The organism is Enterocloster clostridioformis (assembly GCF_020297485.1).
GTDB classification, from domain to species: Bacteria; Bacillota; Clostridia; order Lachnospirales; family Lachnospiraceae; genus Enterocloster; species Enterocloster clostridioformis.
Genome location: NZ_JAIWZC010000001.1, coordinates 3,975,950 through 4,033,620, shown reverse-complemented (window position 1 = coordinate 4,033,620; position 57,671 = coordinate 3,975,950). Strand labels below are relative to the sequence as shown.

The 57,671-nt window shown below is 47.7% G+C and carries 50 protein-coding genes, 3 pseudogenes and 1 riboswitch (2 of these 54 running past the window's edge); of the genes and pseudogenes, 21 read left to right on the top strand and 32 right to left on the bottom strand.

The annotated features are described in order from the left end of the window. The 14 genes from mobT to LA360_RS20235 form a co-directional block, all read left to right on the top strand. Positions 1-588, top strand: the 3' portion of a protein-coding gene (gene mobT, locus LA360_RS20300; RefSeq protein ID WP_112481519.1) for a MobT family relaxase. Its footprint begins 636 nt before the window's first position; 588 of the gene's 1,224 nt are visible here — the last part of the coding sequence; the start codon falls outside the window, past its left edge; its stop codon occupies positions 586-588. A 51-nt stretch (positions 589-639) separates the two neighbouring features. Then, positions 640-861 carry a hypothetical protein gene (locus tag LA360_RS20295; protein ID WP_002566149.1) on the top strand — a complete coding sequence of 74 codons (222 nt, stop codon included), beginning with the start codon at positions 640-642 and terminating at the stop codon, positions 859-861. A 129-nt stretch (positions 862-990) separates the two neighbouring features. After that, positions 991-1,485 (top strand): antirestriction protein ArdA, encoded by a 495-nt coding sequence (locus tag LA360_RS20290; protein ID WP_007036144.1) that lies wholly within the window; start codon positions 991-993, stop codon positions 1,483-1,485. Positions 1,486-1,510: 25 nt separating this feature from the next. Next, entirely contained in the window at positions 1,511-1,999 is a 489-nt protein-coding gene (locus LA360_RS20285; RefSeq protein ID WP_038286771.1) for an antirestriction protein ArdA, read from the top strand. Positions 2,000-2,088: 89 nt separating this feature from the next. Beyond that, a complete protein-coding gene (locus LA360_RS20280) occupies positions 2,089-2,481 on the top strand; it encodes a conjugal transfer protein (protein WP_003524069.1) in 393 nt (130 codons plus the stop codon). After that, entirely contained in the window at positions 2,465-4,918 is a 2,454-nt protein-coding gene (tcpF, locus tag LA360_RS20275; RefSeq protein ID WP_003524067.1) for a conjugal transfer ATPase TcpF, read from the top strand. The genes LA360_RS20280 and tcpF overlap by 17 nt, the downstream gene beginning before the upstream one ends. After that, entirely contained in the window at positions 4,915-7,245 is a 2,331-nt protein-coding gene (locus LA360_RS20270) for a CD3337/EF1877 family mobilome membrane protein (RefSeq protein WP_112481518.1), read from the top strand. The genes tcpF and LA360_RS20270 overlap by 4 nt, the downstream gene beginning before the upstream one ends. Continuing rightward, on the top strand, positions 7,242-8,246 hold the full coding sequence (locus tag LA360_RS20265; protein WP_002566155.1) for a bifunctional lytic transglycosylase/C40 family peptidase: 1,005 nt from the start codon (positions 7,242-7,244) through the stop codon (positions 8,244-8,246). The genes LA360_RS20270 and LA360_RS20265 overlap by 4 nt, the downstream gene beginning before the upstream one ends. 15 nt (positions 8,247-8,261) lie before the next feature. Continuing rightward, the gene (locus LA360_RS20260) at positions 8,262-9,185 is read left to right on the top strand and encodes a conjugal transfer protein (protein ID WP_002566156.1); all 924 of its coding nucleotides are present in this window, start codon (positions 8,262-8,264) and stop codon (positions 9,183-9,185) included. 220 nt (positions 9,186-9,405) lie between these two features. Further along, positions 9,406-10,104 carry a hypothetical protein gene (locus tag LA360_RS20255; protein ID WP_002566157.1) on the top strand — a complete coding sequence of 233 codons (699 nt, stop codon included), beginning with the start codon at positions 9,406-9,408 and terminating at the stop codon, positions 10,102-10,104. A gap of 744 nt (positions 10,105-10,848) precedes the next feature. Continuing rightward, positions 10,849-11,271, top strand: coding sequence for an RNA polymerase sigma factor (locus LA360_RS20250; protein ID WP_002566159.1), 423 nt, complete (start codon positions 10,849-10,851; stop codon positions 11,269-11,271). Continuing rightward, complete coding sequence (locus LA360_RS20245) at positions 11,268-11,507, top strand: helix-turn-helix domain-containing protein (protein WP_002566160.1); 240 nt, start codon at positions 11,268-11,270, stop codon at positions 11,505-11,507. The genes LA360_RS20250 and LA360_RS20245 overlap by 4 nt, the downstream gene beginning before the upstream one ends. A 740-nt stretch (positions 11,508-12,247) precedes the next feature. Next, positions 12,248-12,412, top strand: a complete 165-nt coding sequence (locus LA360_RS20240) for a DUF3173 family protein (protein ID WP_112481517.1) — start codon at positions 12,248-12,250, stop codon at positions 12,410-12,412. 36 nt (positions 12,413-12,448) lie between these two features. After that, complete coding sequence (locus LA360_RS20235) at positions 12,449-13,633, top strand: site-specific integrase (RefSeq protein WP_003524062.1); 1,185 nt, start codon at positions 12,449-12,451, stop codon at positions 13,631-13,633. Positions 13,634-13,713: 80 nt separating this feature from the next. Here the strand turns inward: LA360_RS20235 and guaA are convergent, their stop codons facing one another. The 7 genes and pseudogenes from guaA to LA360_RS20195 all read right to left on the bottom strand — a co-directional run bounded on the left by guaA (position 13,714) and on the right by LA360_RS20195 (position 24,306). Further along, positions 13,714-15,015, bottom strand: a complete 1,302-nt coding sequence (guaA, locus tag LA360_RS20230) for a glutamine-hydrolyzing GMP synthase (protein WP_022201167.1) — start codon at positions 15,013-15,015, stop codon at positions 13,714-13,716. A 149-nt stretch (positions 15,016-15,164) separates the two neighbouring features. Then, on the bottom strand, positions 15,165-15,761 hold the full coding sequence (locus tag LA360_RS20225) for a cytidylate kinase-like family protein (RefSeq protein WP_002566192.1): 597 nt from the start codon (positions 15,759-15,761) through the stop codon (positions 15,165-15,167). A gap of 179 nt (positions 15,762-15,940) precedes the next feature. Next, the gene (locus LA360_RS20220) at positions 15,941-18,550 is read right to left on the bottom strand and encodes a cation-translocating P-type ATPase (RefSeq protein ID WP_022201166.1); all 2,610 of its coding nucleotides are present in this window, start codon (positions 18,548-18,550) and stop codon (positions 15,941-15,943) included. Positions 18,551-19,106: 556 nt separating this feature from the next. Further along, positions 19,107-20,092 (bottom strand): annotated as a pseudogene (locus tag LA360_RS31965) (efflux RND transporter permease subunit). Positions 20,093-20,378: 286 nt separating this feature from the next. After that, positions 20,379-21,626 (bottom strand): L-cysteine desulfidase family protein, encoded by a 1,248-nt coding sequence (locus LA360_RS20205; RefSeq protein WP_022201163.1) that lies wholly within the window; start codon positions 21,624-21,626, stop codon positions 20,379-20,381. An 87-nt stretch (positions 21,627-21,713) separates the two neighbouring features. Further along, positions 21,714-22,886: a M20 metallopeptidase family protein gene (locus tag LA360_RS20200; protein ID WP_112481516.1), complete on the bottom strand. Its 1,173-nt coding sequence runs from the start codon at positions 22,884-22,886 to the stop codon at positions 21,714-21,716. A gap of 10 nt (positions 22,887-22,896) precedes the next feature. Continuing rightward, a complete protein-coding gene (locus tag LA360_RS20195; RefSeq protein ID WP_003524043.1) occupies positions 22,897-24,306 on the bottom strand; it encodes a YfcC family protein in 1,410 nt (469 codons plus the stop codon). Between the two features lie 358 nt (positions 24,307-24,664). Between LA360_RS20195 and LA360_RS20190 the strand changes: the two genes are divergently transcribed. Further along, complete coding sequence (locus LA360_RS20190) at positions 24,665-26,476, top strand: sigma-54 interaction domain-containing protein (protein ID WP_225537634.1); 1,812 nt, start codon at positions 24,665-24,667, stop codon at positions 26,474-26,476. Positions 26,477-26,847: 371 nt separating this feature from the next. Here the strand turns inward: LA360_RS20190 and trpA are convergent, their stop codons facing one another. From trpA to thiW, 10 genes are all read right to left on the bottom strand, one after another. Further along, positions 26,848-27,621 carry a tryptophan synthase subunit alpha gene (trpA, locus tag LA360_RS20185; RefSeq protein WP_112481514.1) on the bottom strand — a complete coding sequence of 258 codons (774 nt, stop codon included), beginning with the start codon at positions 27,619-27,621 and terminating at the stop codon, positions 26,848-26,850. After that, positions 27,614-28,798: a tryptophan synthase subunit beta gene (gene trpB / locus LA360_RS20180; RefSeq protein WP_112481513.1), complete on the bottom strand. Its 1,185-nt coding sequence runs from the start codon at positions 28,796-28,798 to the stop codon at positions 27,614-27,616. The genes trpA and trpB overlap by 8 nt, the downstream gene beginning before the upstream one ends. A gap of 29 nt (positions 28,799-28,827) precedes the next feature. Continuing rightward, entirely contained in the window at positions 28,828-29,448 is a 621-nt protein-coding gene (locus LA360_RS20175; protein WP_002585585.1) for a phosphoribosylanthranilate isomerase, read from the bottom strand. Positions 29,449-29,499: 51 nt separating this feature from the next. Next, positions 29,500-30,345 (bottom strand): indole-3-glycerol phosphate synthase TrpC, encoded by an 846-nt coding sequence (gene trpC / locus LA360_RS20170; RefSeq protein ID WP_057571323.1) that lies wholly within the window; start codon positions 30,343-30,345, stop codon positions 29,500-29,502. After that, positions 30,342-31,376 carry an anthranilate phosphoribosyltransferase gene (gene trpD / locus LA360_RS20165; RefSeq protein ID WP_057571322.1) on the bottom strand — a complete coding sequence of 345 codons (1,035 nt, stop codon included), beginning with the start codon at positions 31,374-31,376 and terminating at the stop codon, positions 30,342-30,344. The genes trpC and trpD overlap by 4 nt, the downstream gene beginning before the upstream one ends. Before the next feature lie 61 nt (positions 31,377-31,437). Then, positions 31,438-32,070 carry an anthranilate synthase component II gene (locus LA360_RS20160; RefSeq protein ID WP_002585582.1) on the bottom strand — a complete coding sequence of 211 codons (633 nt, stop codon included), beginning with the start codon at positions 32,068-32,070 and terminating at the stop codon, positions 31,438-31,440. Continuing rightward, positions 32,067-33,653 (bottom strand): anthranilate synthase component I family protein, encoded by a 1,587-nt coding sequence (locus LA360_RS20155; protein ID WP_022201921.1) that lies wholly within the window; start codon positions 33,651-33,653, stop codon positions 32,067-32,069. The genes LA360_RS20160 and LA360_RS20155 overlap by 4 nt, the downstream gene beginning before the upstream one ends. Positions 33,654-34,228: 575 nt before the next feature. Then, a complete protein-coding gene (thiE, locus tag LA360_RS20150; RefSeq protein ID WP_022201920.1) occupies positions 34,229-34,909 on the bottom strand; it encodes a thiamine phosphate synthase in 681 nt (226 codons plus the stop codon). Continuing rightward, positions 34,896-35,738, bottom strand: a complete 843-nt coding sequence (gene thiM / locus LA360_RS20145) for a hydroxyethylthiazole kinase (protein ID WP_112481512.1) — start codon at positions 35,736-35,738, stop codon at positions 34,896-34,898. Before thiM ends, thiE begins: the two co-directional genes overlap by 14 nt. 20 nt (positions 35,739-35,758) lie before the next feature. Continuing rightward, positions 35,759-36,295, bottom strand: coding sequence for an energy coupling factor transporter S component ThiW (thiW, locus tag LA360_RS20140; RefSeq protein ID WP_002585578.1), 537 nt, complete (start codon positions 36,293-36,295; stop codon positions 35,759-35,761). 185 nt (positions 36,296-36,480) lie between these two features. Next, positions 36,481-36,590: riboswitch (TPP riboswitch) on the bottom strand. Positions 36,591-36,673: 83 nt separating this feature from the next. Between thiW and LA360_RS20135 the strand changes: the two are divergent. The 6 genes and pseudogenes from LA360_RS20135 to LA360_RS20110 form a co-directional block, all read left to right on the top strand. Further along, a pseudogene (locus LA360_RS20135) lies at positions 36,674-36,895 on the top strand (TnpV protein); the annotation flags it as partial. 310 nt (positions 36,896-37,205) lie between these two features. Continuing rightward, complete coding sequence (locus LA360_RS20130) at positions 37,206-38,102, top strand: helix-turn-helix transcriptional regulator (RefSeq protein WP_002585577.1); 897 nt, start codon at positions 37,206-37,208, stop codon at positions 38,100-38,102. Between the two features lie 68 nt (positions 38,103-38,170). Further along, positions 38,171-38,467 (top strand): hypothetical protein, encoded by a 297-nt coding sequence (locus LA360_RS20125; protein WP_002585576.1) that lies wholly within the window; start codon positions 38,171-38,173, stop codon positions 38,465-38,467. Between the two features lie 109 nt (positions 38,468-38,576). Next, complete coding sequence (locus LA360_RS20120; protein ID WP_002585575.1) at positions 38,577-39,119, top strand: ClbS/DfsB family four-helix bundle protein; 543 nt, start codon at positions 38,577-38,579, stop codon at positions 39,117-39,119. 12 nt (positions 39,120-39,131) lie between these two features. Next, positions 39,132-39,434: pseudogene (locus LA360_RS20115) on the top strand (radical SAM family protein); the annotation flags it as partial. 71 nt (positions 39,435-39,505) lie between these two features. Then, positions 39,506-39,622: a cysteine-rich KTR domain-containing protein gene (locus tag LA360_RS20110; RefSeq protein ID WP_080633427.1), complete on the top strand. Its 117-nt coding sequence runs from the start codon at positions 39,506-39,508 to the stop codon at positions 39,620-39,622. Between the two features lie 476 nt (positions 39,623-40,098). On the opposite strand, the gene LA360_RS20105 is transcribed toward LA360_RS20110, so the two are convergent. From LA360_RS20105 to metG, 15 genes are all read right to left on the bottom strand, one after another. Then, positions 40,099-40,950 (bottom strand): Cof-type HAD-IIB family hydrolase, encoded by an 852-nt coding sequence (locus LA360_RS20105; RefSeq protein ID WP_002585573.1) that lies wholly within the window; start codon positions 40,948-40,950, stop codon positions 40,099-40,101. A 28-nt stretch (positions 40,951-40,978) separates the two neighbouring features. Continuing rightward, complete coding sequence (locus tag LA360_RS20100; protein ID WP_022201917.1) at positions 40,979-41,719, bottom strand: glycerophosphodiester phosphodiesterase; 741 nt, start codon at positions 41,717-41,719, stop codon at positions 40,979-40,981. Between the two features lie 28 nt (positions 41,720-41,747). After that, on the bottom strand, positions 41,748-43,193 hold the full coding sequence (locus LA360_RS20095) for an ABC transporter substrate-binding protein (protein ID WP_022201916.1): 1,446 nt from the start codon (positions 43,191-43,193) through the stop codon (positions 41,748-41,750). A gap of 67 nt (positions 43,194-43,260) precedes the next feature. After that, a complete protein-coding gene (locus tag LA360_RS20090) occupies positions 43,261-44,172 on the bottom strand; it encodes a carbohydrate ABC transporter permease (RefSeq protein ID WP_002585570.1) in 912 nt (303 codons plus the stop codon). Further along, a complete protein-coding gene (locus LA360_RS20085) occupies positions 44,172-45,038 on the bottom strand; it encodes a carbohydrate ABC transporter permease (RefSeq protein WP_002585569.1) in 867 nt (288 codons plus the stop codon). Before LA360_RS20085 ends, LA360_RS20090 begins: the two co-directional genes overlap by 1 nt. 9 nt (positions 45,039-45,047) lie before the next feature. Beyond that, entirely contained in the window at positions 45,048-46,187 is a 1,140-nt protein-coding gene (locus LA360_RS20080; RefSeq protein WP_022201915.1) for an ABC transporter ATP-binding protein, read from the bottom strand. 277 nt (positions 46,188-46,464) lie between these two features. Further along, positions 46,465-46,950 (bottom strand): hypothetical protein, encoded by a 486-nt coding sequence (locus tag LA360_RS20075; RefSeq protein ID WP_057571320.1) that lies wholly within the window; start codon positions 46,948-46,950, stop codon positions 46,465-46,467. A 270-nt stretch (positions 46,951-47,220) separates the two neighbouring features. After that, positions 47,221-47,619, bottom strand: coding sequence for a zinc-ribbon domain-containing protein (locus LA360_RS20070; protein ID WP_022201913.1), 399 nt, complete (start codon positions 47,617-47,619; stop codon positions 47,221-47,223). Between the two features lie 87 nt (positions 47,620-47,706). Beyond that, positions 47,707-49,491, bottom strand: a complete 1,785-nt coding sequence (locus LA360_RS20065; RefSeq protein ID WP_022201912.1) for an oleate hydratase — start codon at positions 49,489-49,491, stop codon at positions 47,707-47,709. A 127-nt stretch (positions 49,492-49,618) separates the two neighbouring features. Beyond that, on the bottom strand, positions 49,619-50,506 hold the full coding sequence (rsmA, locus tag LA360_RS20060) for a 16S rRNA (adenine(1518)-N(6)/adenine(1519)-N(6))-dimethyltransferase RsmA (protein ID WP_022201911.1): 888 nt from the start codon (positions 50,504-50,506) through the stop codon (positions 49,619-49,621). Positions 50,507-50,677: 171 nt separating this feature from the next. After that, positions 50,678-51,442 (bottom strand): TatD family hydrolase, encoded by a 765-nt coding sequence (locus LA360_RS20055; RefSeq protein ID WP_022202935.1) that lies wholly within the window; start codon positions 51,440-51,442, stop codon positions 50,678-50,680. A 4-nt stretch (positions 51,443-51,446) separates the two neighbouring features. After that, the gene (locus LA360_RS20050; RefSeq protein ID WP_057571316.1) at positions 51,447-52,220 is read right to left on the bottom strand and encodes a TraX family protein; all 774 of its coding nucleotides are present in this window, start codon (positions 52,218-52,220) and stop codon (positions 51,447-51,449) included. Positions 52,221-52,375: 155 nt separating this feature from the next. After that, positions 52,376-53,725 carry a glycosyltransferase family 4 protein gene (locus LA360_RS20045; RefSeq protein WP_112481585.1) on the bottom strand — a complete coding sequence of 450 codons (1,350 nt, stop codon included), beginning with the start codon at positions 53,723-53,725 and terminating at the stop codon, positions 52,376-52,378. A gap of 130 nt (positions 53,726-53,855) precedes the next feature. After that, positions 53,856-55,136 (bottom strand): group II intron reverse transcriptase/maturase, encoded by a 1,281-nt coding sequence (ltrA, locus tag LA360_RS20040; RefSeq protein WP_002578445.1) that lies wholly within the window; start codon positions 55,134-55,136, stop codon positions 53,856-53,858. 601 nt (positions 55,137-55,737) lie between these two features. Then, positions 55,738-57,671: the 3' portion of a methionine--tRNA ligase gene (metG, locus tag LA360_RS20035; protein ID WP_022202932.1), read on the bottom strand. Its footprint extends 64 nt past the window's final position; only the last 1,934 of its 1,998 coding nucleotides appear in the window; the start codon falls outside the window, past its right edge; its stop codon occupies positions 55,738-55,740.

Here is a 57,671-nt window from a genome sequence, read left to right as displayed (position 1 = left end):
AGCTTCAAAAGCTACCGCAGCGGTGAACTGGTACGGCGTGGGGAAAAAGAATGTATGGGGAACACCCTGTATATCGGTTCCCTCCAAAGTGAGGTGCACTTCTGCATTTATGAAAAGGACTATGAGCAGTACAAGAAGCATGATATTCCCATTGCAGACGCAGAGGTAAAGAACCGTTTTGAAATCCGGCTGAAAAATGAACGTGCCTTTTACGCCATCCGTGACCTGTTAGAACATGACAATCCAGAACGGACAGCCTTTCAAATCATCAACCGCTATGTCCGTTTTGTGGACAGGGACGATACAAAGCCCCGTTCGGACTGGCGTATCAATGAGGAATGGGCGTGGTTCATAGGGGAACGCAGGGGAAGCCTGAAACTGACAACGAAACCGGAACCCTATTCCTTTGAACGCACCCTGCACTGGCTCTCCCATCAGGTAGCACCCACGTTAAAGTTGGCTCTCCGTCTGGATAAGATGAACCACACCCAGATTGTCCATGACATCATCACCCATGCAAAACTGACGGAAAAGCACGAAAAAATCCTAAAGCAGCAAGCCGCCGCTGCAAAGGAGGTGGTGCTTTAACGGCGTCAATCTTAGAACTTAAGGAATCTTACAGGGTAGAAAGGAGCTTTTATGAATTTCGGACAGAATCTTTACAACTGGTTTTTATCCAATGCCCAGTCCCTTGTGCTGCTGGCAATCGTGGTGATTGGACTGTACCTCGGATTTAAGAGGGAATTTTCCAAACTTATCGGCTTTCTGGTGGTTTCCCTTGTAGCGGTCGGTCTGGTCTTCAACGCGGAGGGCGTAAAGGACATCTTACTGGAACTGTTCAATAAGATTATCGGTGCATAGAAAAAAACATATCACACTTCCGTTATGGAGCAAGCTCTGATTGCTTCATGGCGGAAGTCCACTAGGGGCTTGGGGAGCGTAACTCCCCAAACAACCTAACAGAGAAAGGATGTGTTACCGATTGAAGAAATGAGAATCTACATCCTGAACACCACACGGTTTTACCATGAAGATTTTGAGGAATATCCGGGGGCTTGGTTTTCCTGTCCCGTGGATTTTGAGGAAGTCAGGGAACGTCTTGGGGTTCAGAATGAGGAAGAAATTGAAATTGAAGATTATGAGCTGCCGTTTCCATTGGAGGGCAGCACAAGGCTCTGGGAAATCAACGCCCTTTGCCGGATAGTACAGGAAATGCAGGGAACGCCCCTCTATTATGAAATGGATGTGATACAAAAGCGGTGGTTCCATAGCTTTACGGAATTTATCGACAACAAAGACCACATACGCTGCTATCCAGTGCAGGACGGGGAATCCCTCGCCCGTTATCTGGTGCAGGAAACGCAGATATTTGGGGAAGTACATCCAGACCTGATGAACCATATTGATTATACTGCCATTGGTCGGAAACTGGAAACCAGCGAAAACTACCTGTTTACGGACAATGGTATCTTTTCTTACCGCTAAAGGGAGGTGGAAGAACTTGGAGGAAATGCGGATTTACATTGCCAACTTAGGAAAATACAATGAGGGCGAACTGGTAGGGGCATGGTTCACGCCGCCTGTGGATTTTGAGGAAGTTAGGGAACGTATCGGCTTGAATGATGAGTATGAGGAATACGCCATCCATGATTATGAGCTGCCCTTTGCGATTGATGAATACACCCCCATTGAGGAAGTCAACCGCCTGTGTGAAATGGTGGAGGACTTACCGGAATATATTCAGGAAGAACTATCAGAACTGCAATCCTATTTTGGCAGTATCGAAGAACTCTGTGAGCATGAGGACGATATTATCTTCCATTCCGGCTGTGACGATATGGCGGATGTGGCTCGCTACTATCTGGAAGAAACCGGACAGCTTGGGGAACTTACGGCACACTTACAAAACTATATCGACTATGAAGCCTATGGGCGTGACATGGAATTGGAGGGAACTTTTATCGTCACAAACCACGGCGTATATGAAATCTTACGGTAAACCCGTCTGTATCTCCTTTGGGAAGTGCAGGCGGCTTTTTTATTCAGGGGCGGCTTTTGCTGCCCCATCTTTTAGAAAGGACAGACAACATGAAGAAAATACGAAGCTATACCAGTATCTGGTCGGTGGAAAAGGTACTCTATTCCATCAATGATTTTAAGCTTCCATTCCCCATCACGTTCACACAGATGGCGTGGTTCGTGATATCGGTGTTTGCGGTTATGCTCTTGGGGAACCTCCCTCCCCTTTCGTTCATTGGCGGGGCATTTTTAAAATATTTCGGCGTACCCTTTGCCCTCACTTGGTTCATGTGCCAGAAGACCTTTGACGGGAAGAAGCCTTACGGCTTCCTGAAATCCGTACTGGCATATCTGGTACGCCCGAAACTGACGTATGCAGGAAAGCCCGTGAAGCTGGAAAAGGAATATCCGGTACAGCCCATCACGGCAGTTAGGAGTGATATTTATGGCATATCCGATTAAGTATATCGAAAATAACCTTGTGTTCAACCATGACGGGGAGTGCTTTGCTTACTATGAGCTGCTTCCCTACAACTATTCCTTTTTAAGCCCCGAACAGAAATATCAGGTACACGATTCCTTCCGGCAGCTTATCGCCCAGAACAGGGACGGGAAGATTCACGCCCTGCAAATCAGCACTGAATCCAGCATACGGGCGGCACAGGAACGCTCCAAACAGGAAGTGACGGGCAAGTTAAAGGACGTTGCCTGTGCAAAGATTGACGCACAGACCGAAGCCCTGATTTCCATGATAGGGGAAAATCAGGTGGACTACCGCTTTTTTATCGGCTTCAAGCTGCTTGTCAATGAGCAGGAAGTCACCATGAAGCAGTTCCGCAGGGAAGCAAAGACCGCCGTTTCCGATTTCCTCCATGAAGTCAACCACAAACTCATGGGGGATTTTGTTTCCATGAGCAATGAGGAAATCTGGCGGTTTCAGAAGATGGAAAAACTGCTGGAAAATAAAATCTCACGCCGCTTTAAAGTCCGGCGGCTTAACAAGGACGATTTTGGTTATCTGATTGAGCATTTATACGGGCAAACTGGAACCGCCTATGAAGATTATGAGTATTACCTGCCGAAGAAGCGGTTTCAGGAGGAAACGCTGGTGAAATACTATGACCTCATCAAACCCACCCGTTGTCTGATAGAGGAAAACCAGCGGTATCTGAAAATCGAACAGGAAGATGGGACGGTCTATGCCGCCTACTTCACCATCAACAGCATTGTGGGTGAACTGGACTTTCCATCCTCGGAAATCTTTTACTATCAACAGCAGCAATTCACCTTTCCCATTGATACCTCTATGAATGTGGAGATTGTCACAAATCGGAAAGCCCTCTCCACGGTGCGGAACAAGAAAAAAGAGCTGAAAGATTTGGATAACCACGCATGGCAGAATGACAGCGAAACCAGTACAAACGTGGTGGACGCTCTGGACAGCGTAAATGAGCTGGAATCCACCTTAGACCAGAGCAAGGAATCCATGTATAAGCTGTCCTATGTGGTGCGTGTGACGGCTCCCGACTTGGAAGAACTGAAACGCCGTTGCAATGAGGTAAAAGATTTTTATGACGATTTGAACGTGAAGCTGGTCCGCCCCTTTGGGGATATGCTGGGGCTGCATGGGGAATTTCTCCCTGCCAGCAAACGGTATATGAACGATTACATCCAGTATGTCACCAGTGACTTCCTCGCGGGTCTAGGCTTTGGTGCAACCCAGATGTTGGGGGAACCGGAGGGCATTTATATCGGGTATAGCCTTGATACGGGAAGAAACGTGTACTTAAAGCCTGCCCTTGCCAGTCAAGGGGTAAAAGGCTCCGTCACTAACGCCCTTGCTGCCGCTTTTGTCGGCTCCCTCGGCGGTGGAAAATCATTCAGCAACAACATGATTGTTTATTATTCCGTATTATTTGGGGCACAGGCTCTCATTGTTGACCCGAAAGCAGAACGGGGACGCTGGAAGGAAACCCTGCCGGAAATCGCCCATGAAATCAATATCGTAAACCTGACCTCGGAGGAACAGAACAGGGGCCTGCTTGACCCTTATGTGATTATGGAGAACCCAAAGGATTCCGAATCACTGGCAATCGACATCCTGACCTTTTTAACAGGCATTTCCAGCCGTGACGGGGAGAAGTTCCCCGTCCTTCGGAAAGCCATCCGTGCGGTAACAAACAGTGAGGAGCGGGGGCTTTTCAAGGTGATTGAGGAACTACGGGCGGAGGGAACCACCATCAGCACCAGCATAGCAGACCATATTGAATCCTTTACGGACTATGACTTTGCACATCTGCTCTTTTCGGATGGGGATGTCACACAGTCCATCAGCCTTGAAAAGCAGCTCAACATCATTCAGGTGGCGGATTTGGTGCTGCCGGATAAGGAAACGACCTTTGAAGAATACACCACAATGGAGCTGCTTTCCGTGGCAATGCTCATTGTTATCAGTACCTTTGCCCTCGACTTCATCCATACCGACCGCAGCGTGTTTAAGATTGTGGATTTGGATGAAGCATGGAGCTTCTTACAGGTGGCACAGGGCAAGACCCTCTCTATGAAGCTGGTCCGTGCCGGACGTGCCATGAACGCAGGCGTTTACTTTGTGACCCAGAACACGGACGATTTGCTGGATGAAAAACTGAAAAACAATCTGGGCTTGAAGTTTGCGTTCCGTTCCACGGACATCAACGAAATCAAGAAGACCCTCACCTTTTTCGGGGTGGATTCCGAAGATGAAAACAACCAGAAACGGCTCCGTGACTTAGAAAACGGACAGTGCCTTATCAGTGATTTGTACGGGCGTGTAGGAGTGATACAGTTCCACCCTATCTTTGAAGACCTGTTCCATGCCTTTGACACCAGACCGCCCGTAAGAAAAGAGGTGGAGGAATGAAGATAAGAAAGCCCATCCAGCAGGGGACAGCCCTTGTCCCTTGCCGGATAAAGGGACAAAACTCTTTAAAAAAAATCGGGAGTATAGCAGGAAAAGTGCTGCTGGCACTCCTGCTCATCCTCCTGCTGCTGGCAGTCTTCGGTACTGCCGCCCACGCTGCCGGACTGGTGGATGATACGGTGGACGCTGCCAACGAATACAGCAAATATCCTCTGGACAACTACCAGCTTGATTTTTATGTGGACAGCGGATGGGACTGGCTCCCGTGGAACTGGCTGGACGGTATCGGAAAACAGGTAATGTACGGGCTGTATGCCATCACAAATTTTATCTGGACCATCAGCTTGTACCTTTCCAACGCCACAGGGTATCTGATTCAGGAAGCCTACTCGCTGGACTTCATTTCCTCCACGGCGGATTCCATCGGGAAAAATATGCAGACCCTTGCAGGCGTTACCACAGGCGGCTTGTCCTCGGAGGGATTTTATATCGGGTTCCTGCTGATTCTCATTCTGGTGGTGGGGATTTACGTTGCCTACACAGGGCTTATCAAACGGGAAACTACAAAAGCCATCCATGCCGTTGTCAATTTTGTGGTAGTGTTCGTGCTGTCCTCTGCCTTTATCGCCTACGCTCCTGATTATATCGGGAAAATCAATGAATTTTCCGCAGACATCAGCAATGCCAGCCTGACCCTTGGCACAAAGATTGTGCTGCCCAACTCGGAAAGTCAGGGAAAAGACAGCGTGGATTTGATACGGGACAGCCTGTTTTCCATTCAGGTAAAGCAGCCGTGGCTCCTGCTGCAATACGGCAATTCGGATGTGGAAAGCATTGGAGCAGACCGTGTGGAAAGCCTGCTTTCAACCAGTCCAAATGAAAACAACGGGCAGGACAGGGAAGAAATCGTGGTGGAGGAAATCGAAGACAGGGAAAACACCAACCTTACCATCACAAAGACCATCAACCGATTGGGAACCGTCTTCTTCCTGTTCATGTTCAATATCGGTATCTCTGTTTTTGTATTCCTGCTCACGGGGATAATGATTTTCTCACAGGTGCTTTTTATCATCTACGCCATGTTCCTGCCTGTGAGCTTTCTCCTTAGCATGGTTCCCTCTTTTGAGGGGATGTCAAAACGTGCCATCACGAAACTGTTCAACACCATCCTTACCAGAGCCGGAATCACCCTGATTATCACGGTAGCGTTCAGTATTTCCACCATGCTCTACAACCTGTCTGGGGAATATCCGTTCTTCCTGACGGCGTTCTTGCAGATAGTGACCTTTGCCGGAATTTATTTCAAGCTGGGGGATTTGATGGGGATGTTCTCCTTACAGAGTGGCGATTCCCAAAGCATGGGAAGCCGTATCATGCGAAGACCCCGTATGCTCATGCACGCCCATATGCACCGTTTACAGCATAAGTTAGGGCGTTCTGTGGCGGCTCTTGGGGCTGGAACGGCTGCATACCATGCAGGAAAGCAGGCTGGCTCAGACCAGAGAAATGCTTCCAACTCCGGCTCTTCCAAACGTACACAGGCAGACCACACCCGACCAAATGGACAGGCAGCACCGGAAAAGAAATCCGCATGGAAACGGGCTGGTTCTGCTGTGGGTGCGGTGGCAGATACCAAAGATAAAATAGCCGATACTACTGGACAGCTTCGGGAGCAGGCAAAGGATTTGCCCGTCAATGCAAAGTACGCCCTTTACCACGGGAAAAAACAGGTGTCAGAGGGAGTACGGGATTTTACTTCCAGTGTGACCCAGACCCGAACTGCCAGAGCTGAACAGCGGAACGCACAGGCAGAAAGCCGCAGACAGACCATTGCAGAACGCAGGGCGGAACTGGAACAGGCAAAACAGACGCAAAAGACAGCTTCCGAAGCACCCAAAGGGGTGGCTCCCGTCCATGAACGCCCTGCCACTGCAAAGACAAAGCAGCCAGCTTCCCCAGCTATTAGGGAACGGGGGCAGGTTTCTTATGGGGGAACTGTAGCGGAACGGACTTCGGTTCCGGTGGTAAAAGCGGCTTCCATCCACCACGAACAGATACCGCCTGTAAGGACAGAACGCCAGATAGTCCCTCCGGCTTCCCCAGACAAACCAGATGAAAGACAAAAGATAGCTCCTGCTATTACACCTGCTGCTCCCCGTCCGGCAAGAACTGTCCAGAATGATACGGCTCCTGTGATACCGGAAAGAAAACGGGCTGCCCCTGTGGTTAAGGAATCGAACTTTACCATCCGGCGTACCACCGCCAGAAAGGAGTGGACAAAAACGGGAAAAGCGGCTGCCAAACAAAAGAAAGGGGAGAAAACATGAAGTTAAGACACCTTTTCTTTGCCTGTTCCGGCGTGTTCGTGATGATGTTCTCCATGCTCCTCTTGGTGGTGATTGTCTTCTCGGATGAGGAAGACGGCGGAAGTGGCGGAAACCTTATCTATGGGGGCGTGAGCGTATCACAGGAAGTCCTCGCCCATAAACCTATGCTGGAAAAGTATGCAAGGGAATATGGCATAGAGGAATACTTAAATGTGCTGCTCGCCATCATTCAGGTGGAATCCGGCGGCACGCTGGAAGACGTTATGCAGTCCTCGGAATCTCTGGGTATTCCCCCGAACTCCCTTAACACAGAGGAATCCATCAAACAGGGCTGCAAATATTTCTCGGAACTGCTTACAGCAGCAGAAACAAAGGGCTGTGACCTAAACAGTGTGATTCAATCCTACAATTACGGCGGCGGCTTCCTGGACTATGTGGCAGGACACGGGAAAAAGTACACCTTTGAACTGGCAGAGAGCTTCGCAAGGGAAAAATCCGGCGGAAAGAAAGTCACCTACACCAACCCTGTTGCCGTAGAGAAAAACGGGGGCTGGCGGTATTCCTACGGAAATATGTTCTATGTCTTCTTGGTATCGGAATACCTGACCGTGGCACAGTTTGATGATGAAACGGTGCAGGCTATCATGGAGGAAGCCTTAAAGTATGAGGGCTGGACGTATGTGTACGGGGGCGATTCCCCCTCCACTTCCTTTGACTGTTCGGGACTGGTGCAGTGGTGCTATGGCAAGGCAGGAATCGCCCTGCCACGGACAGCACAGGAACAGTACAATGTAACACAGCACATCCCTCTGTCCGAAGCAAAAGCAGGGGATTTGGTCTTTTTCCACTCCACCTATAACGCCGGAACCTATATCACCCATGTGGGGCTATATGTGGGAAATAACCAGATGTACCATGCCGGAAATCCCATTGGTTATGCAGACCTGACAGGCTCCTACTGGCAACAGCACCTTGCCGGAGCCGGACGAATCAAACAATAGAAAGGATGAACCGATATGATTCAGATTAGAAAAGAGGAAAACCAGAAAAAGCAGAAAGAAAAGAAGCTGAAAGTTTACAAAGTCAATACCCACAAAAAAACCGTGATTGCCCTGTGGGTGCTTCTGGCGGTGAGTTTCCTGTTTGCCGTCTATAAGAATTTCACGGCGATAGACATCCACACTGTTCATGAAACCAAAGTGATTGAGGAAAAAATCATTGACACCCACAAGATAGAAAACTTTGTGGAGAATTTCGCAGAAGTCTACTATTCATGGGAACAGTCCGCCGCTTCCATTGATAACCGGACAAATGCTTTAAAAGGGTATCTCACGGGAGAACTGCAAGCCCTGAATGTAGATACCGTCCGAAAGGACATCCCCGTATCGTCTGCCCTGACTGACTTTCAGATATGGGAAATCATAGAAGAAAAGGAGCAGCATTATCAAGTGACCTATACGGTAGAACAGCGTATCACAGAGGGGGAATCCAGTAAAACCGTCCGTTCCGCTTATCAGGTGACAGTCTATGTGGATGGCTCTGGAAACCTGACGATTGTTCAGAATCCTACCATCACCAGCGTTCCCGTAAAATCCGGCTACACTCCAAAAGCAGTACAAAGTGACGGTACGGTGGATTCCATCACTACGGAGGAAATCAACGAATTTCTCACTACCTTTTTCAAGCTGTACCCTACGGCAACCGCAAAGGAGCTGACCTATTATGTGAATGAGGGCGTGCTGAAACCTGTTGGGAAAGAATATATCTTCTCGGAACTGGTGAATCCGGTTTACAACCGAAAAGGGAATCAGGTGACAGCTTCCCTTGCGGTGAAATATCTGGATAACCAGACCATGACAACACAGGTGTCGCAGTTTAAACTTGTATTGGAGAAAGATGAGGGGAAATGGAAGATATTGTGTAGTATGAAAGCTCAGTAATTAGCCAGATGACTATTAATTAGAAAGTGGAAATAAATCAACTTTTCACTTTGGTGAAAAAATATATTAAAACAATGCTTTGTGGGACGATTGACAAAATATTGCACATATGATACTATGAAGTTAGCTATAGCTAACACAAAAGTGCACATGTAAATAGGAGTTATTGATTCTTTGTAAATAATTTTTGAACAAATGCAGAGAAGGGAGAAAAAGGAATATGAAAGGAATATTTAAAAAGATGATTTCTGTAGTTTTAGCAGTTGTCATGTTATTTTCATTGTCAGCGCAATCAGTATTCGCCTCATCTGTAGGAGCTGATACATTAAATGGCATTAAGATTATTGAGCAAAAAGATACAGATACAACAATGTATGCTAAATATTACATGACTATTAACGGAGAAACGACTTTGTATACAGAATATGGAGAAATTCAGAAGGACAGAGTTGTTGTGGATAGTGTTAGCATAAAAGTTGATGAACATATGGTAATCATTCCCTCGACAGAACAAAGGCAGCATTTTGAATATCCAATTACGGCACCTGATTCTAGTAATTCGATATCCAATTCCGATAATTTGACAACAAGAGCAAGTTCGTGCCAATATAAGCCACATACCGAAACATTTAGTTTGAAGATTCACCAATTTACATTATCTGTGGTAAAGGCGGCCATAATTACTTCGCTTGGTTTAGGAGCAGGAGATGCAGGTGTAGTAGCAGGAGCTATGATTGATGTCGTGATTAGTCATGGTGGTTCGTACATTCCTGACAGTATTTATTTTGATGGTAAAAGATGTGTAAGTAAGTCTACTGGAAAAATATACTACAGGTATAAAGGAAATATTTATATGGATTCCTCTAAAACAGAACTTTTAGCCAAAAATGTTTCGTGGTCAAGGCGTTGGGGGCATTAAATTTAAGGGAGTGGACTAAATGGAAGACTGGCTGATGCTATTACCTGATATTTTGGTAGTACTTATTATTATTACGTTAGCGCTAGATATAAGAAAACAAAAAAAGATAGGAAAATATGATGAAAAGGTATCTACTCTATCTCTCATGGCGCTTGCCATACTATATGTTCCGATATTAATTGTAAGCATATATTGTTTAATAACAAGTAATCCGTACTTGAAAACGTGGCGTTTAAGAACCAGCTATATTTCTGCGGCTATTGTACTTATTTGCGTAGTTTTTCGTAGACTGAAAAATAGAAGTTAGAACTGGCTGTAATTAAAAACTAATACTGAAACTTTTTTACGTGGTACACAATTTACAGCGGATTCTGTAAGCGCATTCTTAGCGGCAACAAGCGGAATAGGGTTATCGGCTGCTAAAAATGCCGAATCAGCTCTTATTGGTAGAGATATAGTTTTTAAGTACAAAAACTTTATAAAGAATAAGCGATGTTTATATTTAAAAAAGGGAGTGCATTTTTTGCGCTTCCTTTTTTTGCCTATAAATGCGAACATCATTTTGAATTGTTCTAAAATGCCGTATGACAGATGGCTTTGTACCTATTCTTATTGCTGTGTCATTAGAAATTAGGAAATTTAACAGATAATGCAACAAACAACCCTTTCGTGTCGGGACTAAGCACGAAAGGGGGAAGTCAAGAAATCTTTTACCCTCTTTTAAGGCAAGAAAGGGGGTGAGTAATGATGAAGCCATCTGAATTTCAGACAACCATAGAGAACCAGTTTGATTACATCTGCAAGGTCGCTATGGAGGATGAACGTAAAGACTACCTCAAAGCGTTATCCAGACAGTGTAAACGTGAAACCCTGTTCTGTGATATGGACGATTACACCGTCAACTTGCTTTCTTCCAAAGACACCTATCCATCCCACTTCCATACTTTTGAAATGGACGGGTTTACTGTCCGTATTGAAAACAGCCTGTTAGCAGAAGCGTTGGAAAATCTGGACGGAAAGAAACGTGATGTTATCTTGAGATATTATTTCCTCGGATTTGACGATACGGAAATTTCAAAAATTCTGGAAGTCAACCGTTCTACCATCCAGAGAAGAAGACACGCCGGACTGGAATTTATCAAAAAATTCATGGAGGAAGAAACATGACAGCAAAGCACCCTATGATTCCGTTTCCTGTGATTGTAAAGGCTGCGGACGGCGATATTGAAGCAATCAATCAGATTGTACGCCATTATAGCGGTTTTATTGCCAGCCGTTCCATGCGTCCCATGAAAGATGAATATGGGAATACCCACATGGTTGTAGATGAAACCCTACGCCGCCGGATGGAAACACGTCTGATTGCAAAGATTTTATCTTTTGAAATCAGGGAGCCAAACTAAAATAACGCTCTCCTGTGGAAGCATGGACAAGCCCATGCTTCCCAGACAGAGCTTGCCAGTCTATTAAAGTGCATTATCACCAGTGCATTTTAACAGGCTGACAAAGCCGGATTGTTCCTTGAAAAAGAAAGCGTCTAATCAACGCAGCATAAAGCAGCCGAATACGTTTCGATAGAAAGAGAGCCGTTGGGCTGGCACGCCGTAATCCACCAAAGGAGGGATGAAACCGGATAGCGATTCCTGCCAGCGTTCCATAAGCAGCTTGCCGCAGAGCTGCCGCCATGACCTTTCTATCGTGATAATGATACTTCCGTACAGCCTTAGTCCGTGTGATGATGTAGCACCGCTGGCAAAGGGTACGGCTGGATGAGAACCATGCAGGGGGGATTCCCATGAGCTTTAGCGAAAGCTGTTCGGTTTGCTTAGATACCATTTTGAATGAAAATTTTTCATTCAAAATCAAATAACTATTCGCAGGAAATACAATCTTAATATTACTTTTGCCACAAAATCTGATATAATATAGACAGATATTGAGGGTTCCATATCTGGTCTATGGAAAGGAGGAACATGATTACAGTAACAAAAAAAGATTTAATAGAACTAGTATAACTCGATTTAAATAAGCTTACAATTTAAGCATTGGTAGTAATCTGATTTATTGGCTTACGTGTCCGTGCTTTGGGCGCACGTTTCCCTTGGTTTTCAGGATAATAATGTAAACTTATTAAAATCGAGTTATACTAGGTTATGGGACTTCATTCGCAGCAGACATCATAAGAGAAGCAAAAAGACTTATGATTTCAAAAGGGCATACCTACTATCAGTCACGCAAACTGGACAGGGTTCCCAGAGAAGCTGTGGAAGAATTGTTAGGGATTAATTTTACTGATAAATCAAACTGATTGTACTTCTTGCACATTTATGTAAGGAGTGAAATCATGGCAAAAGACCTTATTAAGAAGGCAGAAAACGGAACCTATTATTTTAGAGCAAACTTAGGTTTCCATCCGATTACCGGAAAACAGATTCAGAAATACAAAAGCGGATTCAAGACAAAAAAAGAAGCTAGAGAAGCATATTCTAAACTTATGCTGGCATCCACAGAGGAATTGGCAGAAAAGAAGCAGCAGCTATCCTTTAAGCAGTTCATTGAGGAAACTTACCTGCCTTGGTATAAAACACAGGTAAAGGAAAGCACCTATCTGAACCGCCGTTCTACCATCCAGAAACATTTTTCATACTTTTACAAAATGACGGTGGATGAGATAAAACCCAGTAACGTCCAGAACTGGCAGCTTGAACTCGCAAAAAAATTTAATCCAAACTATATCCGTATTGTACAGGGGATGCTCTCCATTGCCTTTGACAGGGCGATTGTTCTCGGCCTTGCAAAGAAAAACCCGTCACGGATGATAGGGAATATCAAGAGTAAGAAAACAAAAGTGGATTTCTGGACACTGGATGAATTTCAAAAGGTAATTTCCCTGCTCTACAAGGGCGATTATTACGAACATTACCTTTTCATTTCATACTGGCTCCTGTTTATGACCGGAATGAGAATCGGAGAAGCCGCAGCCCTGCAATGGTCGGACATCAACTTTGAAACCGGACTTTTAAGTATAACTAAAACGCTGTACTATAAAACAATGGACGAATACAAATTTGTGGAGCCAAAGACACAAGCCAGTATTCGCACTATCTATATTGACACAGATACCATCAAAGAATTAAAAGCATGGCAGGAAGTACAGCAAAAAGTTTTAAAGGACTGTGACCTTGTACTAAGCTATAATGGGATTCCCACCAGTAAGCACACCCTCCCACGGGCATTAAAAAAACTTGCCGGATTGGCAGGAGTACACCGTATCAAGATTCATGCACTCAGACATTCCCATGCTTCCCTGCTCATCAGCATGGGAGAAAATCCTTTATTGATTAAAGAACGTCTGGGGCATGAAAAGATACAGACCACGTTGGGCACCTACGGACATTTATATCCCAACACCAACGTGGAAGTTGCCAAAAAATTAAATGGCGTTCTCACTTATACTCCGGCAACAACTAGTGTTGCCGCTTACACCAGCAACCAGCATACATCAATCTATCACAGAGCAGTTGAATAAAAAAATGCAATCAAAATGCAATTCTAAAAGGAAAGAGCCGCAAAACCATTGAAAATAAAGGCTTTGCAGCTCTGCTCCAACTATTCCCACTCAATCGTAGCCGTAGGCTTCGGACTCAAGTCATAACACACCCTGTTCACATTCTTAACTTCCTTCAATATACGGTCCGTAATCCTCTGCAGCACATCATAATCAATGCGCTCAATGGAGGCAGTCATAGCGTCCACAGTATTGACTGCACGGATGATGACAGGATAATCAAAGCAGCGCGCATTATCCCTGACTCCAACTGATTTAAAGTCCGGTACAATAGTAAAATACTGCCACACTGTCTTGTCCAGGCCGGCGTTTGCAAATTCCTCGCGGAGAATAGCGTCGGACTCCCTGACAGCTTCCAGACGTTCTCTGGTTATGGCCCCCAGACAGCGCACTCCTAATCCGGGACCAGGGAACGGCTGACGGTATACCATGCTGTGAGGCAGGCCCAGCTCCAGTCCGCAGGCGCGCACCTCGTCCTTGAACAGCTGGCGCAGCGGCTCTACCAGAGTGAAGTTCAAATCCTCAGGAAGTCCTCCCACATTGTGGTGGGATTTTACCACCTTGGCTGTCTTGGTTCCGCTCTCCACGATGTCCGGGTAAATGGTTCCCTGGGCCAGGAACTCGATTCCTTCCAGCTTTCTGGCCTCCTCCTCAAACACGCATATAAATTCAGCGCCGATAATCTTGCGCTTTTGTTCCGGGTCAGCCACTCCGGCCAGCTTTCCAAGGAAACGATCTGCGGCGTCCACATATACCAGGTTTGCATCCATCTGGTTCTTGAATACATCTATAACGCTCTCGGATTCCCCTTTTCTCATAAGGCCATGGTTTACATGGACGCAGGTCAGCTGTTTTCCGATGGCTTTGATGAGCAGGGCCGCTACCACTGAGCTGTCCACGCCTCCTGACAGAGCCAGGAGCACCTTCTTGTCTCCTACCTGCTGGCGGATTAATTCCACCTGGTCGGAAATGAAGTTCTTCATATTCCAGTTAGGCTGGGCCTTACATGTATCGAACACAAAGGAACGGAGAACCTGGTCGCTGTCAGCTTCATCCCAGCTATGTATGGAACGCTCACAGGCAGCCGCGTTGTGGCCTGCCGCCATTACCGGGTATCCTGCTTCATACAGTTCCGGACGCACATCAATGGGAGAACCGTCCACAACATTATTAGGGCCGCCGTTGATGATAATTCCTTTAACATTGGGAAGTTCCTTAAGCTCGCTGGCTGTGATATCGTGGGGATAAATCTCACTGTACACCCCCATCTCCCTGATGTCCCTGGCCAGTTTTGTGTTCTCTGTGCTTCCCAGGTCAAGAATTACAATCATATCCTGTTTCATCTTCTGCCTCCTGAATTTATTAGAATTCTGCTTCTTTTGCTAAAATGTCTTTCTTGGTTCTTTTTAATTGTTCATTTGACCGAAACGCCTGTATCGCCGCCCGCACTGCCGCCTGTACCGCCCGCCCGTGCCGGCTGCCCCGATTCCCGTTACTCTGACAATTCTCCCAGATAAGCCAGAACCGCCCGCAGACATCCGTCCACCCCTGTCAGCCCGCTGTCCAGGCATAAGTGGTAGTTCTGGGCCCGGCCCCATGTGTTGCCGGTGTAATACTGGTAATACTCCTTGCGTTTCCGGTCCACCTCCCGGATACGGCGCTCCATCTCCTTCTCATCAGAACCTGGCTCCAGTATAAGCATACGCTTAATCCGGTCCCTCATTTTGGAGTAGATGAACAGGTTAATGCTGTCATCCAGAATCATGTCCGCACACCGTCCCACAATTACACATGGACCGTGAGCAGCCAGCCTGCGGATGACGTTGGACTGGGCCACGAAAATCTGGTCCGACATGGGAACTTTGTAAATGTCAGAAAAAGCATGGTAATACTGCCTGTCTAACGGGTCGTGAATTACGATATGCTCATCGTAGTTTTGAAATGCCTCTTCTGCAATATTGATATCGTCCGCAGCCATGGAGATTAACTCCTTGTCGTAAAATGGGATGTCCAGCTTTTCTGCCAGCTTTACCCCCAGCTCACGGCCTCCGCTTCCGAATTCGCGGCTTACTGTTATGACCTTATCCATTAAGCACCGCCCCTTTCCTTTGGTTGGTTTTGTTTTGGACAGGATGAGCTTTGAATGGGCTTCGCCCTATAAAAAAGCGGCGGGCATATATCCTTATGCGAGCAAGCTCCCAACAGATATATGCCCGCCGCTTTTTGCACTGCTCATTGCCTACGTGGACATTATACCACAATTCCCCATTATTTCCTATGCTTAATATCTCTTATAATCTTAAACAGCTGTATCAGTACCGTGGGTACTGCGGCCAGAATACAGACATTCACTATCTGGCTTTGGGTCAGTGGTGTTACGGAAAACAGGTTCTGCATAAACGGAACAAACATGACAATGCCTAACAGTACCACGCCGGCCGCAAATGCTCCCAGACTGTACCAGTTGGATGAAAAGCCCAGCTTGAAGATGTTGTGCTTACTGCGGCAGTTGAATCCGTGGAACAGACGGGCCAGGGTCAGGGTTGCAAACGCCATGGTGCTGGCCGTGGCCGCGCTGCCGGTTCTGAGGCCTGCGTGGAAGGCAATCATGGTACAGACAGCTATGATTCCGCCCTGGGTCAGGATAGTGGTCATGAAATCCTTTGTCAGGATGCCTGTCTTCGGATTTCTGGGCGCTTCTGACAATAAATCCTTCTCAGCTGGCTCCATGCCGATTGCAATGGCCGGCAGTGAATCGGTCAGCAGGTTGATAAACAGCAGATGTACCGGCGCAAATGGCACTGGCAGGGCTGCCAGGGATGTGTATAATACCGAAAGAATACCTGCCATGTTGCCTGACAGCAGGAACTTGATGGCATTCTTTATATTGCGGTATACATTTCTTCCATTGGCTACCGCCTTGATGATGGTTGCGAAATTATCGTCCGTCAGTATCATGGCTGCCGCATCCTTGGAAACCTCGGTGCCGGTGATGCCCATGGCCACTCCGATGTCCGCCTTCTTAAGGGCGGGAGCGTCATTGACTCCGTCTCCGGTCATGGCCGTGATGGAACCGCGCCGCTGCCACGCATCCACGATGCGGATTTTGTTCTCAGGTGAAACCCTGGCGTAAACGGATATGTCCGTAATTTTACGGTCCAGCTCCTCCTCCGGCATGGCGTCCAGTTCACGGCCCGTCATGGCCATATCGCCGTCCTCATAAATGCCAATCTGCTTTGCGATGGCAGTGGCGGTTATCTTGTGATCGCCGGTTATCATAACAGGTTTAATTCCGGCCCGCTTGGCGTCTGCTACCGCTGCCTTGGATTCCTCCCTTGGCGGATCCATCATGGATATAAGTCCCAGGAAAATGAAGTCCTTCTCATTATCAAGGGACAGGATATAGTCTTGGGGAACTTCCTTGTATCCAAAGGCCAGGACCCTTAATCCCTCCTGGGAAAACTCCAGATTTTTCTGAAGGATAGCCTCCCTATCCTCCCGGGTAATGTCCCTGATTCCCTCTTCCATACGGATTTTCACGGTGCGGTCTAAAAGCACATCCAGGGCTCCCTTGGTAAGTACGGTGGGCACATCGTGAAGTTCGTATTTGGTACTCATAAGCTTCCTGTCTGAGTCAAAGGGTATCTCCTCCAGACGGGGCATCAGCTCTCTGAGCAGGTTTTCGTCCACGGTCGCCTTTCTTCCCATCTCCACCAGCGCGAACTCTGTGGGATCTCCGATGCCTTTTCCGTCTACGATAGAGGAATCGTTGGTAAGTATGGCATCATAGAGAAGATAACGGTGAAGCTGGTTCTTCAGGTTCAGCTGGTCTATGGTAATGGTCTGTCCATTGGTGTAGATGTTCTGTACCGTCATCTTATTCTGAGTCAGGGTACCGGTCTTATCCGAACAGATGACAGAGACACAGCCCAGGCTTTCCACGGCCTTTAACTCCTTGATAATGGCATGTTCCTTTGCCATTTTCTGGGTGCCCATGGCCTGTACGATGGTTACAATGGAGCTGAGCGCCTCAGGTATGGCCGCCACTGCCAGGGCCACCGCAAACATCAGGGAATCCAGGACAGGCATCTTGCGGTACAGGCTCAGCAGAAACACCAGAGCACATATGACCATGATCGCCATGGCCAGACGGCTGCCGAACTGGTCCAGGCTGACCTGAAGGGGCGTCTTTTTTTCCTTGGTGGCATTCATCAGAGCTGCAATCTTACCAATCTCTGTGTCCATGCCCGTGGCAGTCACCAGGACCACTGCCCGTCCGTAAGTCACCAGGCCGCTGGAATACACCATATTGGCCCGGTCAGCCAGGGCGCAGTCGCTGTGAAGGGTGCCGTCGCTCTTATCCACATTAGTGGACTCTCCGGTCAGGGAGCTTTCATTGACCTGAAGGGAATAATTCTCCAGAATTCTTCCGTCAGCCACCACCAGATCTCCTGCTTCCAGGTACAGGATGTCTCCGGGAACCACCTTGGACGATGGAATCTCCACCTTCTGTCCGTCCCTCAGCACCTTGGCGTTGGGGGATGACAGGGATTTGAGGCTGTCCAGGGATTTCTCAGCCTTTGCATGCTGTACCGTGCCCAGGATAGCGTTGAGGATGATGACAGCAAGGATAACTACCGTGCTCTCCACATTGCCTGACACCATGGAAATAAGGGCTGCAATAATCAGGATAACCACCAGCAGGTCACAGAACTGCTCTAAAAACACCTGCAGGGTACTCTTGCGCTTTCCCTCCTCCAGGACATTTTCTCCCTTCTCAGCCAGGATTTTCTCTGCCTGGGAAGATGTCAGCCCCTGTTCCGTTACCTGAAACTGGCCGAGTATCTCTTCTTTTGTCTGTTGATACCATTCTTTCATGTACTTTCCTCCTCGTTGTGAGCACTTAGCTCCCATCCTTTAGGCGCTTACGTGCGATTCATGTCATCTCCACTCAGCGGTCGTCCTTTGACCACTTAGTGGAGTGGCTCGTAATGAGTTCTTAGTCTATTATGCGCGTATCCCTGCGCCAAAATGCCATGTGCATGGCAAAAAAGCAATTCAAAAAAACATTTATCCGCCATGCTCCGGCACCGGGAAACCCACAAAAAAAGACTTCTATGGATGGCTGCCAGGATATGTAACATATCTGCAAACCACGCATAAAAGTCTTGTAACCGCAAAGGCATATATTGCCAGGTTCCGTTGGAACCGAGGTTGTTGACAATATATCTAAACTACTCCCTTTCGAGCTGTTCCGCATTCATTATGAATTTTTATTGAGTTTATCCTTTTTTTCCGGAAATGTCAAGGGGGTTTTAAAAATTTATATTATATTTAACTGCCCTCATCTTCATCCTTTTTGGGTGCGCCCAGACGATAAAAAGGATATCTTTTATTGGTGCTATTTTTCTGTCAGGTCATTTCAGAGCGCCCATCAGTCATAGGACGGCTCTCCCTCGCCCCCAATCCGTTTTCTTCCCAGCTGGTACACCACCTTGTAGAAGGTAGGCAGAAGAATCAGGGTAAGGACCATGGATGCCATAAGGCCGCCGATATTTACCAGAGCAATACCCTGCATCATCTTGCCGGCCCTTCCATAGGCCAGGGCATTGGGTATCATGGAAATGACCGTTGTCAGGGTTGTCATGAGAATGGGCCTCATACGGATGGCTCCCGCTTCCACCAGCGCCTCCATAAGTGGCACACTGACCAGCATGGATACCATGCTGATGGGGCTGCCGGTCAGGTACAGAAGGCCGAAGGAACCAATCAGGCTGAAGGGAATGGTCACCATGACCATCAGGGAATACTTGGGTGACTCAAACTGTATGCCCATGACAATGAATATAAGGAACACGCCTGTAACCAGGGCGCCTCCCAGCGCTCCCAGCTCCTCCCCCATCATTTCGTCTATGCTGTTGGTTGCCGGGCTGAAAACGATATTATAATACTTCTTAAGGCTTTCCATGCATACTCCGGCCATACTTCGGTCATATTCCGCGCCCTGCCACTCTGCCCCCTGATATTCAAAATCCGCCGGAATCTCTGCATATTCCTTTTTCCTGATTCGCAGAACACACAGTGACAGGAGAAATGACAGCTGCTGGTACCCCAGCCATATCAAATCCCCACAGGAACTTCTCTGTCTGGCTTTTCAGTGTCTGGTCCCCAAACTCATGACGCTTTCTGGATATCCTGCTTTGCCGCGTCCCAGTCCTTACCTTTCATGAGACAGACACCTTTGTTGCTCTTAGAGACAATCTTTCCCAGTCCGTGTTCTTCCAGAAAACTTCCCAGCTGCTTGAGGTCGTTCCTGATGGTCTTAAGGGAACATTGCACATCTGCCGCCAGGCGCTCCACAGTCACAAATCCATCTGACCTGTACAGCAGCTTCAGAATTTTATATTGCCGTTTCTGCATCATGTTCCCTCCTGTATCCTGTTCCATTGTCCTGCCATCCCTTCGATATTCTTATATTAACAGCTTTCCCCTATTTTCTATTTCCAAAATATTGACAGAAAGCTTTGGTTTTCTTCAATAGTTTTTCCAAAATCCATGTTGCGCCTTTTATTGGGGTCCCACAAGAGATTGTTAATGCAAGGGTTCTCCAACTGGAGAACTTACCTTTAATATAAAAAAGAGCACCGCCCGGATAAGAAATCTTAATATCTCTTATCCGTTTGCGATGCTCCCTTTATTAGTCATTCTAACAGGTTTCTGTTACCATTTCATGCAGAATCACCTCATCCGTCTTTTTCATGCCATCCCGTGCAATGACAGAAATGGTATGAATAGTTTCTTCGAAATCATCTTTGACAATCCCATCTCCTGGTTGGAAACTCTTACCGGCTTTGGCCTGCTGATACGCCAGAAATGCATTCCTCAGGCTGGACGCAATCTTCATTGCACAGGAAGGTTTTGCGCCATCACAAATCAGACCCGAATTCACTACCAACGAATTTGTAAGCAATTCCCTGATGATTTTTTCACCTTCCCCACTCAGGAATGCGATTCCTGCAACAGAAGCAGATGATGCAGACACAACCCCACAATAAGCTGATAATTTTCCGATTCCCTGCTTCATATACAGGCCAAGCAGATTAGCAAAAATCAGAGCCCGGTATAACTGATTTTCCTCACAGTGGTGTTCTCTAGCATAAAGGATAATCGGAACAGACACGGTAATGCCCTGATTTCCAGAACCAGAGTTGATAACAACCGGCTTCTCACAACCGCTCATTCTGGCATCCGAACCGGCCGAAGCATAAGCAACCATCTTTTCCACAAAATCATCTGGGCGCTTATCCAACACCAGTTTTCCAATATTGGAACCCCAATTATTTTGAATGCCTTCTTCTGCAATAGCGATATTATATTCGATTTCCATATCCAGAATCGGCCGGATTTCACTGTAATCTGTATTTCGCGCAAAATCGTAGATTTGTTCAAATGAAAAGTTTATTGTGTTTTCTTTTGAACTGTTTTTGTCCTGCTTATACAGAATCTCTTCATTTCTTTCAATCAAAGTAATATTAGTATGAGAATCTTCTAGCACAACTTTTGCATAGTCGTCGCCGCTGTGTTCTTCAACCTCAATATAGAGATTCGAAACACCTGGAACCAGTTCCGTATGTACGATTCCCTGCTCAATCAATGCATCTGCCTCACAGAGCCTGCTCTTATCGACATTCTCTAATACCCGTAACTTCTTCTCCGCATCTCCCAGAAAAGCTCCGGTTACCAGTGAGATTGCGATTCCTTTTCGTCCGTCAGTTCCCGGCACTTTTATGCTGTTGGCATTTTTAATCATACTGCCAGATAATCTTGCTATAATTCTGTCAGGATTCGTTCCCAGTACTTCCTTTGCCTTAGCGGCTGCGTATGCAAGTGCAATCGGTTCTGTACAACCAAATGCAGGCACAATCTCCTGTTTAAAATATTCAATGTAATTCATGCTTTATACCATTCCTTTCGCTTCGCTCAAGGCACAAACAAGTACAAGTGCGCCTAAAAGTTCTCTCTATTTTTCACTCTTCACTCCTTACTCATTCTCCAATCCGTACTCGATTACATATTGAACAAAATATTCTACTCCAAGTTTTAAGACGTTTTCATCAATATCAAAATACGGGCTATGCTGCGGAAATCTCCCTTCTGGATTACTGAATCCACCGCCCAGCATCAACAGACATTTCGGGTTTTTATATTTTGCAAAATCCTCTCCACCCATCTGCTGTTCGTAATCAATAAGTTTATCCTCACCGAATACTTTTGCTGCCGCACGGCGTCCTGTATCAACACATTCCGAATCGTTAATCATTGCTGGCGGTCCCCAGTGATATTCCACTTTAATATCCGTTCTGGTCGAAATGGCAACACCCTGAGCCACACGGTTTAAGATATCCGGATAATGGTTTCTCAGCTCATTATTAAATGTTCTGCAGGTTCCCATTAAATGCGCGGAATTCGGAATAATGTTAAATGTGGTACCTGAATGGAATGAAGTTACGCTGACTACAGCCGTATCCAGTGGGCTGACTTCTCTGCTGACAACCTTCTGAAGTGCACCTACCAGTTCTGCACCTGCTACTACCGGATCAATGGTCTGATGTGGCAATGCACCGTGTCCGCCTTTACCGTTGATAAAAATGTCAAACGTATCTGCAGCAGACATAACCGGGCCATAACGAAGAGATGCATAACCTGCTTCAATCTGACTCCAGATATGAAGTGCAATTAAACGGTCACATTCCAAAATCTGCTCCTCATTTTTCATGTAAGCTGCTCCACTGTCTTCGATAAATTCCTCTGCTGGCTGGAACAGCAAACGTACAGTCACAGTCAGTTCATCTTTTATCTTGGAAAGGATTTTTGCTGTTCCTAGTAACATTGTGATATGTGTATCATGGCCGCAGGTATGTGCACAGCCTGAAACCTTTGATTTATATTCGCAATCTACCAGGTCATCCATTGGAAGCGCATCAATATCTGCACGGATTCCAATGATATGATCGTCGGACTTTTTGCCGCGGATTGTGGCGATTACGCCGGTTTTTGTAGAAGCAATGTACGGAACATCCAGTTCATCCAGATATTCCATGATTTTTTTCTGTGTGTTATGCTCCTCCCATGATTTCTCCGGATTTTCATGGAAGTATCTTCTTAATTGGATTAATTCATCTTCGATTATTTTAATCTGATTTTTAATTTCCATAGTCTTCCTCCTAGAACGGTCCATAATTAATTTTAGTTGCAATAACCAATGAAAGTACACTTACAACTGTCAGTATCGTAATCAGCGGAGTAACAAACTTCCACCATTTTTTTAACGGAATCTTCGCAATTGTCAGGAAGATTAACAGGGTACCGCTTGTAAACCATAAAGAGTTTGTAAGTCCATCACCAAACTGGAAAGCAAGAATCATGGTTTGTCTGGTCATACCAACAATGTCTGCCAGCGGAATCAGAATCGGCATCAGAGCCATTGCTTTTGCAGAACCGGAGGTAATCAGTCCATTGAACAGCGCGATAACAAACATAACTGCAATTGCTGTAATGGAGCTCGGAAGTTCCATAAGCGGTTTGGAAATTGCATTGATAATCGGGTCGATAATACCAGAACTTGTCAATATCCACTGGATACCTCTTGCAAGACCGATTACCAGCGCCGGTCTCAACCCGTCTTTTGCACCATCGATAATGCAGTCAATAATCTTATCAGCACTCAGTTTATTGATGACACCAGCTGCAATTGCTGTAAATAAGAAACATGCAGACAAGTCATTCATGGACCAGCCAAATTTTGCGACACCTGCAATTGCCGCAATAAACGTAATCATGAACACTGCAAGAGAAACACTCTGTCTTTTGGTCAGCGGATTCTTTGCGATATCACTATAATCAATTCTGAATTCGCTGTCATCAATATCTGCAGTAATGGAAGCTGCTTTATCGCGTTTTACTTTTCTTGCATATTTCAATACGTAACAAATAACAATTATGTCAAAAATTACCAGCAGAATAAAGCGGAATAAAAAGCCTGAGAACATTGGTAACTCAGCAATTTCATGGGAGATACCAACCGTATAGACACTGGTAGGTGAAATGGAAAAGCTAATCATATCAATCATTGCAGAGCAGGCGACACCAGTCATCAAGTCATAACCGAGAGCCAGACACAGTGATATGATAATAGGAATAAACGGTACAATCTGCTCATTCCATCCCAAAAATCCACCAAAACATGCAAAAATAACCATGATTAAGACTAGAATTTTTTCCGAGCCTACTTTTTCTGCACTCGTTAAGATTTTTGCCACACTTTTATCCAAGGTGTTGGTTCGTTTATAAACTTCGATACAACCGGCAACTAACATTACCAGGAACATCATTCCTGCAGAAGCCTCCAGTCCGTTTGGAATTGCCTGGAAAATAGCCTGCAGTCCTAAGTAAGTTTTTTCAATTGCGTGGAAAGAATTGGGTACAACAATGGTTCTTCCCCCGACAACCTCACGTTCAAAAGCACCAGGGCTTATGAAAAACGACAGGATGTAGCAGGCAACAATAACACCAAAAACAATAATAAATGCGTTAATACTCTTACCCTTATTCTTTTTCTCCTTTGAATTTCCCATAATAATACTCCTTTTAGTTTTTCATATTACTTATCGCATTCTGCCGCAAATCGCCAGCATCACTTCTCCCTCCTTTTACATGTTATTTTCCCATAAGACAGAAACTGCGATTAAGAAATATGGTTATGTTGATTACTAATATAATAAGCAAATCGTATGCCAACTAATTTTGTCCAGAAAACAGCGAATCTGCGTTTCACTGGCTTTCGCATTTTTGCAAAATTGCTAATTTTTTTCTCACTTGTGCAAATAAGTAAAATCTGACTGTTTTTTCCAAATCTATTCACCAATAACAGATATCTTTTGTGTAACTTTACAAAAAATTGGAGATGTGTTATATTATGATGGGTGATCTATTATGTATAAAATCGAGAAAAATTCTGCTCAGGAAATAGCAGATGCAATCCAGTCTTTGCTTCTTCTGGATGTTACAATTGTAGACAAAACTTTGAAGCGAATTGCAGCGACCGGTAATTACCGACATTTAGTGGGGGAATATTTACCGAAGGGCTGTTCTTATGAATATACTATCAATTCAAAGAAAACCGAAATAATTACAGAAACTGCATTAAGCTCACGCTGTGCCCATTGCAAATCCGCTTCCATATGCAAAGAAATTGCAACCGTAGGCTATCCAATTATATCTCGTGACGGACAGGCACTCGGCGCTATCGGTCTGATTGCATTTAAAGAATCTCAATGGATGTATATCAAGGAAAATCAATCCACTATAACCCGTTTTTTAGGCAAGCTTGGAGAATTGCTGGCTGGTAATCTTGCGTATGAAGAAACCATTAAAAATCTGTTTCTCCGCAACCAGGAAATTACAACTATCGTGAATTCTCTAGATTATGGTCTATGCTTAGCAGACACTAATCAGAGGATTACCATTGTAAATAAACAGCTTACAAAGCTCCTAAATCATTCCGAGCAGGATCTGATTGGAAAAAGAGTTGATGAAATCTTTTACCCCCCCCCCCCAATCGCAGACTCTCCTGGAGACGGTACTATGACAGTAAAATCCAGACTGGCGGACCCGCGTATCCGTTTTTCCATAAAGATGATTATCACTCCGATACACGAAGATATCCGCAATTATGTTCTTCAGGTTTCGCGTTACTCCAATGAGTTGATGAACGCATATAATATTATTGAGCGAAAAGATGAGATTAATTTTTCTGATATCTGCGGAGATAGTGCTGCACTTCAAAATATTATAACACTGGCCAAACAAATCTCCACAGGCGATTCTTCTGTACTGATTCGCGGAGAAAGCGGGACTGGAAAAGAATTATTTGCCCGGTCAATCCACTATGCCTCTAACCGCAGGCATAAACCGTTCGTAGCTATCAATTGTGCATCTATTCCAGATACTCTGCTGGAGAGCGAACTATTTGGATATGAAAGAGGCGCGTTTTCCGGAGCTAATACGTCAGGAAAGGTGGGACGCTTTGAACTGGCAAATGGAGGAACTTTGTTTTTAGATGAAATCGGTGATATGCCGCTCCACTTACAGCCAAAACTCCTTCGTGTTTTACAAGATGGTTCTTTTCTAAGACTTGGTGGAAAAAATACGATTAAAGTTAATTTCCGGCTGATTACCGCTACCAATCGAAATCTGGAAAACATGATTAAAAATAAGGAATTTCGTGAAGACTTATATTTTCGGTTAAATGTAATACCAATCAATATACCGCCATTGAGAGAACGCAAGGATGATATTCCTCTTCTTGTAAACATAAAACTGGCTGAATATTGCCAAAAGCTGAATAAACCGCAAAAGAAGATTTCTAATGAACTGATGGAAGTATTTTGCAACGCCCACTGGAAAGGAAATGTCAGAGAACTGGAAAATGTGATTGAATATCTGGTAAATATATCGGAAAAAAACCTTATCACACCAAAATATCTACCTGATTACTTCAAAAGCATAGATATGAATCAGCAAAGCCATCGTATTCCTGACAGTGCAGAAATTCTTTCTCATATGGATGGAAAATCTTTAAATAATCTCACAGAATGCTTTGAAAAAGAGATTCTGATTTCCTATTTAAAACAATATGGAACTACAACCAAAGCTAAAAAAGAAATTGCAAATCAACTCAAAATCAACCTATCCACGCTATACCGCAAACTATACCGATATCATATTGATGATATGAAGAGATGAATACCGCAAAATTTGTTGTAAATGAACTTCGAAAAATGGGGCTGACTGTTTATGAGGGCACTGGTAAAACCGGTATCGTAGCGGATCTTAAAGCCGGAGAAGGCAAAACTGTTATTGGTTTAAGGGCAGACATGGATGCGATTCAGTTGGAAGAACCCGGAAAAGGTTCTAAGGCTATGATTGATGATGGACTGTTTGAAAAATATTCTATTGATGAGATTTACGTTCTACATAATATTCCGTTTATACCGGCAGGCGAGATACTGTTTTCCTCGAAAAAGGGCCTTGGGGCGTACTCCGCCGCTGCCCCTTTTTCACTTGCCGCTTTCACCTGCCGCTTTCACCTGACAGTCTCACCCCGTCCGCACTGTCTATACCCCAACAGCCGCCTTCATCTGCTTTACATAATCGCAGACAGGTTCCACGCAGCTTATTCCGTACCTGGCAATCATTTTCACAATGGCGCTTCCCACGATTACCCCGTCTGCCTGCGAAGCCATTTTACTGGCCTGTTCCGGAGTGGAGATGCCGAATCCAATGGCGCAGGGCACATTCCGGCCCTGCTTTACGGTGTCCACCATTTCCTTAATATTCGTGGTAATCTCGCTTCGGACACCCGTAACTCCAAGTGATGATACGCAGTACACAAATCCATCGGATTCCCTGGCTATGGCCTGGGCCCGCTCCCTGGATGTGGGCGCCACCAGATAAATCAGGGTCATATCGTATTTTTTACACGCCGGCAGCAGTTCCTCCCTCTCTTCAAAGGGCATATCCGGCACAATCAGGGCGTCTATTCCACAATCAGCGGCATTTTTCATGAACTTATCCACACCGTATGCAAACACCGGGTTGATATAGGTCATAAATGCCAGCGGCACATCTGTTTTTTGGCGAATCCGGCGCACCGTATCAAATATTTTATCTGTGGTGGTTCCTGAGGCCAGGGACCGAAGGTCTGCTTCCTGAATGACAATTCCCTCTGCCACCGGGTCGGAAAATGGTATCCCCAGCTCAATCAAATCCGCACCGGCCTCTGCCATTGCAGGCACGAGTGCTTCTGTAACGGAAAGATCCGGGTCGCCTGCTGTTATGAAAGGTATAAATGCCTTCTTATTCTCAAAAACCTGCTGTATCCTATTCATAGAGTTCTACCCCCTTATATCTGGCAATAGCCGCCACATCCTTGTCTCCCCTGCCGGAAAGATTGATAACAATAATCTGGTCTTTACCCATGGAGCCAGCCACCTTCCTGGCATAGGCCACCGCATGGGCGCTCTCCACTGCCGGAATGATTCCTTCCATACGTGACAGATATTCAAAGGAATCCACCGCCTCATCGTCTGTCACAGGCACATACACTGCCCTGCCGCTGTCATGCAGCTGCGCGTGCTCCGGCCCGATGCCCGGATAATCCAAACCCGCTGAGATGGAATACACCGGTGCAATCTGTCCATATTCATCCTGGCAGAAGTAAGATTTCATGCCGTGGAAAATCCCCAGCCGGCCCGTTGCTATGGTAGCCGCGGTCTGCTCTGTCTCCACACCCAGTCCCGCTGCCTCACAGCCTACCAGCTTCACGTCCTTTTCTTCTATGAATTCATAGAAAGCTCCCATTGCATTGCTTCCGCCGCCCACACAGGCTATAACCATATCAGGAAGCTTTCCCTCCTTCTCCATAAGCTGCTCTCTTATTTCCCTGCCGATAACACTCTGGAAATCCCTTACCATCATGGGGAAGGGATGGGGTCCCATGACAGAACCTATGACATAATGTGTGTCGGAGATGCGGTTCGTCCACTCCCTGAGCGTCTCATTGACAGCATCCTTTAATGTCTGTGTTCCGCTGGTCACCGGATGTACCTTGGCCCCTAACAGTTCCATACGGTATACATTGAGTGCCTGGCGGTCCGTATCCTCCTTTCCCATGTAGACCTCGCATTCCAGTCCCAAAAGGGCTGCCGCGGTGGCAGTTGCCACGCCGTGCTGTCCGGCCCCTGTCTCGGCAATCACCCTGGTCTTTCCCATCTTCTTAGCCAGAAGGACCTGCCCCAGAGCGTTATTGATTTTGTGGGATCCGGTGTGGTTTAAGTCCTCTCTTTTCAGGTAAATCCTGGCTCCGCCCAGGTCCTTTGTCATCTTCTCCGCATAATAGAGACGTGACGGACGGCCTGTGTATTCCTCCAGCAGATACTTTAACTCAGCCGTAAACCGGGGATCCTTTTTATAATACTCATATGCTTCTTCCAGCTCCGTGACAGCGCTCATCAGTGTTTCCGGTATGAACTGACCGCCATGGATTCCAAATCTTCCTCTTGACATTTCTGTTTCTCCTTTTCTAAAACAATTTTTCACCGCAGGACCTGGGCCATTTCCTCCATCTTCCTTCTGTCCTTCCTGCCCCCTGTTTCCACCGCGCTGCTGACATCAATGCAGTAGGGGCCATGGGATACCGCCTGTCTTATGTTGCCCAGATGTATACCGCCTGCCAGAAAATAGGGTTTCGTAAGCTCTGGTATCATGTTCCAGTCAAACTGGGTGCCGCTGCCTCCGTACCTGTCCTTTGTATAGGTGTCCAGAAGCAGGTAATCACAGGGCAGCTCCTGGGCCTTTAAAATCTGTTCCCTGCTTCTGACCCGTACCGCCTTGATAACCGGCAGGCCGGTGTGTGTTTTCAGTTGTCTTATGTAAGCTTCATCCTCATCTCCGTGGAGCTGTATCAGGTCAATCACCCTTGCGTTTCCCCGGTCCTCTGACAGCTTCACTATCTCCTCCATGGGCGCATTGACAAATACACCCACTGCCTTGATTCTTTTATCCAGCTCCTGCCTTAACTGGGCAGCCTTATCAGGCGTAACCCTGCGGCTGCTCTCGGCAAATACAAAGCCGATATAGTCCGGCAGAATGTCATTGGCCGCCAGTATATCTCCAAACCGGCTCAGACCACAAATCTTAAGCCTGCATGTTTTCATAGTCAATCTCCCCGCATGTTTTACTCTGTCTGTCACGGTTCATGTCCGGCTCTACCCAATCCGGGACTTAAGTTCTCTGAGAGCCCTCTTTTTATCTGGTGCCCGCATCAGGGTCTCTCCCACCAGAACCGCATCTACCTGGTTCTCCGCCAGAAGCTCTATGTCCTCAGGCGTCCTGATTCCGCTCTCCGCCACAAATATGGTTCCCCGGTCCACCAGTTTTCTGAGCCTCAGGGCGTTTGTGAAGTCCACCTCAAATGTCTCCAGATTGCGGTTATTAATTCCAATTATATCGGATCCTGCCTCTGCCGCCATGGCCACCTCCCGGTCAGTGTGAGCCTCCACCAGGGAACTAAGGCCCAGACTGCCGCAGATGCCCATATACCGTTTCAGCTTTTCCATATCCATAAGAGAACAAATCAGCAGGACAGCGGAGGCTCCCAGCACCTTTGCCTCATAAATCTGATATTCATCCACGATAAAATCCTTGCGCAGCAGCGGAAGCTCTATCTCTCTATGGATTTCTTCCAGATACCGGTCTGCTCCTAAAAAAAATTCAGGCTCTGTCAATACGGATACGGCGTCCGCGCCAGCTTCCTGGTACTGCCTGGCTATTTCCACATAAGGAAAATCAGGAGCGATAAGTCCCTTTGAAGGCGAAGCCTTTTTTACCTCACAGATAAAGGAGACTCCCGGCTTAGACAGCGCCGCCTTAAAGGGATGTACTTCATTTGTTCCGTCCTCTCTCTTAATACCAGCCCTCTTTATGGCATCCCCCTTAATGCCTTCTCTCTCTCTGCACTCGCAGGCTGCCTTCATCATTTGTTCCAGTGATTTTACCTGTTTCCGCTGCTCCACCCGTTTCCCGGCGGACCGGGCAATGGTATCCAGTATCATGACGCCTTCACCTCTCCTGCCGCTTTTTTTGTTGCCTGGATAAATTCTTCCATCTTAGCCATGGCTGCTCCGGAGTCAATGATGTCCTGAGCCGTTTTGATACAGTCCCTCACCGTGCAGTCATCAATTCCCAGATATAAGCTGATGGCCGCGTTCAGAACCACCACGTCCCTCTTCGGCCCTTTCAGGCTTCCGGACAGGATATTCCTTGTTATCTTTGCATTTTCCTCAGGTGTGCCTCCGATGAGTTCTTCCAGACTGCATACAGTCAGGCCCAATTCCTCAGGCGTCATATCGTAAGCCGTAATTTTCCCGTAACGAATCTCACATACATGGGTGGGGCCGGTAAGTGTTGCTTCATCCAGTCCGTCTCCCCCGCATACCACCATTCCCCTGGTGACTCCCAGATTAGCCAGCACCTGAGCCAGCGGTTCCACTAAATCACGGCTATACACACCTAACAGCTGCATGGAGGCTCCTGCCGGATTGGACAGGGGGCCTAATATGTTAAATATACTTCTGATTCCGATTTCTTTCCTCACAGGAGCCGCGTATTTCATGGAAGAATGGTATGCCGGCGCGAACAAGAAACACATTCCGGTGTCCTCTAAGACAGTTTCAGCCTGTTGTGCAGTCAGAGCCAGCTCTGCCCCCAGCCTTTCCAGCACATCCGCCGCGCCGCTTTTACTGGATACGCTGCGGTTTCCATGCTTTGCCACCCGTATGCCTCCGGCAGCAGCCACAAATGCGCTGGTGGTGGAAATATTAAAGGTTCCCACCTCGTCCCCTCCTGTTCCCACAATGTCCATTACCGGAAAGGGCGGAGACAGCTTTACCGCCTTATCACGCATAACAGTGGCGCAGGCCGTAATCTCATCAATGGTCTCTCCCTTCATCCTCAGCGCTGTGAGAAAGGAAGATATCTGGGCCTGGGTGGCGTTTCCACTCATGATTTCATCCATAACTTCCTTTGTTGTTTCAAAATCCAGATTCTTATTTTCTACCAATTCATGGATTGCTTTCTGTATCATAGTCATCCTCCTTTTTTACAATACCTGATTTTTATTTCTGTTTTGTTCTGTCCCTCACAAATTACATTGCCTGTGTCGTCCGGATATTAAGGAAGTTCTCCAGTATCCTCCTTCCATCCGGCGTCAATATGGATTCGGGATGGAACTGCAACCCATATATGGGATAGCCCCTGTGCTGAACTGCCATGACCTCCCCTTCCATACAATCCAGAGCCACCACTTCCAGTTCCTCCGGCAGGCTCTCAGGCACTGCCGACAGGGAATGATATCTGGCAGCCGGTATAACGGGCGGCAGGCCTTCAAATAACCTGCATCTGTTTCCCGCTTTTTCTGAAGCGGGGAACCTCCCGTCCTGTATATGACTGTCCAGCCTGATATCGCTCTGCTTGCCGTGCATCAGCTTCTTTGCATGGGCAATGGTTCCGCCGAATGCCTCGCATATTCCCTGATGGCCCAGACACACGCCCAGTATGGGCATTTTTCCCTTCAGCTTCATCACTGCTTCCTCCAGTATACCAGCATCCCGGGGATATCCCGGTCCGGGCGACAGAATCAGGTGGCTTGGCTTCATGTTCTCTATGTCATCTGCGGTTACCTGGTCATTGCGGACTACCTGTATATCCGGCTCAATGCTCCCAATCATCTGTACCAGGTTATAGGAAAAGCTGTCATAATTATCAATCAATACTATCATCTGTCATCTACCTCCCCTGCCTGAAGGATGGCCTGTATGACGGCCTTGGCTTTATTTGCTGATTCCTCGTATTCCAGTTCCGGAACACTGTCCGCCACGATTCCGCCTCCGGCCTGGACCGTAACCTTTCCTGCCTGCTTTACCGCCATGCGTATGGCGATACATGTGTCCAGGTTTCCGGTAAAATCCAGATATCCCAGAGCTCCGCCGTATATTCCGCGGGGAACGGACTCCAGCTTTTCTATAATCTCGCATGCCCGTATCTTAGGCGCTCCTGAAAGGGTGCCTGCCGGAAGCAGGGACTCCACCGCCGAACAGCCGTCCAGGCCGGGTTTTATATTTCCTTCCACCTGGGAACAGATATGCATGATTTTGGAATACTTGTGTATCATCTTGTACTCCGTCACCTCAACGGACCCGAACTCAGCGATGCGTCCAATATCATTCCTCCCCAAATCCACCAGCATATTGTGCTCGGAAAGCTCCTTTTCATCTGCCAGTAGTTCTTCCTCCAGCCTTCTGTCCTCCTCGTCCCCGTCTCCCCTTGGCCGGGAACCCGCTACCGGAAATGTAGTAAGGCGCCTGTTTTCAAGGCGGACCAGTGTTTCCGGTGACGTGCTGATGATTTCATCCTGGTCTATGTTCATATAAACCATGTAAGGGGACGGGTTGGTAGTCCTCAGAACCCGGTAGGCATTCAGCAGACTGCCTTCATAGGAACTGGTAAACTGCCTGGATATAACCGCCTGGAAGATATCCCCGTCCAGAATATACTCCTTTGTCTTTTCCACCGTATCGCAGAACTCTTCTTTGGAAACACTGCATACAAAGGATGGTTTCTCCGGCGAGGACAGCCTCTTAAGAGGTGTTGTATCATTGATAAGGGAAGCAATTTCCTGTATTTCCTCACAGGCCCTTCCATACTCCTTCAACAAATATTCCAGACCGCTGTAGGTGTTCCTATTTTCCCGGCCTTCACCACCCTTGCGGCCTTCGCAGCGCTCCTGCTCTTCACGGTTTCCCCGTTCCGTCCTTCCTGCCCTCTCTGTCCTGCCGGTTTTCATATTAACCACAATCTGAATCTTCTGTTTCAGGTGGTCATAGGCAATGACCTTGTCAAATAGCATCAGGTCAAAGTCATTGGCCCCGCCTCTGCTGATATGAAGGGTGGGCTCTGCGTACTCAATCATTGCATACGCAAAATACCCTACAAATCCACCGGTAAAGGGCGGCTGTCCTTTCAGCCTGGGCGCCTTGTACTGTGCCAATATCTCACGAAGCACATCCATGGGATGAGCTGTCTGTATTTCCCTGGACGGGAACCGGCTGACATGGCTCTCAATCTTCACCTTCCCGCAGCGGCAGGTAACACGCATCACCGGATTATATCCGAGAAAGGAGTAGCGTCCCCATTTTTCGCCGCCCTCTATGCTTTCCAACAGGTAAAAACGGCTGCTCCGCTCCGCTATACGTCTGAGCAGTGTTATGGGCGTCACTACATCCGCGTAAATCTCGCGGCAGATGGGAATTATATCGTATTCCCCTGACAGACTTAATATTTCATCACAAGCTGGGATTATCATTTACCTTAACTCCTTTCCTTCTTGCCGGCTGTTTATTCTAAACCTTTCACCATTCCCGGGTCCGGGCGTCACATTCATCAAAAAAAGAAGCCCTTATCCCTGCCGACTACATCTGTAATCAACAGGGACAAAAGCTTCTTCCGGCTTCTGCGGTACCACCCTGATTGGCGCTTTCCATGTCCTGCACGTTCCCCGCCATCCTCCGGTCCGGGAAATAAAAAAGCATCAAGTTAAATTTAACCTGATGCTGTGTCATCGAACAAAGAAATAAAATACGCCCGCTCTGCAACGCACCATCATGCGTTCTCCCTGGTAACGGTGGGATACCCGTCAGCCCATACTCCCATCAGCCATATCTCTATGCCCCTGGTTTCCAGCTGCCCTCGCAGGTCCATTCAGACTCTAATCCAATGCTCCCTTACACCGGCCGGAAGCTCTCTGCGCCTGGAATTACAATCTTACTTACTCCTACTCAACAGTTTTTTATGTTTTGTTGAATGTTGAACTCATTATAATCAGCCTATTTTCAAATGTCAATGGTTTTCTTGAAAGTTTTTTATATTTTTCTCATTTTCTTACACTGATCCCGCCCTGAGGTCCCGCCTGGGCATTCCGGCTATCTCCGTCATTGCCTCTGCCAGCTTTTCTGTTGTCTCCCGTATATTCGGCGCCCCAAATATGCCTGATACAATGGCTGCTCCCGCTGCATGGCTGCCGGCCAGGCGCCCTATGTTATCCAGGCAGATTCCTCCGATGGCCACCACAGGAATGTCCACACTGTCGCAGATTGCATTCAGGGTCTCCATTGTCATGGGCCGCGCATCTGCTTTTGTACTGGTGCCGAATATGGCTCCGCTGCCCAGATAATCCGCGCCTGCTGCCTGGGCTGCTCTGGCCTGGTCCACTGTTTTTGCCGTAACCCCCAGTATACGGTCAGGTCCCAAAAGCCTTCTGGCCTCAGATGCCTCCATATCGTCCTGCCCCACATGGAGCCCGTCCGCGTGACAGGCCAGGGCCAGCTCCAAATTGTCGTCTATGATAAGGGGCACATTATATTTTTCTGTGATTTTGCGGATGGCGCAGGCCGTTCTCAGCACTTCCTCAAAATTCCCTTTGTCCAGTTCCTTTTCCCTGAGCTGAACCATGGTTGCGCCGCCTTTTAACGCCTCCTCCACCTGCTCCTCCAGAGAAAGCTTCCCGGTCCATGCCTTATCGGTTACTGCATAAATCAAAAGCTGTTTTCTATCGAATCTCAATTTTCTTACCTCTCTCCAGTGTCTCGTCATCCAGAAGGCTCATTTTGTCCATCAGATACATGCGGAATGTACCTGTCCCGCCTCCCCTCCCCGCAGTCTCTCCGGCCGCCAATTCTCCGCAGAGCCCGTGCGCGCTGAGGGCCATGACCACAGCTTCTTCCAGAGGGCCGTCCGGTCCCAGTTCCCCATACAGACCGCAGAACGCTCCCATAAGCCCGTCCAGCATACAGCCGCTGCCTGTAATTCTGGCCATCCAGGGATGGCCGTTTCTGACAATGAACCTTCTTTCTTTTCCGGCCACCACATCCTCTTCCCCGGTCATGACCACAACCGCGCCTGTAAGGTCCCTCAGGGAACAGGCGGTTTCCAGGCGGCTCTCAATCGTACCAAAGGTTCCCGAATCCACGCCGCAGGTATTTCCCGCCTCATGTCCCCTCAGTTCCTGGTTCAGGGCCCGGATTTCCGCCTCATTTCCCCGGATGACAGAAGGAGCGGCCTTCCGGATCATATCAATGGCTGTCTGTCTGCGAAACCGTGATGCAGTGACTCCTACCGGGTCCAGGATAACGGGAAGGCCCAGAACGGCAGCTTTTCTTCCCGCTGCCTCCATGGCCGGTATGGTTTTTTCTTCCAGGGTTCCCAGATTAAGGACAAGACTGCTGCAGATGGAGGTAACGTCCTCCACCTCATGCAGCCCCTGGGCCATAACAGGGGAACCGCCTGCGGCCAGCACCATATTGGCCACATCCCCTGCCGTAACATAATTGGTTATACAGTGGACCCTGGGAGAGCGCTCCCTTAAGTCCTTCATCCATTGTCTCCGCGTCATCTGATTTATCCTTTTTCCTGTTATCTTCCCATGGCTTTGCCGGTCTGTACATCCAGATCCAGCATCCGCCTCATATACTGAAACGCGCCGGACTTATACAGCACCCCAATCAGGAACGCGGCAATGACCGTGCCGCACATGGTGCTCATAAGGAATGGGATTACATAGGCAAAAATGGCCGCTTCCTTCCCCATAACCAGTGTGGCCACCGGATAGCAGAGCATTCCGCCCAGTATGCCGGTGCCAAACACTTCCCCAAAGTAGGCCAGTGTCAGCCTGCCGAAACGCTGGTACAGATACCCTCCTAAAAATGCTCCCACCATACTTCCCGGAAATGCCAGCAGACTGCCCGTCCCCATCAGATTCCTGATAAACGATGTGCAGAACGCCATCCCCACGCCATACCACGGCCCAAGAAATACGCCGGCCAATACATTGGCAAGGTGCTGAATCGGAAAACATTTGGATGCCCCTATGGGGATGGAAAAGCCGGATAAAGACACGGCCACCGCTGTCAGCATGGCGCTTACCGCCAGTTTCTTAATGTTTACTTTCATAGTCATAGTCATACCTCCATGTTTTTTACTCGGAGCCCGCCTATCTTCCTGGTAGAGAGGCATATTCTCTGGTACAGCGGCGTATTGCCTGCACAGCTCTAAAGCCCTCATATGTCCGAACCGCGGTGAAGGCTGAAAAAAGCCCATACCGCGCGGGATATGGACTTAAATTACGCATTTAATACACATACATGTCTCATATTTCCCTACGTTGGCATTACCCAAATCAGGTGCGATAGGTCGAAGTTTGATTACTTCCTCTCAGCCTGCTTCACAAGCTCCCTGTTGTTATTTAGCATAGCACCGGACTATTTATTTGTCAATCAGTAATGAATGAAGCCAGATAAGGAGAAAACTCAAAAATGTGTTTAAGACAGCAGGCACAATAAAGTTATATACACCAATCTTCTGACAAGCGGCAGGCTGAACGCCTACCTTGCGGAGATTAATAAACAGGCGCAGGAACGCTTTGAAAGGCTCGTAGAGCAAATGAAGCAAGCACAGGGCATAACGGAACAGCTAAAGGCAAAAAATGCCTTGGAATGGACAGGACGCCTTAATAATATAAGGGCTTGTGCAGGGGAGATTGTGGAAACGTAAATCATTTACGCATAGATGTAACGCATAAAGAACTGAAATTGGAGAGCAGGTATATAAAGTTTCTTGCTCTCTTTTTTAAGGAAAAAGCGGCTGAAATATAGGCGCTGCAATGAGGAAAATCGTTACCATCATTGTTTTTCGGGTGGTAAAAATTATGTGGCCGTTTGAGTAGAAACTACAAGTTACGAGATAAAAAAATCATATATGCTCGCTTGGTTGATAATGGGAAGAAAAATGATTATAATAAATATTGACGCATCGTGTCAGGTTTTTGGTAGTATTCTATTATCATCAAAGGGAGGAACTGACAATGCAGGAAAGCAGATTATTTAAGATTGTGTATTATTTACTCGATAAAGGACAGGCTACCGCTCCAGAATTAGCAGAAAAATTTGAAGTATCTGTAAGGACAATTTACAGAGATATTGACGCTTTAAGCGGCGCGGGCATTCCCGTTTATGCAGAAGCAGGGCGAAACGGCGGCATTCATTTAATGAATGATTTTGTTTTAGATAAAGGGGTGCTGTCTGAAGAAGAAAAGCAGGAAATTCTAACAGCCCTGCAAAGTATCAATTCTATGAACAATATCGACAACAATCAGACATTGCAAAAACTTTCTGCAATATTTAATATGAGTTCGGAAAACTGGCTTGAAGTGGATTTTTCCAGATGGGGCAATCATGGAACGGACAATGGGAAATTTGAATTGCTAAAATCAGCGGTAATTCATCGAAAGTGCGTAAAAATAACCTATGCAAATTCCAGCGGAATAATTAACGAAAGAATTGTCCAGCCGTTAAAAATGTCATATAAGTCTATGTCATGGTACTTAAAAGCATATTGTATGGAAAAACAGGATTATCGTATTTTTAAGCTGACCCGTATGATAGATTTAGAAATGCTCACGGACGGTTTTTGCAAAAGCTCTTTTCCAGAATTAGATGAATCATTAGGGCAAGCCTACAATACAATCGTACTGCGTTTCCAGAAAAATATGTCATACCGTGTTTATGATGAATTTGATAAAACCCAAGTAAGTAAAAAAGAAAATGGGGATTTAATCGTATCCGCCCCAATGCCAGAAGATGAATGGCTAATCGGGTTTTTATTGTCATTTGGAACACAAGTAGATATTATAGAGCCTGCATATCTGAAAGACATTGTGGCAGAGCAGGCAAAGAAAATTTATGAGAAATATAAATCTTGACACAGGGCGTCAGTATATGTGTGATATAATTTGCCTGTAAATTCTATTTGAGAAAGCGGGGAGTGAAAGTGAAACATGAATGGAAAAAGCAGGAGAAAGAAATATATGGTGTAAAAACAAAACCTTGTGTTGTTGATGTTCCTGCTCAAAAATATATCATTGTTTCTGGCAATGGAAATCCTAACGATGAAATCTTCTCAGATAAGGTTGCGGCTCTGTTTTCGATGGCATATAAAATTAAAATGGCATATAAAGCACTTGCCGAAAAAAGCAACGAAATAACAGATTATACAGTATATCCGTTAGAGGAAATATGGAACATGGTTATAAGCGTATGGGGAAAGAACACCGTGAAATATATTTGAATAATGCTAACCGTACAGAAAAAGCCAACTTAAAAACAACCTTGAGATACAAGGTTACAGATATAGAAAAATAACAACATACTGTTATAAAAGAGAAAAGGAAATGAATATGGGCAGACCAACAGCAAAAACAGATTTACTAACAGCCGCTACCGCTAATTATGAAAAGTTAAATACTCTTGTTTCTGAGCTGACAGAAAAAGAATTATCAACTTCGTTTGATTTTTCAGGTGATGAAAAAAAGAAAGAAGCTCATTGGAAAAGAGATAAAAATCTTCGTGATATTTTCATTCATCTCTATGAATGGCATCAGCTTTTGTTAAACTGGGTATATTCCAATCAGAATGGCGATAATAAACCGTTTATTCCAGAGCCTTATAATTGGAAAACCTATGGAGATATGAATGTGGAGTTTTGGAAAAAACACCAGTCCACATCGTTAGAGGATGCAAAAATTATGTTCCAGCAATCCCATAACGAAGTAATGAAGCTGGCGGAAACCTTTTCAAATGAGGAATTATTTTCTAAAGGCGTTTATAAATGGGTAGGCGGAAGTACGCTTGGTTCTTATTTTGTCAGCGCTACTGCAAGTCATTATGATTGGGCAATGAAAAAATTGAAAGCACATAGGAAAAACTGCGCCAAAATGTAGGAAGGACATATCATGCACTTTGTGAAGGCAAAAGGAATATTATCTGCTAAAAATGGAATTAATTTGTACCGGGGCTGCTCTCACGGGTGCATTTATTGTGACTCCAGAAGCAAATGCTATCACATGGAACACGCTTTTGAAGATATTGAAGTCAAAGAAAATGCGATTGACTTGTTAGAGTATGCTCTTACTCATAAACGCAAGAAATGTATGATAGGCACAGGCTCTATGACTGACCCGTATATTCCATTAGAATTGGAAATAGGAAATGTCAGAAAGGCTCTGAACTTAATATATGAGCATGGCTTTGGCTTCTATTTGCGTTTCTTTGAAGAAAAGAACGATAGTAGGCAATTAAGTATTTGGGATTGGGAAGTAAGATAAATATGAGTGCTGCTTATCAAACAGAATGGATACACTGTCCTGTTTGCAGCAATAAAACCCCTGACAAAATTAGAGAAGATACAATATTGAAAAACTATCCAGCAATCACGGTTTATTAGCTCTATTCCTTACCGAATAAAATATCTGTCCACAGGGCATACTATAACATTTGCCCAAAATCCCCGTTAAAAGAAAATTCAAGACTGGAGGATTAAAAAAATTGAGCAGAGAAAAATCAGAAAAGAATGTGCGGAACATTCCTGTTACCGTCCGACTGAACGAAGAAGAAAGTCAAAAATTATAGCAGTATGCTGCCGCTTGCGGTCTGTCCGTAGCGGAATTTATGCGGCAGTTATGCAAAGACAACGCCCCACAGCCAGAGCCGTCGGCGGAGTTCTGGCAGTTGCTAAACCACCGCCGCCGAAACCTGTAAAGAAATTGAAGATTTTATACTGGAATTACAGCATACTTTCACATCTCCGCAGTGTTTTGATGTGACCGCATTGCAGCATGAAGTTTCCTAGAAAGAAAAAAAGAGCCTGCGGCTCTTTACTTATGACCGGTGAATTATTTTTACACCCGTCACTTAGAGGGCTTAATATGCCCTGGCCTCCCTGGTAAGGACCAGGGTCTCTATGGCATATGCCACACCGTCCTGTATATTGGAACGGGTCTGGCATTTGGCGGTGCGTTTAATACTCTCCATGGCATTTCCCATGGCAACTGTATATTTTATATCCATGGACAACATGGAATAGTCATTCTCGCTGTCTCCTATGGCCATGATTTCTTCCGGTCTCACGCCCCTGGAGGCTGCGTAAAAAGCCAGAGCCCGGCCCTTTTGGGCATAGCTGTGGGTCAGCTCCAGGTTGGTGGCAAAGGAGGACGCAACCGCCAGTTCCGCTATACCGGACAGGCGCTCCTTAATTCTGCCCAGAACCTCCTGCGATTCATGGATGACCGATATTTTATAAAATGCCAGACCCAGCTCAAAGAGCCGTTCTTCCTCCACAAAGGAGAACCGGTCTCTCACTCCCTCATAGGTAAACTCCGCCATGGGAAGCAGCACATTCCGTTCAAAACATGCCCTAAACTGTGCCTCCCCGGCTGTGGTATAGCTGCCTCTGTCCGTCATGAAATCAAAGATAATGTCCTCCTTTTGGCAGCAGTCCAGGATTCCCCCTACCTGTCTCTCAGAAAGCCGTATCTCGTCCATGAGCCTGCCGTCCCAATCATACACAGCGGCTCCGTTCATGCACACCACAGGCGCCCTGAGTCCGGCCTCCTGCAGGGGCTCCAATGCGTCTATATAGCTGCGTCCCGTACAAATCAAAAACTCGGCTCCCATAGCCTTAAGTCCTTTAAGCGCACGCACATTCCTCTCTGAAATATGCCCGTCAGGGCGCAGGAGGGTGCCGTCCATGTCAATTGCAACCAGTCTTATCATATATGCCTGCTTTCTGTCAAATATTCTGTCATAGGTCTGTGTACCTGTCAACGACCCGCCTGCACAGGTCCGGCCGGTTAGTAATGATAGCGTCCACTTTCTGCCGCACCAGCATTTCCATATGCGGTTCTTCATTGACCGTCCATACATTCACTGCCAGTCCCTGCCTTCTGGCAGCCGGGATAAGATCCGGATCCTGCATGTGGTACAGGGCCGGATGCAGGGCATCCACCCCCACTGTACGCCGCCCATAGTCTGCCGCGCCAATCCAGCCGTCCGAGTACAGAAGCCCTGTCTTAAGGCCGCTGTTCAGTTCCTTAAGCCTTACCAGGCTGGGGTGGCAGAAGGATGAATAAATCACCCTGTCCTCCATCCCCATGGAAGCAGTGAGAGCCAGTACCTTTTCCTCAATCTCAGGGTAGAGTATGATGCCGGTCTTAAGCTCCACATTCACCGTCAGTCCCGCAGGCTTTAACAATTCATAGACTTCCAAAAGCGTAGGAATCCGGGCCTCCTTAAAGGCGGGAAACAGCCTGTTAAAGGACAGTTCCTTAAGCTGGGCCAGGGTATAATCTTTTATATACCCTGTGCCGTTGCTCACCCTGTCGATGGTCTCATCATGAGCCACCACAAGCTCACCGTCCCTGCTTAACTGGACATCCAGCTCCACCCCGTCGGCTCCCATTTCCGCTGCCAGCCGGAATGCCTCCAGTGTATTCTCCGGCGCGTAAGCCGATGCGCCTCTGTGGGCCCAAATCTGTGTCTTCATACTCAGTATACCCTCCGATCCATGATTATCATTCATTGAGCAGGTTATATTCCTCGATTGCCTTATTAATCTGCTGCGCCATCTTAGACGCAGCCTCATCAGGGCTGGTTCCATTATTAAGCATGTTCTCTATCTCCGTTTCAACCACCTGCCTGGCCTCAGGAAATACGCTGAGCAAAGCGCCTGCTGACTGGGGAGTGGAATCATGAAGCTGGTCAATAGCAGTACCGAACTGGGGATATTTTTCCAGATTCTCCTTAAATACAGGTTCCTCGTGGGCCTTCACAGTCACAGGGAAATATCCTGTCTGAGCGTTCCAGTAAGCCTGGCTCTCCGGTGAAACAAGGAACTTAACGAACTCCCATGTGGCGGCCTTCTTAGCCTCATCCTCATTGTTCAGAGCCCAGAGAGAGGCTCCTCCAATGGACACTCCGCCTTTATCGCTGTCACTGACCATGGGGAAATAAGCGGTTCCCACCTCGAACTTGCCATTTACGTCTTCCAGAATCTGCTTTAAGGAAGCAGTGGATCCAAGGGTCATGGCAGACTTGCCGGAGCTGAAATCTGCCAGTCCCGCGTCGCCGCCTCTGCCTACATTGGGAGCGTATCCCTTGTCGTACAGTTCCTTCCAGGCCGCCAGTGTCTTTGCTCCCGCTCCGTTCTGGTCAAATTCAACTGTTGTGGCAGCTGCCTTTCGTCCATTTCCGTTGTTTACATAATTCTGCCCCTGCTTGCAGGTAAACTGCTCGAAAAACCAACCGTAAATGCTCAGGGATATAGGTTCTCCGGCCCCGCCCTTGTTCACCAAATCACCGGCAATCCGGCCGATCTCCCCAAGGCTCTGAGGCGCCTGAGTAATGCCCGCCTTGTCAAACATATCCTTGTTGTAGTACAGCAAAGGCGTGGATGAGTTAAAGGGCATGGAATATAAGGTGTCACCTACAGTATAATACGCGGCGATGTTAGGTTCAATCTGTGTTTTATCCCATCCGTCCGCGTCGATTAACTCCTGCATGGGGACCACCCACCCGGAATCAATCATGAACCTGGTTCCAATGTCGTAAATCTGCACCAAATCCGCACCCATATTGCCAATCTGGGCGCTTTTCAGTTTGTTGATGGCATCGTCATACTCTCCCTGATACTGGGCCTCCACCTGGATTCCCATGGTGTTTTCTGAATTAAACTTATTAACCAGATACTCCAATGCTTCTCCGTTCACTCCGCCCATGGAATGCCAGAAGGTGATGGACGCGCCCTCTGCGCCTGCATTTTGAAAGGCATCTGTCTGGGAACCATCTGCCTGAGATGTGCCTGCCTGAGAACCATCTGCCTGGGATGTACCCGGCTGGGATGCGCCCGACCGGGAGCCCGGGTCAGCGGCAGCGCCCGTGCCCGCCGCCGGCGCACCGCACCCTGCCAGCATGGATACTGCCAGTAAAGCTGCAGCATAACCGATTAATCTCTTTTTCATAATTGTTATTCCTCCGTTTATAATTTATTCTTATTTCATTTGATTCCATAAACTTTTCCGGGTGTGCCTAACCTTTTACTGCTCCTGAGAACATGCCCCGTATCAGCTGTTTCTGTCCCAATATAAAGATGGAAATGGACGGCAGGATTATCATAACCACGCCTGCAATCATCAAGGTAATGGACTGGGCGTCCACGCTGTTTAACATGCTGATACCAATTTGCACGGTTCTCATTTCGTTGGATCCGGTCACCAGCAAAGGCCACATATACATGTTCCAGGCATTGATAAAGGTATACACCGCCATGGCCCCGATGGCCGACTTTGTAAGCGGAAGCAGGATGCAAAAAATGAACCTGAGATTTCCGCAGCCGTCTATCTTTGCGGACTCGTACAAAGAGATGGGAAATGATTTATAAAACTGCCGGAACAGAAAGATTCCCATTGCCGACGTAAGATAGGGCACAATCAGCACCTGATAGGAATCCAGCCAGTTCCACTGACTCACCGTCAGATAATTTGATATGATGGTGGCCTCTCCCGGAATCATCATGGTGGCCATTACCAGCATGAAAAGTACGTTTTTGCCCTTAAACTCCAGGAAGGAGAAGGAAAACGCTGCCAGGGAACAGGAAATAATCTGTCCCACTGTTATCAGTCCGGCTGTGATAAAGGAGTTGCACACAAACCTCACCAGCGGTATTTTCACCAGGGCCTGCCTGAAATTGTCCAACGTGGGCTGCCTGGGCACCAGATTCATTTCCGTGGTGAACAGTTCGCCAGGCGGCATGAATGCCACGCTGACCGCATACAGCAGCGGCAGAAGAATGAAAAGGGATACCAGCACATTGGCAGCAATCAGGGCTCCGGTCCTGACTCTCCTTACAGTCATGGCTTTTCGGTTGGCTTCCTCCTGTATTTTAATGATTTCCTCGCGGCTGACCCTGCCGCGGCCCTTTATGGCCAGTGTCTGTTCCATTAATAGCTGACTCCTTTCTTCTCTGCCTTAAACATCAAAAGCGTCATGACCATGATGATGGCAAACAGTATGACGGACTGCGCCGCCGCGCTGCCAAACCTGTAGTTAAAAAACGCATCCCTGTAAATGGAGTACACAATCAGATTTGTGGATTCCCCCGGTCCGCCCTGGGTCAGTATCTTCACCTGACCAAAGGACTGGAATGCCTGTATGATATTCACTACGATGGTATAAAACATGATTGGGCTGAGGCCCGGCAGCGTCAGCCGGAGAAATTTCTGAATCCCGTTAGCCCCATCCACGGATGCCCTCTCGTAGATGGTATCATCAATATTGCTGAGTCCGGCGCTGAAATACAGGAAGTTGATTCCACTGTTAAGCCAGGCTGTCAGCAGAGCCACACATACAAGCGCGTATTTGGGAGCATTGATCCAATTGATATTGAGTCCCAGCAGCTTGTTCATAATGCCGATGGAAGGATGAAGCATGATTTTAAATATCATGGCCGCGGAACTGGACGCGATGGCCATGGGCAGAGCATACGCCGTGCTGAATATACGGATTCCCGGAAATGCCTTATTGCACAGTACAGCTGCCAGGAGTCCCAGGGCCATGCTTCCCACCACCACGATTGCCACGAACAGGAAGGTCACTGCCAGACTGTTATAAAAGGAAGCCGACTTGAACAGCTCCACATAGTTGCCCAGTCCCACAAACAGCTTGGCCTGCCCCATTTTATTTGTCTTATAAAGACTCAGGTAAATGGTCTTGAAAAACGGGTAAAACAGGAATACGGCAAACACCAGGAGGGCCGGTAAAATATATCCATAAGGCCCTGCCTTTTTTAATAATGAATCTGATTTCATCACTGTCTCCTAATCAAATAAAATATTTTCTTCTGTCTGTATGTCAAAAAGCTTAATTTGAGGCATATCCACGTAAAGACGGAGAAATTCTCCCGGCTTCACCCGGCAGGACGCCGGCATTCTGGCCGACAGCTGTCCCGTATCCCCTGTATTCCCGTGAAGAAGCACCTCGCTTCCCAGCATTTCCCTGACACTTATGTAAGCTCCAATCCACCCGCTGCCATTTCCGTTCAAACCACTGGAACCGTTTTTCCCGCTGCATTCTTCCTGATGAAGATCTTCCGGCCTGATTCCCAGGGTTATCCGTTTTCCCGTGTACCCTTTGTCTTTCAGTTTGCTGGCCTGATATCCTTCCAGAGGAAGCCGCCACCCCTGTCCCAGAAGCCAGACTGTTCCATCCTCTTCCAGCACATCCACATCCAGAAAGTTCATGGTGGGGGAACCTATGAATCCCGCCACGAATTTATTTACAGGATTCCGGTAAAGCTCTGCGGGAGGCGCTACCTGCTGTATCATTCCCCGGTTCATGACAACAATACGGGTACCCAGAGTCATGGCCTCCACCTGGTCATGGGTCACATATATGATGGTGGCGTTAAGCTGTTTGTGAAGCTTTGCGATTTCCACCCTCATCTGGGCCCTCAGCTTGGCATCCAGGTTGGACAGGGGTTCGTCCATAAGATAGGCCTTTGGCTTTCTCACAATAACGCTTCCGATTGCAACTCTCTGCTTCTGTCCTCCTGACAATGCAGCCGGCCTGCGATCCAGCAGATGGCTGATTTCCAGGATTCGTGCTGCCTCCCTCACCCTGGCATCGATTTCTCCTGACGGAATCCTGCGTACCCTGAGTCCAAAGGCCATGTTCTCATACACCGTCATATGGGGATATAAGGCATAATTCTGAAATACCATGGACAGATTCCTGTTTTTAGGCTCGACCATGTTCATCAGGCAGTCATCCATCCATAATTCCCCTGAGGAAATATCCTCAAGTCCCGCAATCATTCTCAGCGTTGTGGATTTTCCGCAGCCCGATGGCCCTACAAAAATAATCAGCTCTCGGTCCTTGATATCCAAATTAAAATCCTTGACCGCATTTTGCCCGCCTTTATAGGTTTTACATACATTTACCAGTGAAATATCCGCCATTTCCGTTCCTTTCTCTCTTGCAAATCTATCTATAGATTCTAAATTATTCAGGTAAAATCCAAAAGCAGGTTCGCGTAAAATGGAGGTAAAAACAGGTAAAGTTTCCTGGTTATTCCCGTATGCGGCAATGGATATGGCTTATATGGAGGGCTGAACATGAAAAAAGGATTCTGCAATGCGGCGGCTGCCTGCCTTGCAAAATCCTCTGTTGTTTGCTGAAATTGTTATGATTTGAACCGTGAGGTTTGAACTACGGCATTCAATCCTGGTATCTGTTTTATGCCATATTCAAAATACGCTTCATCTTGGTGACCTCGCCGTCCAGGTGATTCACCTTTAAATGATACATGGTGTTAGGATGTAATTCCTTTAAAGCTTCATCCAGTTTACGGTCCAGGTTCAAATGCCCCTCCGCAACCAACTGGATATTCCTGTTTGTCTCATTTTCCAGGGTAATCTCTATGTTTGTTACCCTTTCTTTGAGCGACTGTACGTCCTCTTTAAGTGTCTGTACGTCCTCTTTAAGTGTCTGTACGTCCTCTTTAAGTGTCTGTACGTCCTCTTTGAGCGACTGTACGTCTCCTTTGAGTGTCTGCACGTCCTCTTTGAGTGTCTGCACGTCCTCTTTGAGCGACTGTACGTCCTCTTTGAGCGACTGTACGTCTCCTTGCAGCAACCGCACATCTTCTCCTACCGAGGCAAGGCCTCCCTCGATCCCTCCTAACTTCTGAAGGATCAAATCCATCTTCTGATTTTCCGTCATTTTCCCATCCTTTCTCTTATGCAATGGCTGCTAACCATTGCAGCATCCAACACCTCTCCAAATATCAGATGCCCGTAAAGGCAGATTCCATTATACTATACCGGAAGCTCAATAGCTAGGCCGAATTTTAAAAAATTACAGCAGGCTGTTTCAATCCGCGCCCGGTAATTTAACAGAGTACGGCCGCATCTTATACAGACGCATGGTTTGGCCTCATATCAGTTGTGGATACCGTTTTCTCTCCTCCTGCCGTCTGCACACAGCCGTCCGTCACAGTCTCCTGCCGCATTTAGGACAGTACTCAAAATCTTCTTCTGTTTCATATCCGCAATTGCCGCATTTTTTCCAGGTCTTATAGGCCCCGCTGTCATAATATCCCCTGCGGTGCCCCTCCTGAACCAGCGTCAGGTCGGAACTTTTTATATCCACCTGCTGGCCGTGAAGCAGCGCCTTTCCCACCTCCGGGTCCAGCTCATAGACAGCCTCACAGCAGGACATCTTTACATAGAACCTCTTGTTCCACTTAAACAGGGGGATGAAGAAAAAGCTGAAATACATATAGGTCATGTATACCTGGCAGCGTCCGTATCCGCCGCACCGGTCACATATGACAGTTTTCACATAATCCAGTATTTTCTGTCCCTGGCTGATTCCTCCTATAAATATCATTGGTGTTATCTCCTATCCTGCATGTATTCCAAAAGTGCGGGCCGGCAAAAGCCGGCCCAATATTTAATCATATGATGGTTATGCCCACTACAGATATGATTTCTTAAGCGCCTTCAAAAGAATCTTAGGCTGCCTGTTGTAAGGTGTCACCGGGCAAATCTTTTTCTTTACATCCAAAAGGCCATAAACCGCAATGCGCGCGGCCCGCACGGAATATTCCTCGGTAAATACCATGTCCTCCGGAATCTCCACAAACTGGCTCACCATCGCAAAGTTGGTGGACCCTGCGGGAATCACCGGCGGCCTGTCGCTCATCTTGCGCGGCTCAAACTGTGCGTCCACATAAGGCATATAGCAGGGAATCACATTGATGACCGTCTTCATCAGCTCCGCAATCCTGTCCTCCGGAATATGCAGATGATGGAGATATTCATTTAACAGTTCCTGCCCGGTACAATCCTTCATAGGCTTCTTTACATAATCGCCTATGGCCTCTGTGTGCAGTCCATATCCCCAGAAAATGGTCTGGTCGGCGGGCTGGTTCACGAAATGAGGCTGCGCCGCAACCACGCTGCTCATAAGCCAGCTGGAATCCTTAAAGGTCATAAGGGCGCCGCTGCCGGGTACATTGCCGGTAAAATTCTCAATGGTCTTTAAGATATCATCGCCTTTGCAGGTAACAGTAAAGCTGAGCCAGTTCGTCTCCTCAGGCTTGGTAAAAAACGGCTCCGGATTTCCCAGTCCCGGCTTCTTACCGGCCACCTTTGCCCAGAGTTCGCCGCTGATTGGCTTCTTCTCAGGAGCAGGCGCGGGCTTGTAAAGGCTTCCCAGGGTAGCGCTGTCCGTCATGCACGCATTGGTCATGATGCAGATATCACTCTTATTTAACTGAACTTCCTCCGTCACATAGGAAATCTCGGCCGGAGCGTCTGCTTCCTCGCCTGAGTCATCCGCGCTCTCCACTTTCTTCTTCAGATACAGGGTCTTAGCCGTAATTCCGGGGCCGTCCGTAAAATCTATATCTGTCACTTCACAGTTTTCCCGGAAGTTGACGCCGGCCTTCCTCAGGTAAGTCTCCAGAGGACGAATCACACTGTCATACTGGTTTAACGGAGTTCTGGTAACTCCCTCCAGCGTTTCAATACGGCTGAACTCAAAAATCATGCGGTTCATATACCGTCTGAATTCAAACAGGCTGCTGTACTTCTGGAATGCAAAGGTGGTCTGCCACATATACCAGAAATTAGTCTCGAATATATGGGGTGTTTCCTTAAACCAGTCCTGAATGGTCAGGTTGTCCAGCTTTTTTTCGTCCGTCATCAGCAGCTTCAGAAGGGCCATGCGGTCAGCCTGGTTAAATCCCATGGATTTCACATCCAGAATGTTGCCGTCCTTATCCACCAGCCTTGCCTTGGCGCAGGTGGGATGGGCATGGTCAAACTCCAGAATCTCTTCCGTAACGCTGTGTCCGGGCTGACGCAGAGATGGAATGGAACCAAAGAGCTCCCAGAAGTTCTCATAGGTCTCCTCATTGAGCATACGTCCGCCGCGGCATACAAACCCCTGCTCCGGCGTACCGATACCGTCATTGCTTCCCCCAAGTATGTGCATGCCCTCGTAAACCGTTATCTGGTTGGCAGGGAACTTGCAGTCCCGGATCAGATACGCAGCCGCAGCCAGGGTGCCCAGGCCTCCGCCTACCAGATAAGCTTTCCTGTCACCGTAATCCCGGTTATTCATCACCGCTTCCTCAATGGCGGCAATTCTCTCATCTTCCTTTTCCTTCCGGCCGTCCTGCAGCTTCTTCACTGCCACGCCCACAACTGCTCCTGCTGCCGCAGCTGTCAGGATTTTACCCACTTTCTTGTTCATCAACTTACCTTCCTTTCTGTTTTATATATAATTTCTCTGATAATTCAGATAATTGTCCTTCCAGGATTATTCCCCTTTATCCGCATGAAATACACCGCGCCCCGGTTTTTGTATTCCCGGCGTCACATTATGAAACGCCGGCTTCCTTTCCCGCTGTCCTGGTAAAGTAATTAGCCAGGCTGGCAAACTGCTCCAGCGTCAGAGCCTCCCCCCTGACAGAAGCGGGAACTCCCAGGCTCTCAATGGCAGCCGCAATCTGCTCCTTTGTATACGGTACCTCCGGAGAGTTATTTAACCCGTTCTGCAGCGTCTTCCTGCGCTGATTAAAAGAGGCCCTTATAAGACGGAACATGATACCTGGCTCGTCCACCTGCACCGGCGGCTCCTGATATCTTGTGAGGCGGATGACAGCGGAACCCACATTGGGGCGGGGAATAAAGCAGTTGGGCGGCACATTTGCCACAATATAAGGCTTTGCATAGTACTGCACTGCCAGGGACAATGCGCCGTAGTCCTTGGAGCCGGGCCCCACCTGCATCCGGTCCGCCACTTCCTTCTGCACCATGACAGTGATATTGTCAATGGGTACATTGCTCTCAAACAATCCCATGATAATGGGAGTAGTGATGTAATATGGAAGGTTTGCCGCCACCTTGACGGGCCTTCCATCATTATACTCGTCCACCAGCTTATTCATGTCTAATTTCAGAATATCGCTGTTGATAACCGTCACATTGGAATAGCCCTTTAAAGTTTCGTCCAGAATGGGTAGAAGATTGGTGTCAATCTCCACCGCAACCACTTTTCCGGCATGTTCCGCCAGATACTGGGTCATGGTGCCGATGCCCGGTCCTATCTCCAGCACACAGTCATCCCCTGTAATCCCTGCGGCGCTTATGATTTTGTCCAGCACGTGGGTATCTATGAGGAAATTCTGACCAAATTTCTTCTGGAATGCGAATTGATATTTCTGTATGATTTCAATGGTATTTTTCGGATTACCCAAAGTCGCCATGTATTATAATTTCCTTTCTGCGGACCGGATTCGGCCCTCTTTTAAGAGTAATGGATTCCCGTGCAAAAGTCAATGCCCGGGCAAAAGAACAGGCAAAAAAGAAGCGCTGTATATCGTACATTACAGCGCTTTTTGTTTATTTATCAACTCTGCTTCCCATAATCGGTCAGCCTACAGCCGGTAGAGCTTTTTTCCATTTTCCCAGGTGGCCTTCATGACGGTTTCCGGGTCCACTCCCTTTAGCCGGCTGACAGCCTCCACCACATAGGGAAGCTCAAGGGATGAGTTTCTCTTTCCCCGGTTAGGGACCGGCGTCAGATAGGGACAGTCCGTCTCCAGTACAATGGACTCCAGAGGTATATATTCCACCACTTCTTTCAGTTTCCTGGCATTGTTGAAGGTAAGGACGCCTCCGATTCCAAGGAAAAATCCCATGTCCAGGTACTCTCTGGCCATCTCCCTGGTGTAGGAAAAACAGTGGACGACACCTCCGATCTCCCCGGCCTTAGCCGCCTTCATCATATCCAGGGTATCCTTTGCGGCATCCCTGCTGTGGATGATTAAGGGAAGCTTTACCTGCCTGGCCAAATCCATCTGTGCCTCAAACCACTTTTTCTGTATATCGTGGGCCGGTTCCTCCCAGTAGTAATCCAGGCCAATTTCGCCCACGGCCTTTACCCTGGGGTGGCCGCACTGTTCCTTAATCCACTGAAGGCCCTCCTGGTCCAGCTCCCCCGTCTCACTGGGATGGACTCCCATGGCCCCATATATCCAGTCATAGGCTTCGGCCAGTTTCAGGGTACTGCGGCAGCTCTCCAGGCTGGCGGCTACATTCATAACCGCACCCACGCCGGCTTCCTGCAAACGTCCCAGAAGTTCCGGCCGATCCTCGTCAAATGCCTCATCATCATAATGGGCATGTGTATCAAATATCATGATTCTAAACTCCTTTTGCAATCCACATGCTCACACCGTACAGCACCAGAAAATGCACCGGGTAAAACACGCAGAACATATATTTAAGCTGAAATGCCCCCCGTCTTCCATTATACAATACAATCGGCACAAAGGACAGGGCTGACACACAATAGCAGCTGATGCTCTCCACTGCGCAGATTCCCACTCCCGCAACCACCTGGGCCGTATCACTGCGCCGGAACCAGTACATGGCAGCTATGAACAGGACTCCCACCACATTGTAATCAAACTGCAGCACCCATGACAGCGCGCATCCCGCTGCCAGGGCTCCTGCCTGCAGACCCGGATTTCGGGTGGACTCCATGACAGCCATAACCAGTACCCCCGCAAACAGGGTAAACATCATATTCTGATAGTGGGGATAAAACATGGTGTGGTACACAGCCAAATCAAAGGGCACTTCGGATAACAGGGCAAACAGGAGCATCCTGACGGCGTACCACCGTCGGTCCCTGGTACGCACAAATTCCTCTGTTGTGAGATATGCCAGGATAGGAAATCCCAGTCTCCCCACATAACGGCAGACCTGGCCCGCAATCACCCAGTAATGCCCGGAAGGCGTCAGCAGTACCCCATGATAAAGAGCACTGTCTGTTCCATGAAGAATCCCTCCCTGAATCACCACAGCGCCGATATTATCAATTAGAATTGCCACAATTCCCAGAATCTTCAGCTGGTTTCCCGTAAGCCCCTGCCGGCGGCCGCCGTATGGCCCGCGGCTGCGTCCTCTACCCATATCGTACCCTCTTTAGGGCTTTTTAGCCCCCTCATGTTTTAATTTCCTTTCATCATACTCCAAAATGGCAAAAATTTCAAGTTTCTCCCACTTTAGGTTGATTTTTCCAGGATACAGAGTATGATTCTCCCATTTTCATCCAAATTTTGGGGTATTTATATAAAATTACAGGATTCTAATATTTTTTTGCTTATGCCCGCCCAGGATATGCGGCTCAAATCCGGCGGAAGGGAAGCCATTGACGGGCCCGCGGCAGTCATATTTTCCCCGCCGTGCGTACTCAGCCCACCACCATCCGTCTCCAAGCTGCCGCCATCCGTCCCCAAGCTGCCGCCGTTCATCCCCAGACTTTTGCCTATAGCCTCAGCCAGACGCCGTTCAAACTCCGGCAGCTCCTGTTCAACCGGTTCATCCGCATTCACAATGGCGGGCAGGGACACGAATTTCACGGGACACGTTCCGATATTTTCCTCCAGCCAGGGCCTGACTCCCGGCAGGTCTGTGCAGACCACCTGTAAACCGCAGGCCAGAGCCTCTATCACCACAAGAGGAAGCCCCTCGTAAAAGGACGGAAGCACGAAAACATCCGCCTGATTCATCCGTTCTGCCAGCCGGGGCTGGTCCAGCCTGCCGAGAAATTTCACCGGGTAGGGTGACTGCCCCGCCAGCTTTTTAATGGTTTCATACTCCAGCTGGTTACCATACCCTCCTGCCAGCCATACCTCAATTTTCACAGGCTCCGCAGACTGCCCCGCTGCCTGCCTCTGCTGCTCCCCATCCTGTCTTTGCATCTGTTCCAGATACGCAAGACTCCGCAGCAGGCTCATGATCCCCTTCTTCTCCGACAGCTTTCCAGCGTAAATCAGCCGCTTGGCTCCATCATCCTTTTTAACCGGCGTAAAACGGAAAATGGAATCATCAAATCCGCTTCCAATCACTTCCAGCCGCTCTCCGGGCACGCCGTATATCCGGCTGATTTCTTCCCTCTGTTCCCTGTGAAGGCAGAACACCTTATGAAGCTCCTTTATGTGAGCCAGAATATATTCCCGTTCAAGACTGTTTTTCTTTATCTGGCGCAGGCCTGTGCCATGGCATATGGCCGCTGTTTTATATTGGGGAAACGCCTCCCGTACCACGGCTGTCAGCAGATACAGATGATGGCACAGAATCAAATCCGGCCGGAAGCATTCCACTGCCTCCCTGGTTTTCTCCAGAAACGCCTGTTTGAATGCATCCACCATATCCTCTGTCATCTGGCTGTATATGGTACTCTCGTAAGGCATCTCATCCGACATCCCCGCTATGGGAAAGGGCAGGCTTTCTGTCCTGTAATATACCGGATAGAACCGGGTCCCTTCAGGAAAATGTATCTCGTCCTCCTTATAGACCCCTGCCACCACTGCCTGCTCATGTCCCAGTGCAGCAAAACCTTTTACCAGGCCGGTAAGATAAACACCGCTCCCCGTACTGTGGGGTTTCTGGGCTGTTATGCTCAGTATCCTCATAATCCCCTCCATTTCTCCTTAAACATACAAAATACACTTAATTTAATCGAGTAGGAGGAAGGCGATTATTTCGCCTTCCGACCTCTCACACCACCGTACGTACCGTTCGGTATACGGCGGTTCAATCAACTTAACATGTAACAGCCTTTTCGGCGTAGTAGTCTTCCATGGATACAAGACCAAACTTAGCTAGTCTCTCTTTACTGATACAAATGTGGAGATTCCAGCTTCTGCACACTCTGGCATATCCTTTGGCATATGAAATGCCATGTGCCGCATTTGGCGGCAGACCAAGTTTGATAAGATTCTTTTCCCTGTTCTTTGGCGTTTTCCAGTGTTTCCATATGCACATGCGCAGTCGATACCGAATCTGTCCGTCCATTTTTGCGCACAGCCTTTTCATGCTTCCGATTTTGAAATAATTTATCCACCCTCGGATAAGCCGGTTGAGTTTCCCAATTTTATAACCATTGCCCACTCCCCAGCTCCTGCTTGTATATTTCTTCATCTGCGCCTTGAACTTTGCTGCCGCTTTCGGGTGTGGTCTGGCTTTGTACCCTTTGGCAAATGAGTCATAGTAAAATCCAAACCCCAGATACTTAATGCCCTTTGGTTTATCAACCCTGCTCTTTTCCGCGTTCACTTTCAGTCCAAGCTTTTCCTCTATAAACCGAGCCACGCTCTTCATTACCCGCTCTGCCGCCTGTCTGCTCCCGACCATTATAATAAGGTCATCTGCATACCGGACGAAATCCAGCCTCCTTGCTTCCAGTTCTTTGTCCAGCTCATTTAACATGATATTTGCTAACAGCGGCGAGATATTTCCACCCTGCGGTGTGCCGACTACCGTATCTTCATACTCATCATCAATCATTACGCCGCTGACCAGAATCTTTCTTACCACCGATATGACATCTCCGTCCTTTATTGTCCGTCCGAAAATCGTCATCAGCTTGTCATGGTCTACTGTGTCAAAGAATTTCGCTAGGTCGATATCCACTATCCAGTTGTGTCCGTCATTCATCATTTCCAATGCTTTAAGGACTGCCTGCTGTGCACACCGCTTGGGTCTGAATCCATAGCTGTGGTCGTGAAACTGCTCCTCAAATATCGGGGTAAGCACCTGTGCCACCGCCTGCTGTACAAAGCGGTCTACTGCTGTTGGCACTCCAAGATTTCTTGTACCACCATCGGGTTTGGGTATCTCCACCCTGCGGACTGGCTTCGGCTTATACTTCCTCGTCCGCAACTGTTCCTTAATGTTTTCGCCGTTTTCCGAAAGATATGCGCCAAGTTCTTCAACGGTCATCCCGTCCACGCCTGCCGCTCCTTTATTCCTTACGACTTGCAGATACGCCGCATTTAGATTATCCCTGCTTAATATCTGCTCCATGAGACTGCTTGTGTCCATGCGTTGTTTCCTTTCTGCCCCTTTTGCCTTTGCCGCCTTTGAAGTCATCGACAGGCGTATGCTCCGGCTACGAAGTGGAACGTACTTCAACTGATTGATTGTTCAGCCCTTCGCTCCGTCCCCATTACAGGAACTTCCTCACTACTATGGCTTCTGCTGACTTCTCACAATTCGTTGTTACTACGGCTAATGAGACCGCCTGTGAGACCTCCCCAGTTAAGGTGCGTGTTCTTTTCCTCCATGTACCTGCCGCATTTACTCGTACTTCCGGCAACCTTTTGGACTTCAGTGCCTTTTGCCACCTTATCCGTATTTCCGAGCCTTATATGCGGTTCCTGTCCGTCAGGTCAGAGGTTTGCTTACAGCTTCTTTCAGATTCCGTCTCACGGCGGACACCCTTGCTGTTCGGCTATGTGCTTCGTTGTTGCCTACGCGCACTTGGGACTTTCACCCATTAGAAAACGCCCATGCTGGGCAAACAAAACAGGAGCAGGTCATACCGCCCGCTCCTGCCATATTTTTTACGTCTCACAGCTTCCGTACCAGCGGCAGACAACCGGCTCCTGCCGGGCCAATATCCGCAGCTCTGTCTGTATTCCTATCAGCAGATTTCGGCTCCTGCCGGCATACTCTTCTCCGGCGTCATAAGGGCCAGGCTGCCCTCTGCATCCTCGGCGCAGAGAATCATGCCCTCGGACACCATGCCTGCCAGCTTGGCCGGCTTTAAGTTGGTCACTACCATGACCTTCTTGCCCACCATCTCCTCAGGAGAATAGTAAGCCTTAATACCGCTTAAAATCTGGCGCACCTGGCTTCCAATCTTTACCTGGGAACAAAGGAGCTTCTTGGACTTTGGAACCGCCTCGCACTTGATGATTTCTCCCACCTGAAACTGAAGCTTCGCAAAATCATCATAGGTAATCTCCGCCTTGGCCTCCAAATCAATGCCGCTGTCCTCTGCGCTGCCGGACGCTCCTTCCTCACCGCCTGCCTGGTTCCGGTCCGCAGCGGCCTCTGCCCCATGCATGGCCTCCACCTTTTCCAGCACTTCCTTGATGTCCATGCGCGCAAAGAGAATCTCCGGCTTATCCGTCACCCTCTGTCCGCTTGGATACAGTCCAAAGGTATCCATCCGGGACAGCTCACGCTTGCCCGTATGAATCTGCGCCAGAATCTTTTCAGACGTCTCGGGCATAAAGGAATACAGTAAGGATGCCCCGATGGCAATGGCCTCTGTCAGGTTATAGAGCACGGTGGCAAGCCTGTCCTTCTGGCTCTCATCCTTGGCCAATGTCCAGGGTGTGGTCTCATCAATATATTTGTTGCATCTTCTGAAGATGTTAAAGATTTCCGTCATGGCATCTGCCACACGCAGCTGCTCCATCTTGGCATCAGCCTTCTTCACTTCCTCCAGTACTACCTTCTTAAGATCCTCGTCCACTTCCCCGCAGGCGCCCTTATCACTGACCACGCCGTCAAAATACTTGTTGCTCATGGAGATAGTGCGGTTCACCAGGTTGCCCAGTATATTAGCCAGGTCAGAGTTCATGCGCTCCACCATCAGCTCCCAGGAAATGACGCCGTCATTGTCAAACGGCATCTCGTGAAGCACGAAATAGCGCACCGCGTCCACGCCAAAAAAGTCGACCAGGGTATCTGCGTAGAGCACGTTGCCCTTGGACTTGCTCATCTTACCGTCGCCCTGCAGCAGCCATGGATGGCCAAATACCTGCTTGGGAAGGGGCAGGCCCAGGGCCATCAGGAAAATGGGCCAGTAAATGGTATGGAAACGGATGATATCCTTTCCAATCAGATGCAGGTCAGCGGGCCAGTACTTCTTAAACTGATCCGTACTGCTGCCGTCGCAATCATATCCGATACCGGTGATATAGTTGGTCAGGGCATCCAGCCATACATAGGTCACATGCCTGGGATCAAAATCAACCGGTATGCCCCAGCTGAAGGTGGTCCTGGACACGCACAAATCCTGAAGTCCCGGAAGAAGGAAGTTGTTCATCATCTCATTCTTCCTGGATACGGGCTGGATAAACTCCGGATGCTCATTGATATACTCGATCAGCCTGGGGGCGTACTTGCTCATGCGGAAGAAATATGCCTCCTCCTTGGCAGGCTTTACCTCACGTCCGCAGTCCGGACACTTGCCGTCCACCAGCTGGGATTCGGTGAAAAAGGACTCGCAGGGAGTGCAGTACAGCCCTTCGTAATAACCCTTATAAATATCGCCCTGGTCGTAAAGCTTCTTGAAAATCTTCTGCACCTGGGCCTCGTGGTCCTGGTCCGTGGTGCGGATGAATTTATCATAGGAAGTGTTCATCAAATCCCAAATCCGCTTAATCTCAGCGGCTGCCTTGTCCACAAATTCCTTGGGAGTCACACCGGATGCCTCAGCCTTTTCCTCAATCTTCTGTCCATGCTCGTCCGTACCTGTCTGGAAGAACACGTCATATCCCTGCTCCCTCTTATATCTGGCTATGCTGTCAGCCAGAATGATTTCATAGGTATTACCGATATGTG

Coding starts and splice junctions, on each gene's coding strand:
- LA360_RS20295 (WP_002566149.1), top strand. CDS start 640: ATGAATTTCGGACAGAATCTTTACAACTGGTTTTTATCCAATGCCCAG.
- LA360_RS20290 (WP_007036144.1), top strand. CDS start 991: ATGAGAATCTACATCCTGAACACCACACGGTTTTACCATGAAGATTTT.
- LA360_RS20285 (WP_038286771.1), top strand. CDS start 1,511: ATGCGGATTTACATTGCCAACTTAGGAAAATACAATGAGGGCGAACTG.
- LA360_RS20280 (WP_003524069.1), top strand. CDS start 2,089: ATGAAGAAAATACGAAGCTATACCAGTATCTGGTCGGTGGAAAAGGTA.
- tcpF (WP_003524067.1), top strand. CDS start 2,465: ATGGCATATCCGATTAAGTATATCGAAAATAACCTTGTGTTCAACCAT.
- LA360_RS20270 (WP_112481518.1), top strand. CDS start 4,915: ATGAAGATAAGAAAGCCCATCCAGCAGGGGACAGCCCTTGTCCCTTGC.
- LA360_RS20265 (WP_002566155.1), top strand. CDS start 7,242: ATGAAGTTAAGACACCTTTTCTTTGCCTGTTCCGGCGTGTTCGTGATG.
- LA360_RS20260 (WP_002566156.1), top strand. CDS start 8,262: ATGATTCAGATTAGAAAAGAGGAAAACCAGAAAAAGCAGAAAGAAAAG.
- LA360_RS20255 (WP_002566157.1), top strand. CDS start 9,406: ATGAAAGGAATATTTAAAAAGATGATTTCTGTAGTTTTAGCAGTTGTC.
- LA360_RS20250 (WP_002566159.1), top strand. CDS start 10,849: ATGATGAAGCCATCTGAATTTCAGACAACCATAGAGAACCAGTTTGAT.
- LA360_RS20245 (WP_002566160.1), top strand. CDS start 11,268: ATGACAGCAAAGCACCCTATGATTCCGTTTCCTGTGATTGTAAAGGCT.
- LA360_RS20235 (WP_003524062.1), top strand. CDS start 12,449: ATGGCAAAAGACCTTATTAAGAAGGCAGAAAACGGAACCTATTATTTT.
- guaA (WP_022201167.1), bottom strand. CDS start 15,015: ATGAAACAGGATATGATTGTAATTCTTGACCTGGGAAGCACAGAGAAC.
- LA360_RS20225 (WP_002566192.1), bottom strand. CDS start 15,761: ATGGATAAGGTCATAACAGTAAGCCGCGAATTCGGAAGCGGAGGCCGT.
- LA360_RS20220 (WP_022201166.1), bottom strand. CDS start 18,550: ATGAAAGAATGGTATCAACAGACAAAAGAAGAGATACTCGGCCAGTTT.
- LA360_RS20205 (WP_022201163.1), bottom strand. CDS start 21,626: ATGAATTACATTGAATATTTTAAACAGGAGATTGTGCCTGCATTTGGT.
- LA360_RS20200 (WP_112481516.1), bottom strand. CDS start 22,886: ATGGAAATTAAAAATCAGATTAAAATAATCGAAGATGAATTAATCCAA.
- LA360_RS20195 (WP_003524043.1), bottom strand. CDS start 24,306: ATGGGAAATTCAAAGGAGAAAAAGAATAAGGGTAAGAGTATTAACGCA.
- LA360_RS20190 (WP_225537634.1), top strand. CDS start 24,665: ATGTATAAAATCGAGAAAAATTCTGCTCAGGAAATAGCAGATGCAATC.
- trpA (WP_112481514.1), bottom strand. CDS start 27,621: ATGAATAGGATACAGCAGGTTTTTGAGAATAAGAAGGCATTTATACCT.
- trpB (WP_112481513.1), bottom strand. CDS start 28,798: ATGTCAAGAGGAAGATTTGGAATCCATGGCGGTCAGTTCATACCGGAA.
- LA360_RS20175 (WP_002585585.1), bottom strand. CDS start 29,448: ATGAAAACATGCAGGCTTAAGATTTGTGGTCTGAGCCGGTTTGGAGAT.
- trpC (WP_057571323.1), bottom strand. CDS start 30,345: ATGATACTGGATACCATTGCCCGGTCCGCCGGGAAACGGGTGGAGCAG.
- trpD (WP_057571322.1), bottom strand. CDS start 31,376: ATGATACAGAAAGCAATCCATGAATTGGTAGAAAATAAGAATCTGGAT.
- LA360_RS20160 (WP_002585582.1), bottom strand. CDS start 32,070: ATGATAGTATTGATTGATAATTATGACAGCTTTTCCTATAACCTGGTA.
- LA360_RS20155 (WP_022201921.1), bottom strand. CDS start 33,653: ATGATAATCCCAGCTTGTGATGAAATATTAAGTCTGTCAGGGGAATAC.
- thiM (WP_112481512.1), bottom strand. CDS start 35,738: ATGACGCGGAGACAATGGATGAAGGACTTAAGGGAGCGCTCTCCCAGG.
- thiW (WP_002585578.1), bottom strand. CDS start 36,295: ATGAAAGTAAACATTAAGAAACTGGCGGTAAGCGCCATGCTGACAGCG.
- LA360_RS20130 (WP_002585577.1), top strand. CDS start 37,206: ATGCAGGAAAGCAGATTATTTAAGATTGTGTATTATTTACTCGATAAA.
- LA360_RS20120 (WP_002585575.1), top strand. CDS start 38,577: ATGGGCAGACCAACAGCAAAAACAGATTTACTAACAGCCGCTACCGCT.
- LA360_RS20110 (WP_080633427.1), top strand. CDS start 39,506: ATGAGTGCTGCTTATCAAACAGAATGGATACACTGTCCTGTTTGCAGC.
- LA360_RS20105 (WP_002585573.1), bottom strand. CDS start 40,950: ATGATAAGACTGGTTGCAATTGACATGGACGGCACCCTCCTGCGCCCT.
- LA360_RS20100 (WP_022201917.1), bottom strand. CDS start 41,719: ATGAAGACACAGATTTGGGCCCACAGAGGCGCATCGGCTTACGCGCCG.
- LA360_RS20095 (WP_022201916.1), bottom strand. CDS start 43,193: ATGAAAAAGAGATTAATCGGTTATGCTGCAGCTTTACTGGCAGTATCC.
- LA360_RS20090 (WP_002585570.1), bottom strand. CDS start 44,172: ATGGAACAGACACTGGCCATAAAGGGCCGCGGCAGGGTCAGCCGCGAG.
- LA360_RS20085 (WP_002585569.1), bottom strand. CDS start 45,038: ATGAAATCAGATTCATTATTAAAAAAGGCAGGGCCTTATGGATATATT.
- LA360_RS20080 (WP_022201915.1), bottom strand. CDS start 46,187: ATGGCGGATATTTCACTGGTAAATGTATGTAAAACCTATAAAGGCGGG.
- LA360_RS20075 (WP_057571320.1), bottom strand. CDS start 46,950: ATGACGGAAAATCAGAAGATGGATTTGATCCTTCAGAAGTTAGGAGGG.
- LA360_RS20070 (WP_022201913.1), bottom strand. CDS start 47,619: ATGATATTTATAGGAGGAATCAGCCAGGGACAGAAAATACTGGATTAT.
- LA360_RS20065 (WP_022201912.1), bottom strand. CDS start 49,491: ATGAACAAGAAAGTGGGTAAAATCCTGACAGCTGCGGCAGCAGGAGCA.
- rsmA (WP_022201911.1), bottom strand. CDS start 50,506: ATGGCGACTTTGGGTAATCCGAAAAATACCATTGAAATCATACAGAAA.
- LA360_RS20055 (WP_022202935.1), bottom strand. CDS start 51,442: ATGATATTTGATACACATGCCCATTATGATGATGAGGCATTTGACGAG.
- LA360_RS20050 (WP_057571316.1), bottom strand. CDS start 52,220: ATGGGTAGAGGACGCAGCCGCGGGCCATACGGCGGCCGCCGGCAGGGG.
- LA360_RS20045 (WP_112481585.1), bottom strand. CDS start 53,725: ATGAGGATACTGAGCATAACAGCCCAGAAACCCCACAGTACGGGGAGC.
- ltrA (WP_002578445.1), bottom strand. CDS start 55,136: ATGGACACAAGCAGTCTCATGGAGCAGATATTAAGCAGGGATAATCTA.